50 protein-coding genes and 1 pseudogene (2 of these 51 running past the window's edge) are annotated in these 57169 nt (G+C 68.0%); 31 read left to right on the top strand and 20 right to left on the bottom strand.

The genetic code is table 11. From position 1 onward, the window contains the following. A protein-coding gene (locus ACJ4V0_RS14195; protein WP_448300237.1) for an Orn/Lys/Arg family decarboxylase crosses the window boundary here: on the bottom strand, positions 1-1149 show its 5' end (the start). Its footprint begins 1209 nt before the window's first position; the window shows 1149 of its 2358 coding nt (coding positions 1-1149); it begins with the start codon at positions 1147-1149; its stop codon lies beyond the left edge, outside the window. Positions 1150-1773: 624 nt separating this feature from the next. Between ACJ4V0_RS14195 and ACJ4V0_RS14190 the strand changes: the two genes are divergently transcribed. Further along, positions 1774-3192: an ethylbenzene dehydrogenase-related protein gene (locus ACJ4V0_RS14190; protein ID WP_448300236.1), complete on the top strand. Its 1419-nt coding sequence runs from the start codon at positions 1774-1776 to the stop codon at positions 3190-3192. A 2-nt stretch (positions 3193-3194) separates the two neighbouring features. Next, positions 3195-3749 (top strand): hypothetical protein, encoded by a 555-nt coding sequence (locus tag ACJ4V0_RS14185; RefSeq protein ID WP_448300235.1) that lies wholly within the window; start codon positions 3195-3197, stop codon positions 3747-3749. Positions 3750-3902: 153 nt separating this feature from the next. Here ACJ4V0_RS14185 and ACJ4V0_RS14180 read toward each other — a convergent pair whose 3' ends face one another. The 4 genes from ACJ4V0_RS14180 to ACJ4V0_RS14165 all read right to left on the bottom strand — a co-directional run bounded on the left by ACJ4V0_RS14180 (position 3903) and on the right by ACJ4V0_RS14165 (position 8794). Beyond that, complete coding sequence (locus ACJ4V0_RS14180) at positions 3903-5084, bottom strand: efflux RND transporter periplasmic adaptor subunit (RefSeq protein ID WP_448300234.1); 1182 nt, start codon at positions 5082-5084, stop codon at positions 3903-3905. 3 nt (positions 5085-5087) lie between these two features. Then, positions 5088-7409 (bottom strand): ABC transporter permease, encoded by a 2322-nt coding sequence (locus ACJ4V0_RS14175; protein WP_448300233.1) that lies wholly within the window; start codon positions 7407-7409, stop codon positions 5088-5090. Between the two features lie 38 nt (positions 7410-7447). After that, a complete protein-coding gene (locus ACJ4V0_RS14170; protein WP_448300232.1) occupies positions 7448-8191 on the bottom strand; it encodes an ABC transporter ATP-binding protein in 744 nt (247 codons plus the stop codon). A 165-nt stretch (positions 8192-8356) separates the two neighbouring features. Next, on the bottom strand, positions 8357-8794 hold the full coding sequence (locus ACJ4V0_RS14165) for a MarR family winged helix-turn-helix transcriptional regulator (RefSeq protein ID WP_448300231.1): 438 nt from the start codon (positions 8792-8794) through the stop codon (positions 8357-8359). 161 nt (positions 8795-8955) lie between these two features. Here ACJ4V0_RS14165 and ACJ4V0_RS14160 point away from each other — a divergent pair, with 161 nt between their 5' ends. The 4 genes from ACJ4V0_RS14160 (at position 8956) to ACJ4V0_RS14145 (ending at position 13672) form a co-directional block, all read left to right on the top strand. Continuing rightward, complete coding sequence (locus ACJ4V0_RS14160) at positions 8956-9747, top strand: crotonase/enoyl-CoA hydratase family protein (protein ID WP_448300230.1); 792 nt, start codon at positions 8956-8958, stop codon at positions 9745-9747. 99 nt (positions 9748-9846) lie between these two features. Then, positions 9847-11730: a feruloyl-CoA synthase gene (locus ACJ4V0_RS14155; protein ID WP_448300229.1), complete on the top strand. Its 1884-nt coding sequence runs from the start codon at positions 9847-9849 to the stop codon at positions 11728-11730. Next, positions 11727-12593, top strand: a complete 867-nt coding sequence (locus ACJ4V0_RS14150) for an amidohydrolase family protein (protein WP_448300228.1) — start codon at positions 11727-11729, stop codon at positions 12591-12593. Before ACJ4V0_RS14155 ends, ACJ4V0_RS14150 begins: the two co-directional genes overlap by 4 nt. 92 nt (positions 12594-12685) lie before the next feature. After that, a complete protein-coding gene (locus ACJ4V0_RS14145) occupies positions 12686-13672 on the top strand; it encodes a tripartite tricarboxylate transporter substrate-binding protein (protein ID WP_448300227.1) in 987 nt (328 codons plus the stop codon). Positions 13673-13734: 62 nt separating this feature from the next. On the opposite strand, the gene ACJ4V0_RS14140 is transcribed toward ACJ4V0_RS14145, so the two are convergent. The 8 genes from ACJ4V0_RS14140 to ACJ4V0_RS14105 all read right to left on the bottom strand — a co-directional run bounded on the left by ACJ4V0_RS14140 (position 13735) and on the right by ACJ4V0_RS14105 (position 21754). Further along, complete coding sequence (locus tag ACJ4V0_RS14140; RefSeq protein ID WP_448300226.1) at positions 13735-14643, bottom strand: polysaccharide deacetylase family protein; 909 nt, start codon at positions 14641-14643, stop codon at positions 13735-13737. Then, positions 14636-15385, bottom strand: a complete 750-nt coding sequence (locus tag ACJ4V0_RS14135; protein ID WP_448300225.1) for an aspartate/glutamate racemase family protein — start codon at positions 15383-15385, stop codon at positions 14636-14638. The genes ACJ4V0_RS14140 and ACJ4V0_RS14135 overlap by 8 nt, the downstream gene beginning before the upstream one ends. Before the next feature lie 3 nt (positions 15386-15388). Then, on the bottom strand, positions 15389-16345 hold the full coding sequence (locus tag ACJ4V0_RS14130; RefSeq protein ID WP_448300224.1) for a polysaccharide deacetylase family protein: 957 nt from the start codon (positions 16343-16345) through the stop codon (positions 15389-15391). Continuing rightward, positions 16345-17145: an ABC transporter permease gene (locus ACJ4V0_RS14125; RefSeq protein WP_448300223.1), complete on the bottom strand. Its 801-nt coding sequence runs from the start codon at positions 17143-17145 to the stop codon at positions 16345-16347. The genes ACJ4V0_RS14130 and ACJ4V0_RS14125 overlap by 1 nt, the downstream gene beginning before the upstream one ends. Further along, positions 17142-17978 carry an ABC transporter permease gene (locus ACJ4V0_RS14120; protein WP_448300222.1) on the bottom strand — a complete coding sequence of 279 codons (837 nt, stop codon included), beginning with the start codon at positions 17976-17978 and terminating at the stop codon, positions 17142-17144. Before ACJ4V0_RS14120 ends, ACJ4V0_RS14125 begins: the two co-directional genes overlap by 4 nt. Continuing rightward, entirely contained in the window at positions 17975-19060 is a 1086-nt protein-coding gene (locus tag ACJ4V0_RS14115) for an ABC transporter ATP-binding protein (RefSeq protein ID WP_448300221.1), read from the bottom strand. Before ACJ4V0_RS14115 ends, ACJ4V0_RS14120 begins: the two co-directional genes overlap by 4 nt. 46 nt (positions 19061-19106) lie before the next feature. Next, positions 19107-20162, bottom strand: coding sequence for an ABC transporter substrate-binding protein (locus ACJ4V0_RS14110; RefSeq protein WP_448300220.1), 1056 nt, complete (start codon positions 20160-20162; stop codon positions 19107-19109). A gap of 185 nt (positions 20163-20347) precedes the next feature. Next, positions 20348-21754 (bottom strand): amidase, encoded by a 1407-nt coding sequence (locus ACJ4V0_RS14105; protein WP_448300219.1) that lies wholly within the window; start codon positions 21752-21754, stop codon positions 20348-20350. A 151-nt stretch (positions 21755-21905) separates the two neighbouring features. On the opposite strand from ACJ4V0_RS14105, the gene ACJ4V0_RS14100 reads away from it, so the two are divergent. The 7 genes from ACJ4V0_RS14100 to ACJ4V0_RS14070 all read left to right on the top strand — a co-directional run bounded on the left by ACJ4V0_RS14100 (position 21906) and on the right by ACJ4V0_RS14070 (position 29890). Further along, positions 21906-23012 (top strand): ABC transporter ATP-binding protein, encoded by a 1107-nt coding sequence (locus ACJ4V0_RS14100; protein WP_448300218.1) that lies wholly within the window; start codon positions 21906-21908, stop codon positions 23010-23012. A 32-nt stretch (positions 23013-23044) separates the two neighbouring features. Beyond that, positions 23045-24073: an extracellular solute-binding protein gene (locus ACJ4V0_RS14095; RefSeq protein ID WP_448300217.1), complete on the top strand. Its 1029-nt coding sequence runs from the start codon at positions 23045-23047 to the stop codon at positions 24071-24073. Positions 24074-24085: 12 nt separating this feature from the next. After that, the gene (locus ACJ4V0_RS14090; RefSeq protein WP_448300216.1) at positions 24086-24952 is read left to right on the top strand and encodes an ABC transporter permease; all 867 of its coding nucleotides are present in this window, start codon (positions 24086-24088) and stop codon (positions 24950-24952) included. 9 nt (positions 24953-24961) lie between these two features. Beyond that, on the top strand, positions 24962-25783 hold the full coding sequence (locus tag ACJ4V0_RS14085) for an ABC transporter permease (protein ID WP_448300215.1): 822 nt from the start codon (positions 24962-24964) through the stop codon (positions 25781-25783). A 15-nt stretch (positions 25784-25798) separates the two neighbouring features. After that, positions 25799-26713 carry a polysaccharide deacetylase family protein gene (locus ACJ4V0_RS14080; RefSeq protein WP_448300214.1) on the top strand — a complete coding sequence of 305 codons (915 nt, stop codon included), beginning with the start codon at positions 25799-25801 and terminating at the stop codon, positions 26711-26713. 189 nt (positions 26714-26902) lie between these two features. Beyond that, entirely contained in the window at positions 26903-28711 is a 1809-nt protein-coding gene (locus ACJ4V0_RS14075; protein WP_448300213.1) for a PHA/PHB synthase family protein, read from the top strand. Positions 28712-28720: 9 nt separating this feature from the next. Beyond that, positions 28721-29890, top strand: coding sequence for an alpha/beta fold hydrolase (locus ACJ4V0_RS14070; protein WP_448300212.1), 1170 nt, complete (start codon positions 28721-28723; stop codon positions 29888-29890). Here ACJ4V0_RS14070 and ACJ4V0_RS14065 read toward each other — a convergent pair. Together ACJ4V0_RS14065 and ACJ4V0_RS14060 are read right to left on the bottom strand one after the other, a co-directional pair. Continuing rightward, positions 29874-30161 (bottom strand): YciI family protein, encoded by a 288-nt coding sequence (locus tag ACJ4V0_RS14065; protein ID WP_448300245.1) that lies wholly within the window; start codon positions 30159-30161, stop codon positions 29874-29876. The genes ACJ4V0_RS14070 and ACJ4V0_RS14065 overlap by 17 nt on opposite strands. A gap of 2 nt (positions 30162-30163) precedes the next feature. Next, positions 30164-30805, bottom strand: coding sequence for a TetR/AcrR family transcriptional regulator (locus ACJ4V0_RS14060; protein ID WP_448300211.1), 642 nt, complete (start codon positions 30803-30805; stop codon positions 30164-30166). Positions 30806-30947: 142 nt separating this feature from the next. On the opposite strand from ACJ4V0_RS14060, the gene ACJ4V0_RS14055 reads away from it, so the two are divergent. From ACJ4V0_RS14055 to ACJ4V0_RS14025, 7 genes are all read left to right on the top strand, one after another. Continuing rightward, entirely contained in the window at positions 30948-31823 is an 876-nt protein-coding gene (locus ACJ4V0_RS14055; RefSeq protein ID WP_448300210.1) for an FAD binding domain-containing protein, read from the top strand. Beyond that, complete coding sequence (locus tag ACJ4V0_RS14050) at positions 31820-32311, top strand: (2Fe-2S)-binding protein (protein WP_448300209.1); 492 nt, start codon at positions 31820-31822, stop codon at positions 32309-32311. Before ACJ4V0_RS14055 ends, ACJ4V0_RS14050 begins: the two co-directional genes overlap by 4 nt. Beyond that, positions 32308-34707: a xanthine dehydrogenase family protein molybdopterin-binding subunit gene (locus ACJ4V0_RS14045; RefSeq protein ID WP_448300208.1), complete on the top strand. Its 2400-nt coding sequence runs from the start codon at positions 32308-32310 to the stop codon at positions 34705-34707. The genes ACJ4V0_RS14050 and ACJ4V0_RS14045 overlap by 4 nt, the downstream gene beginning before the upstream one ends. A 115-nt stretch (positions 34708-34822) precedes the next feature. Continuing rightward, positions 34823-35905, top strand: coding sequence for a C4-dicarboxylate TRAP transporter substrate-binding protein (locus ACJ4V0_RS14040; protein ID WP_448300207.1), 1083 nt, complete (start codon positions 34823-34825; stop codon positions 35903-35905). A 75-nt stretch (positions 35906-35980) separates the two neighbouring features. Further along, complete coding sequence (locus tag ACJ4V0_RS14035; RefSeq protein ID WP_448300206.1) at positions 35981-36538, top strand: TRAP transporter small permease subunit; 558 nt, start codon at positions 35981-35983, stop codon at positions 36536-36538. Between the two features lie 6 nt (positions 36539-36544). After that, positions 36545-37864, top strand: coding sequence for a TRAP transporter large permease (locus ACJ4V0_RS14030; protein WP_448300205.1), 1320 nt, complete (start codon positions 36545-36547; stop codon positions 37862-37864). A gap of 4 nt (positions 37865-37868) precedes the next feature. Next, the gene (locus ACJ4V0_RS14025) at positions 37869-38738 is read left to right on the top strand and encodes an intradiol ring-cleavage dioxygenase (RefSeq protein WP_448300204.1); all 870 of its coding nucleotides are present in this window, start codon (positions 37869-37871) and stop codon (positions 38736-38738) included. A 15-nt stretch (positions 38739-38753) separates the two neighbouring features. Here ACJ4V0_RS14025 and ACJ4V0_RS14020 read toward each other — a convergent pair whose 3' ends face one another. Together ACJ4V0_RS14020 and hemN are read right to left on the bottom strand one after the other, a co-directional pair. Further along, positions 38754-39461, bottom strand: a complete 708-nt coding sequence (locus tag ACJ4V0_RS14020; RefSeq protein WP_448300203.1) for a sulfite exporter TauE/SafE family protein — start codon at positions 39459-39461, stop codon at positions 38754-38756. A 31-nt stretch (positions 39462-39492) separates the two neighbouring features. Continuing rightward, on the bottom strand, positions 39493-40896 hold the full coding sequence (hemN, locus tag ACJ4V0_RS14015; protein ID WP_448300202.1) for an oxygen-independent coproporphyrinogen III oxidase: 1404 nt from the start codon (positions 40894-40896) through the stop codon (positions 39493-39495). 235 nt (positions 40897-41131) lie between these two features. On the opposite strand from hemN, the gene ccoN reads away from it, so the two are divergent. From ccoN to ccoS, 8 genes and pseudogenes are all read left to right on the top strand, one after another. Continuing rightward, positions 41132-42781 carry a cytochrome-c oxidase, cbb3-type subunit I gene (ccoN, locus tag ACJ4V0_RS14010; RefSeq protein WP_448300201.1) on the top strand — a complete coding sequence of 550 codons (1650 nt, stop codon included), beginning with the start codon at positions 41132-41134 and terminating at the stop codon, positions 42779-42781. A gap of 12 nt (positions 42782-42793) precedes the next feature. Further along, positions 42794-43543: a cytochrome-c oxidase, cbb3-type subunit II gene (gene ccoO, locus ACJ4V0_RS14005; RefSeq protein WP_448300200.1), complete on the top strand. Its 750-nt coding sequence runs from the start codon at positions 42794-42796 to the stop codon at positions 43541-43543. A gap of 14 nt (positions 43544-43557) precedes the next feature. Further along, positions 43558-43710 (top strand): cbb3-type cytochrome c oxidase subunit 3, encoded by a 153-nt coding sequence (locus tag ACJ4V0_RS14000; protein WP_448300199.1) that lies wholly within the window; start codon positions 43558-43560, stop codon positions 43708-43710. Between the two features lie 3 nt (positions 43711-43713). Further along, positions 43714-44592 carry a cytochrome-c oxidase, cbb3-type subunit III gene (ccoP, locus tag ACJ4V0_RS13995; RefSeq protein WP_448300198.1) on the top strand — a complete coding sequence of 293 codons (879 nt, stop codon included), beginning with the start codon at positions 43714-43716 and terminating at the stop codon, positions 44590-44592. Between the two features lie 221 nt (positions 44593-44813). Continuing rightward, positions 44814-46256, top strand: coding sequence for a cytochrome c oxidase accessory protein CcoG (gene ccoG / locus ACJ4V0_RS13990; protein WP_448300244.1), 1443 nt, complete (start codon positions 44814-44816; stop codon positions 46254-46256). Positions 46257-46274: 18 nt separating this feature from the next. Continuing rightward, positions 46275-46796 (top strand): FixH family protein, encoded by a 522-nt coding sequence (locus tag ACJ4V0_RS13985; protein ID WP_448300197.1) that lies wholly within the window; start codon positions 46275-46277, stop codon positions 46794-46796. 153 nt (positions 46797-46949) lie between these two features. Further along, positions 46950-49073, top strand: a complete 2124-nt coding sequence (locus tag ACJ4V0_RS13980; protein WP_448300243.1) for a heavy metal translocating P-type ATPase — start codon at positions 46950-46952, stop codon at positions 49071-49073. A gap of 12 nt (positions 49074-49085) precedes the next feature. Continuing rightward, positions 49086-49223: pseudogene (gene ccoS / locus ACJ4V0_RS13975) on the top strand (cbb3-type cytochrome oxidase assembly protein CcoS); the annotation flags it as partial. Between the two features lie 35 nt (positions 49224-49258). Here the strand turns inward: ccoS and ACJ4V0_RS13970 are convergent. Further along, positions 49259-49729, bottom strand: coding sequence for a hypothetical protein (locus ACJ4V0_RS13970; RefSeq protein WP_448300196.1), 471 nt, complete (start codon positions 49727-49729; stop codon positions 49259-49261). Positions 49730-49876: 147 nt separating this feature from the next. On the opposite strand from ACJ4V0_RS13970, the gene ACJ4V0_RS13965 reads away from it, so the two are divergent. After that, positions 49877-50620 carry a helix-turn-helix domain-containing protein gene (locus ACJ4V0_RS13965; RefSeq protein ID WP_448300195.1) on the top strand — a complete coding sequence of 248 codons (744 nt, stop codon included), beginning with the start codon at positions 49877-49879 and terminating at the stop codon, positions 50618-50620. A gap of 9 nt (positions 50621-50629) precedes the next feature. On the opposite strand, the gene ACJ4V0_RS13960 is transcribed toward ACJ4V0_RS13965, so the two are convergent. Both ACJ4V0_RS13960 and ACJ4V0_RS13955 read right to left on the bottom strand, forming a co-directional pair. Continuing rightward, a complete protein-coding gene (locus tag ACJ4V0_RS13960; RefSeq protein ID WP_448300194.1) occupies positions 50630-51391 on the bottom strand; it encodes an ABC transporter permease in 762 nt (253 codons plus the stop codon). After that, positions 51388-52311 (bottom strand): ABC transporter ATP-binding protein, encoded by a 924-nt coding sequence (locus tag ACJ4V0_RS13955; protein ID WP_448300193.1) that lies wholly within the window; start codon positions 52309-52311, stop codon positions 51388-51390. The genes ACJ4V0_RS13960 and ACJ4V0_RS13955 overlap by 4 nt, the downstream gene beginning before the upstream one ends. 258 nt (positions 52312-52569) lie before the next feature. On the opposite strand from ACJ4V0_RS13955, the gene ACJ4V0_RS13950 reads away from it, so the two are divergent. Both ACJ4V0_RS13950 and ACJ4V0_RS13945 read left to right on the top strand, forming a co-directional pair. Continuing rightward, positions 52570-54486 carry an autotransporter assembly complex protein TamA gene (locus ACJ4V0_RS13950; protein ID WP_448300192.1) on the top strand — a complete coding sequence of 639 codons (1917 nt, stop codon included), beginning with the start codon at positions 52570-52572 and terminating at the stop codon, positions 54484-54486. Continuing rightward, positions 54486-57169, top strand: partial view of a translocation/assembly module TamB domain-containing protein gene (locus ACJ4V0_RS13945; protein WP_448300191.1) — the 5' portion only. It continues 1612 nt past the right edge of the window; the window shows 2684 of its 4296 coding nt (coding positions 1-2684); the start codon lies at positions 54486-54488; the stop codon falls past the right edge of the window. Before ACJ4V0_RS13950 ends, ACJ4V0_RS13945 begins: the two co-directional genes overlap by 1 nt.

Genomic DNA, 57169 nt, shown 5'->3' with positions numbered 1-57169 from the left:
CGGGGCATCGGGTCCCAGCTCGCCGAGACCCATGGCGAAGCGGCCCGCATAGAGCGGGTGGAACTTCATGAAGCCCGCCCAGGCCTCGTCGAACAGGATGTAGTCGCAGAGGTGCCCGATGCGCTTGAGGATGATCTCCGCGTTGTGGATCGTGCCGTCATAGGTGCATTGCTCGACGACAGCCACGCGGAACGGCCGCGGCTTCTTCCAGGCCTCCGGATCCTTGACCAGCGGATGGGTACGGATGCGCTCGCGCAAGGCGTCTTCGTCAAATGCGTCGTGGCACATGGGGCCGATCAGCCCCCAGGCGTTGCGCGTCGTCGGGATATAGACCGGGATGCCGCCTGCCATCATCAGCGCGCCGTGATGGGCGGCCTTGTGGTTGTTGCGATCGAACAGGACGAGGTCGCCGTCCGTCACCAGGGCGCCGAGCGCGATCTTGTTGGACGACGAGGTGCCGTTCAGAACGAAATAGGTCTTCTCCGCGCCGAAGATCTTGGCCGCCTCCTTCTGCGCCTGCAGGGCCGGCCCCTCGTGAGTCAGAAGGTCACCGAGATCGAGGACGGAATTGTCGAGATCGTCGCGGAACACCGCCTCACCCAGATGCTCCATGAACACCCGGCCGATGGGGCTGCGGCTGTAGAAGACGCCACCGTTGTGGCCCGGGCAGGTCCACAGCTGATTGCCCTCCTCGGCATAGTCGACGAGCTGGCCGAAGAAGGGCGTCTTCAGCGTCTCGGCATATTGTTTCAGTCGGCTGATGAGGTTCTTCGCGATGAAGGCAGGCGTCTCCTCGGAGAGGAAAACGTAGCCGTCGATGAAGTCGAGCACCTCGACGGGCAGGTCCTCGAAGCGCTTGCGGCGGATCAGCAGGATGACGGGGAAGTCGAGGCCGCGCCGCCGCATGAGGTTGATCAGCGCCGAAGTGCGGCCCTCAAGGCCCTTCTTGCCCCAGTCGACCACCATGCAGCCGATGGCGGCGTCCGTCTGAACCGCGATTTCCGCGTCTTCCAGCTTCGGCGCCCTGACCACCTCGAAGCCGGATCGCTCGATCTGGTCGACGATCTGATGGAAGCGCTGACCTTCGAGATCCTGCTCGTCGAAGGCGGGCGTCGCGAACAGGAAATTGAATCGCTTGAAATAGTCCATTGAGGGCTCATGCTCCGGTTCGAACGATCTGTCGAAGCCTTTCGTGTCAGCAAGGTGACGGAATCGAGCCCCCCGGCAAACGATGGCCCCGTGCCTCGGGCCGACGGCTGATGTGCAGAGACCGAGTGAGCGGCAGGCAGCGCCCGGCTCGCAGCGATCACTATGGGGGCGCGAAGCGCAGTTCAAGCGTGCCCTTCGACGGTGTCTTTCCTGTCGGTCACGCGATCGACAGTCGCGCACCAGCAAAGATCCGGAGACGCAGGGCCGCGTCGATCGAAGCGCAGGACGACGACTTGATCTGACGAGGGAGGCGGCTTGATCTGAATCAGTGTGACCCCGGCCGTACAGGAACACCTTTGCTGTACAGGGTGCCGATGGAGCGCATCGGCTCCGCCGTTACGGCAAGAAGCACCGGCGTTCCGGTGACGCCCTTGACAGCGAGGGCATGCGGACGGGCCGTGAGGTCCTGCGCGCAAGCGTCCCCGCAAGCAGTAACCATAGACGACGGCAGCGACCGTCACGGACGCGATCGCGCGCGGACAGCCGGCCGGGGCCGAAACTTGTCGCGGGACAACAATCGAATTGACGGATGCGTCATGGGCGCATGCCGCGGGGGGGAGAGACATGAAACGAACAGCGATCTATGCCGCCGTTGCCCTATTCATCGGGGTGCTCGGCGTGTCCTGGCTCACCCACGGCAGGGGTGTCGTGCACAACGACCCCGCGCGTCACATCTCCATTCCGCAGGCGCTGACCGTGCCCCTGCAGGTGCAGGCGGCCTACAACGGGACGACCATCTTCTTCCGCTACCGCTGGCCCTCGCCGCGGCCGGGCATCTTCCACGATGTCCTGCGCTATGACGGAAAGGCCTGGGTTGTGCGAGGCAGGGCCGTCGCCGGCCCGCAGCCGGACGGACTGCACGAAGACCGCGTCGCGATGATGGTCGACGACGGTCGCGTGCCCGAGTTCGGCCGGTATGGCGGCTATATCGCCATCGGCCACCGGCTCGCCGGGACCGCCAGCGAGGTGCCCGGCCAGGAGGTTCAGGCGCATCCCTATCTCGGACAGCGGCTCGGCCTCGACGAGGGCACGAAGTACCTGCCGGGCACGCGGTCGAACATCAACGACTGGTCCTCGACGCTGCCGGAAGCCGACCAGCAGGCACTGATCTCAGCGGGCTACTTCCTCGATCTCTGGCATTGGCGCGCCAACCGCTCCAGTCCGATGGGCGTCTCCGACGACCAGATGGTGGCAGCCGGCCGGCTCAGCGATGCTGGCCGCGGCGCCTACACGACCAACTGGGATTCCGCCAAGCGCCAGCCGCGGCTGATGTTCAACCCGGCCCGGGTGCAGCGCTCGGCGCTCAACTTCGACGACATCGTCCAAGGCCGCATCGGGCAGGACGACGTCTATGCCCTGCGCGAGGACGAGGCAGTGCCGTTCGATCCCGCCCTCGCCTGGCGCGACGGCGACACCATCCCGCGGCGCGTCCTGCGGACGAGCCAGGGCTCGCGCGCCGATATCGCGGTCAACGGCCGGGCCCGCTGGACCGATGGCTTCTGGGAGGTCACGCTCAGCCGTCGCATGGATACGGGCAACCCGCGCGACGACAAGATCTTCGTCGAGCGGGGCCTCTACCAGCTCGCCTTCGCCATCCACCGCGAGGCGACCGGCGGCCGCTGGCACTATGTGTCGCTGCCGGTGACCCTCGGCCTTGGACGCGATGCCACCATCCAGGCGGCCCGTTTCGAGGGCGAGACGCCCGGCTGGCAGCAGCCGCCGCTCGACGTCACGCTGTTCTATCCGGGCCAGGTGAACTGGGCGCTGGTCAACAGCACCCGTCATGCCGGGGCCAGCAATGTCAGGGCCGGTGTGCCGGTGCGCTATCGCCATAGCGAGGACCAGCTCGCCCACTACGGGATCGAGATGGAGTTCAACGCCCCGATCCAGCGTCAGTGGGCCTTCACCCTGCTTGCCGGACTGCTGCTGATCGCGGCGTTCGGTTTCGCGCTCAACACACTCCTCAGCCGGAAAGGCGCCTGATCATGGGTCCCTATCACGCCGTCGTCGTCCACTTTCCGATCGCGCTTCTGGTCACCGCCACGCTGGTGATTGCCCTGCGCGCGCTCTCCGACGGGCCGCTGGCGCTTGCGACCGACCGGGCGCTGGTGCCGTTGCTTACCCTGGGTGTCCTGTCGGCGGTCGCCGCGTTCTCGGTCGGCCTGCTCGTCTGGCCGCTGGAGGCCTCGCTCTCGAGCCCCCTCGCCCGCAACCACGTGCTCGCCGCCGCCTGGACCGTTGCCTACTGGACGCTTCTCCTCGTTACCCGCTGGGTGCAGGGTCCGGCGATCTGGGAGGGTGTCACCCGCTGGGTGATGCTAGGGCTGGCCGGCGTCGGCGGACTCCTGCTCGCCATCACCGGCTCGATCGGCGGTCACCTCATGGGAACGCCGACCGCCGCGTCAAAGGCGCTGCGGCTCATGGGGTGGGAAATCTACACCACCTACTATGTGCCGGACGCGACTCTCGCGCTGATCGTGGTGTCGGCGATCGCTCTGGTCGCGCTCGGTCTCTGGGGCCGGCGCGCCGCGGTCGCGTGAGGGGGGAGCCTGACTTCCCGGTAGCCCTCGACACTTCCAAACGAGGGGGTGGAAAAGGCTACCGGGCATCATTCCTGATCGCGGGTCCAAGCGCCGGTCACCGACGGCCGAACCGCGGGCAGATGCCCGAACCGCCGCGATCCCACCGCGACCCTAGAGGTCGCGCACGGACTTTCCGTCCGCGACCGCTGACGGCGGATAGACGATGACCCGCTCGCCGGGCGACACCCCCGCAGCGACGGCCGCCGTGCGGCCCGACCGCTGTTGCAGTTGGACGCGCCGCAGCTGGGCCCGCCCTCCCGCTGAGACGAAGACGAACCAGTCGTCGCCGCGCCGGAACAGGGCTCCGGCGGGAATCAGCGTCGCCCCTTCGATCTCGTCGAGCGTGATGGTCACCTCGACGCGAAAACCGTCGGCCAGCGCCGCACGCTGGGCGGGTGGGGCGACAATGTCGATCAGCACCCAGACCCGCTGTTCCTCGACGCCGAGGGCCGAAAGCTTGGTGAAGCCGGAAGGCTCGACCCGGCGAACCCGGCCGGGCAGCGGCGTCGGCCCGCCCCAACCGCTGATGGAGACCGGTGCGCCCTCGCGGAGGCGGACCGCGACGGTCGTCAGGAGGTCGACGGCGACCTCGATGTCCAGGGGATCGCCAATTTCCATCAGCGGGGCGCCGGCAGCGACGGCGCCCTCGCTCTCCTGGACGACCTTCAGCACCCGGCCGGCCACGGGAGCGTTCAGCGTGACGGTGTCGCCGTTGCCCTCACCTCCGGGACGAATCAGCGCCCGCATCTGGGCCACCGCATGTTCCGCGGCATGCCGGCGCCGGTCGGCAGCCACGAGGTCCCGTTCGGCCGCCTCGAAGGCGAAGGTATCGCGTTCGAACTGGGCCAGTGCGGCAGCGCCCGTCGCCCGGAGCTGGCGGGTGCGATCGAGGTCAGTGCGCGCGCGAGCCAGCAGCACGCGGGCGCGATCCTGCGCGGCGGAGGCTTCCTCCAGCGAGGCCTCGGCCATGCCGATCCGCTCCTCGAGTTCCTGGCGGGCACGCGGATCGAGCAGCGACGAGGGGCTGGCTCTGAGTGTCGCGATCGTCTGACCTTGCTCGACCGCATCACCAGGGCGCAGCGCGGGCCGGATCAGCCGGCCGGCCATCGGAGAGGAGACGACGTAGCGATCGCGCACCCGCGTGCGCCCGGTTTCCTCGACGGTCGCCGTGAAGCGACCCGAGGTCACCGCCGCCGTCTCCACCCGGATGGCCCGGGGCGTGAAGGCCCAGAAGCCGGCGCCGATGACGGCGAAGCCCGCGAGCAGGGAAACGAGAATGCGGGTCCGGCCCATGCGTCAGTCTCTGGTCTTCAGAACGGCGACAAGATCCATCCGGTCGACCCGACCCCGAACGCCTATCGCGCTCGCCGCCACGGCCACGATCACAATGATCGTGGCATAGCCGAGGGTCGCCGGGTGGACGACCGCCGGCAGGTCGAAGCTTTCGTTCTCGCGCAGGGCGAAGATGAGAGCGATCAGCCACCGCGACAGGACGAGGCCCAGCGGCACGGCAACGAGGGTCATCAGAGCCAGTTCGGCGAACAGCACCTGTGAGACCTCCCGGCGGGTGAACCCGAGGATGCGAAGGCTCGCCAGCTCCCAGGCATGCTCCTGGAACGCGACCCGTGCCGCATTGTAGACCACGCCGACGGCAATCAGAATGCCGAAACAGGTCAGGACCACGGCGCTGATGGTCAGGAGACCGGTGATCTTGTCGTTGAACGCCGCAAGCGTGGCGCGCCGCGACGTGACCGCCTCGATCCGCGGAAAGGCCTGCAGGCGGCGCTGCACGGCATCGGCCCCGGCGGGATCGGCGGAGAGCACGATGGCGTTGACGAGATCGGCTTCGCGCATCAGGCGGTTGAGCGAGGCGATCTCGGTATAGGCGTTGAACCCGAGAATGTCGTCGGCAAGGCCCACGACCGGAGCACGCCGCAGCGGGCGGCCTCCCTCCAGCACCTCGACGATGACCTCCTCGCCCGGCCTGACGTCGAGGTGTTGCGCCAGCCGCCGCGACAGCACCAGGCCGTCGGCGGGAATGGGAATGGGCTGGAGGGAACTGTCGAGCGGTCGCTTCAGTACACCGTCGGCGGGCAGGCCTTGCAGCGCCAGCCGATAGCTGCGATGTCCGTAGCGAAGACGCGCCGCGACGATACGCTGGCCCTCGGCGTGATGGACACCGGGGACCGCCGCCAGTTCGCGAACGGCGCGGATGCCGGCGGGCTGGGACAGCGTGACCTGGATGTCGCCGCGTTCGATGCGCTCGAAATTGACCTCGATCATCGTGCCGAGGGCGTCCCACCAGAACAGGCCCATGACGACCAGCGGAACCGCAAAGGCCAGACCGACCATCGTCATCAGCGAGCGGAGCGGCCGTCCTGCGATGCTGCGCACGACCATGCGCCAGCGCGGGCCAGGCACGAGGTCGGTAAGGAGGCGAGTGATGCGGCCGACACGGGCTGCCACAGGCTCGGCGGGCCGCATGGCCACCGCCGCGGGCAGAAGCACCACGCGCTGCACGGCCGTCCAGATCCCGGCCGCCGCGGCGGCGAAGGCCAGAACACCCGCCGCAAGCGGGATCCACGGCCGGAACTCGAAGCTCCAGTCGGGGAAGCGGAAGAAGGGGCGATAGGTCTCGATCATCAGCGATCCGAGCCACGCCCCCAGGCCAGCTCCGGCAATGACACCCAGCAGGACCACGACGGCGGCGAACTTGAGGTAGTGCAGGAGGATCTGCTCGTTGGCATAGCCGAGCGCCTTCAGAGCTGCGATCTGCTCGCGCTGGACCTCCACCAGACGCCCCATGACCACATGAAGGAGGAAGCTGGCGATGCCGAGGAAGATCAGCGGCACGACGATCGACATGGTGCGCTGTTCGGCCAGTTCGTCCTCGACGAAACGGTGGGAGGCGTGGTCGCGACGGGTGATGGCGCCGCCGCCGCCATAGGGCTCGAGCAGCCGGTCCACCTCCGCGGCCACGGCCGCCGCGTGCGCCTCCGGTGTCAGGCGGACGACGAGGTCGTTGAACGCGCCGCTCATGTCGAAGGCAGCCTCCACCGCGGACCTGCCCGCCCAGATGATGGCGTAGGCCCGGTCGTCGGGGAGCGGCAGGCCGGGTCGCGAGACAAAGACGAATTCCGGCGACATCGCCGTGCCGACGACGCGAAACTGCTGCCGCCGGCCGTTGAGGATCACGTCGATCGTATCGTCGGGCCGGATATGCCAGGCCTCCGCATAGGCAATATTGACAATGACCTCGTCGGTCCGACCCGGATCGACCCAGCGGCCGGAAACGAGGCGCAGCCGGTTCAGCTCGGGTTGCTGGCGGGCGGGAATCGAGACGATGCGCGCGCCGATCGCGAGGTCTGAATCAGGACGGTCGACGCGCGCCGGCTGGACGATGCGGGCTTCGACGGCGGCGACACCGTCGACTTCCGCCAGCCGGGCAGCCAGCGGCAGCGGCGCGCGCCTCGCCTGGACGAACAGATCGCCGAAGCGCTCGTGTTCATAGTGCCGCTGCTGCATCGCCAGCAGCGTCATGTAGTTCGACAACGACATGCCGAAGACGGCGACGCCCGAGGCGACCAGAAGCACGATCGCCAGGATCTGCGAGCGCATCCGCCAAAGGTCCCTGCCGAGCTTCCGGTTGAGCATGCTCACCATGTCAACTCGCCGGCCGGAACCCGGAACGCATTTCGGTCCTCGGTCACGATGCGTCCGTCGCGCATGCGCAGGATGCGGTCCGCCATGGCGGAGATCGCCGAGTTGTGGGTGATCACGACGGTGGTCGTCCCCAGCTCCGCGTTGATTTTCTGCAGGGCCGCCAGCACGACCCGTCCTGTGTCGAAGTCGAGGGCGCCGGTCGGCTCGTCGCACAGAAGAATGTCGGGCCGCTTGACGATAGCCCGCGCCACCGCAACGCGCTGCTGCTCGCCGCCGGACAGTTGCGAGGGAAAATTGTCCATCCGGTGCGACAGACCGACGAGGGAGAGCGCTTCCTCGGCCGGCATCGGATCGTCGGCAATCTCGGCGACGAGCACGACGTTTTCCCGCACGGTCAGGCTGGGAATGAGGTTGTAGAACTGGAAGACGAAACCGACATGCTCGCGGCGATAGGCGGTCAGTTCCGCCTCGCTCGCCCCGGTAAGGAGATGGTCGCGCCACTGGGCCTTGCCCGAGGTCGGCGCATCGAGGCCGCCCAGAATGTTGAGCAGCGTCGACTTGCCGGACCCGGAGGGCCCGAGGAGCACGACAAACTCGCCGGCATGGATGTCGAGATCGACGTCATGCAGGGCGAGAACCTGGGTCGCACCGCTTCCGTAGGCCTTGGTCAGCCCACGTGCGACGAAGACGGGTTGGCGGGCGTTGCCCCCCTCAGGCCCTGGCGCAGCAGCAGTCATCGCGGTTCCGGCCATCCAATGAAGCACGATGCATGTGGGTGATCCATACTCGCCTTCCATCGCGAGCCATGACAGTCTGCGAGGATGGCGCCGTGAACCGGGCCGTTGTCAATTCAGATAACGGCCTTGCGCCCTCGCGTCGCAACGGCCGACGCTCCGGAGGCGTCAGCTTCGCATGATCGCCGCCAGCTGCTGCAACGGTTCCAGCAGCAAATCGTAGCAGTCGGGGCCGAGATGGGCCCTCACGCGGTCGACGTGAGCCTGCGCGGCGGTGTGAAGGGCGGCGAGCAGGGTCTCGCCCTCTGCGGTCAGGGTCAGCGCGACGGAGCGCCGGTCCCGCTGCGAGGGGGTCCTGAGCACTAGGCCCCGGCTCTCCATGCGTCGGATGAGCGGAACGAAATTGGTTTTCTGGATGCCGAGGGTCTCGGCCACCTGCGTCTGCCCGGCGCCGGGATTGCGGTCAATCACGGTCAGCACCGCATAGTCGGCCGGCGACATCCCATGCGCCGCAAAGCCCGTACCGATCTCGGCGAAGACGGCCAGCTGCGCCCGGCGCAGGAGATAGCCGACATGGCTGTCGAGAGGACCCAGATCGAGCGCCATGACCACCTCGGAAACGCCGCGTTCGGCACCGCACCCGGACGAGGCTCGCCGCCACGCCGCGCGACGGCGGATCGCTACATGCCCTGCCCCATTGACACAAGCACGGTCCCGGAAAATAGTTATGACCAATAACCAATAATGGTTCCGTGGGAGCGGCGCCCGTGCCTGATCTGTCCCCCTGCCCGGGCCTGTCGGTTCATACCGATGGTGCGGTGGCCGTTATCCGGCTGTCGCGGCCTGCCAAGCGCAATGCCCTGAACGAGGCCATGGTCGCAGGCCTCCAGACGCTCGTCTCCGGCTTTCCCGCTGCCATCCGCGCAGTCGTCATCCACGGCGAGGGCGATCATTTCTGTGCGGGCCTCGACCTCGGCGAGGTGGATGGCGAACCGGACCTTGCCGCCGCCATTCATCATTCGCTCGGCTGGCACCGCGCCTTCCAGGACATCCAGTTCGGCCGCGTGCCGGTCGTCTCCGTGCTGCACGGCGCGGTGGTCGGCGGCGGCTTCGAGCTGGCGGCCGCCACCCATATCCGCATCGCCGAGCGTTCCGCCTTCTTCGCGCTGCCCGAAGGCCAGCGCGGCATCTTCCTCGGCGGCGGCGGTTCGGTCCGCATCCCGCGGCTGATCGGAACGCCCCTCGTCCAGGATATGATGCTGACCGGCCGCTCGCTTTCCGCCACCGAGGCGCAGGCGGCCGGCGCCTGCCAGTACCTCGTTGATGACGGCACGGGACTGGCGCTCGGCATGGACCTTGCTCGCAAGGCGGCGGGGATTGCCGAGATGACCCGTTTCGCGGTGATCCATGCCCTGCCGCGTATCGCCGAGGCCGACCCGCATATCGGCTACCTCACCGAGGCGCTGATGGCATCCGCTGCTCAGACCATGCCCGAGGCCAAGGCGCGCGTCCGCAACTTCCTCGCCAAGAAGGCGGCCAAGGTCGCCCGGCCCGATTGACCGGGAACGGGCGAGCCATCCGGCCCGCCCGATCCGAGTGCATTCCGCAAGTCCACCCATCGCCTCGCAAGCCGCAGACGGCACCCCCCGGAGGCTCCGATGTCGCGTGTCGCACCTCGCCAGACGACCGTCGCCGACGGCGACAACTGGAATCGGCTCGGCCGCCTCGACCCCCTCATCGAGGATCGGGCCGACGGCACGCGTCTCGTCACCGTGCGCCAGACGATCGACGCCTATACGCGCGCGCTGCCGGACAGGCTCGTGCACTGGGCAGCGGTGGCTCCGCGCCGCACCTTCCTTGCCGAACGGAAAGTCGATGGCTCCTGGCGCGAACTCACCTATGGCGAGGCGCTGCGGCAGGTCCGCCGCCTCGCATCCGGGCTTGTCGACCACGAACTCTCGGCCGAACGCCCTCTCGCTATCCTCTCCGGCAACAGCATCGACCATGCGCTCGTCGCGCTCGCCGCGATGATGATCGGCGTTCCCTATGCGCCCATCTCGCCGCCCTACAGCCTCGTTGCCCGCGACTTCGGCAAACTCGCCTATTGCCTCGACCTGCTCACGCCAGGGCTCGTCTTCACCGCCGACGCCGTTCCGTTCCAGGCGGCGCTCACCGCCATTGCACGCCCCGACCGCAGGCTCGTCGCCGGCCAGAATGCGGAGGCGGCGGGAGTGACGCCGCTCGTCGCGCTGGAGGGGCCAGAGGACGATCCGCGCGTCGATGCCGCCTTCGCCGCCATCGGGCCCGATACCATCGCCAAGTTCCTGCTGACGTCCGGCTCGACCGGCGAACCGAAGGCGGTGATCAACACCCAGCGCATGCTGATGGCCAACCAGGTCATGCTCGAGCAGTGCTTCCCCTTCCTCGCCGAGGCGCCGCCGGTCTTCGTCGACTGGCTGCCGTGGAACCACACCTTCGGCTCGAACCACAATTTCGGCATGGTGCTCACCCATGGCGGCACGCTCTACATCGACGAGGGCAAGCCGGTGGCCGGCGGCATCCTGCCGACGGTGCGCAACCTCAGAGAGATTGCCCCGACCGCCTATTTCAACGTGCCGAAGGGGTACGAGGCGCTGCTGCCACACCTTCAGGCCGACTCCGCCTTCGCGCGCCACTTCTTCAGCCGCCTCGAGATGCTGTTCTATGCCGGCGCCGGCCTCGCCCAGCCGGTCTGGGACGGCTATCGGGCGCTCGCCCGCGAGTGCGCCGGTCGTGATGTGCCCTTCGTTACCGGCCTCGGCGCCACCGAGACCGCCCCTTCCGCCATCATGAACCTGCGCACCACAGGGCAGGCCGGCGCCATCGGCCTTCCCATGGCGGGCGTCACGCTGAAGCTGGTGCCGTCCGGCACCAAGCTCGAGGCGCGCGTCAAGGCGGAAACGGTGACGCCCGGCTACTGGCGCCGGCCCGATCTGACGGCGAAGGTCTTCGACGAGGAGGGCTTCTACAAATTCGGCGACGCCGTCGCCTATGCCGATCCCGCTGACCTCTCGAAGGGCTTCCTCTTCGACGGCCGTCTGTCTGAGGATTTCAAGCTCGCCACCGGCACGTGGGTGAGCGTCGGGCCCCTTCGCCACCTGCTCAACTCGACCCTGGACCCGCTGATCCGCGATACGGTCATCACAGGACACGACCGCGATCATGTCGGCGTGCTGCTGGTCCCCGACCGCGAGGCCTGCGCCACCTTCGCCGGCCTCGCTCCGGGCGATCCCGCCCTCCTGGCCCATGCCGGGCTGGTTGGGGAGATCACCCGCCGGCTGGCGGCTCTTGCCGCAGCCGCCACAGGGTCCTCAAATCGCGTGGCACGGGCGCTGATCCTCGCCGAACCGCCGTCGCTGGAACACGGCGAACTCACCGACAAGGGGTCGATCAACCAGCAGGCCGTGCTGGCCCGCCGGCCCGATCTCGTCGCCGCCCTCTATGCGGAGCCGCCGCCGGCCGGCGTCATCGCCCTCGATTTGCCCGCAGGAGATTCCCGATGAGGGTCGACGATCTCGTCGCCATCGACATCCACACTCATGCCGAAGTGTCCTGCCGGCAGGAGGCCGATCCGTTCTGGACGCCCTACGAAGAGGCGGCCGGCAAGTATTTCAAGGTCGGCAAGCGGCCGACCATCGCCGAGACGATCGCGCACTACCGCGAACACCGGATCGGCCTCGTGATGTTCACGGTGGACACCGAGACGCAGATCGGCAACCGCCGCATTCCCAACGACGAGATCGCGGACGCTGCCCGTGACAATGCCGACATCATGATCGCCTTCGCCTCCATCGACCCGCACAAGGGCCGGCTGGGCGCCCGCGAGGCCGAGGACCTGATCAAGGGCGGCATTGTCAAGGGCTTCAAGTTCCACCCGACCTGCCAGGGCTTCTATCCCAACGACCGCATGGCCTATCAGCTCTACGAGGTGATCGCCCACCACAAGCTGCCGGCGATCTTCCACACCGGCCATTCCGGCATCGGCACCGGCATGCGCGGCGGCGGCGGCATGCGGCTGAAGTACTCGCAGCCCATCCACATCGACGATGTCGCCGTCGACTTTCCCGACATGACGATCGTGCTGGCCCATCCGTCCTGGCCCTGGACGGACGAGGCGCTGTCCATGGCCCTGCACAAGCCCAACATCTACATCGACCTGTCGGGCTGGATGCCGAAGTACTTCCCGCCACAGATCGTCCAGTATGCCAACGGCCAGTTGCGCTCGAAGATGCTGTTCGGTTCCGATTTTCCCCTGATCGCCCCCGAGCGCTGGCTCGCCCAGTTCGCCGAGGTCGGGTTCAAGCCGGAGGTCCACGACCTGATCCTGAAGAAGAATGCCATGAAAGTACTGGGGCTCGGCGGCTGACGGCCGGCCCCATCCGAGGAAGCGCGCATATCACAGCGGGCGACCGGCCACGAGAGTCCGGCGACCCGCAGAGCCTAGAGGGAGGACTACCCATGACAACCATGAATCGCCGCCGCATGCTCGGCCTGTCGGCCGCAGCGCTCACCGCATCCACCCTGCCCGCCCCGGCACAGATCATCCGTGGCAACGGGCGCATCCTCGTCGGCTTCCCGGCTGGCGGACCGACCGACACGCTGGCCCGCCGCCTCGCCGAGAGCCTGCGCGGTACGCTGGCGGAGAGCTTCGTCGTCGAGAACCGTCCGGGAGCCGCCGCCAAGCTGGTCATCCAGGCCCTGATGGAAGCGCCCGCCGACGGCCGCACCATGCTCATCAGCCCGGACGCGATGTTCACCATCTATCCGAGCGTCTACAAGAAGCTCGCCTACAACGCCGCGACCGACGTCACGCCGGTGACGCCTGCGACCTACGCGACCTTCGCGCTGGCCGTCGGCCCCATGGTGCCGGCCGAGGTGAAGGACGTCGCCAGCTTCGTCGCCTGGGCCAAGGCCAACCCGAGCCGGGCCGCGTACGGCTCCCCGGCTGCCGGCTCCACGCCGCATTTCATGGGCGAACTCCTGGTGGCGGCCGCCCAGATCCAGCTCCGCCACGTGCCCTATCGCGGCTCGACGCCGGCCATCCAGGACCTGCTCGGCGGGCACGTCGCCTCCACCATCACACCGATCGGCGACTATGTTCCGCACGTCGCCTCCGGGGTGCTGCGCGTCATTGGCGTCACCGACCGGGAGCGCTCCGCCTTCCTGCCGAACGTGCCGACCTTTGCCGAGCAGGGCTACGCGCAGGTCGCCGGGCGCGACACCTTCGGCTGCTTCCTGCCGAAGGGTGCGCCCCCGGCGCTCGCCGCCCAGATCGCCGGCTTCGTCGCGGAGGCGGTGAAGGTGCCGGCCACGCGCGACACGCTGCGCGCCGTGGGACAGGAGCCCTTCACCATGTCGCCGCCCGACTATGCGGCCTATCTCGACCGCGCCCGGAAGGCCTGGGAGCCCATCGTCAAGGCCTCCGGCTTCTCGCTCGACGAGTGAAAAGAAGCGGGCGGCAGGCCTTCTGCCGCCCGCCACACCGTGGCTAGACCGGAGGCTCGTGTTCAGGCCTGCACCTGTGCCGCAAAGGCTCGCGCGATCTCGTCCCGGCGCGCCACCCAGACCCGGTCGCCGAGCACTGCTAGCCGCTCGGTGATCCGGGTGAAGGCGGCGAAGCGGCCCGGCCGGCCGCAGATCCGCAGGTGGAAGCCGATGTTGAGAAGGCGCGCCTGCCCCCGCGCCGCCTCGGCGAGCAGCACCTCCAGCGCGTCATCGACATAGTCGACCATGTCGCCCGCCCGCACGAAGCCATTGGGGTGGAAGAACTTCATGTCGTTGCTGTCGAGCGCATAGGGCACGACAAGGAGCGGCCGCGCGCCCGACCGGTCCCAGTAGGGCAGGTCGTCGTCGAAGGCGTTGGACGTGTAGAGAAAGCCCTTCTCGACCAGCAACTCGCGCGTCCAGGCGCTCTCGGCGCCCCGGCAGAAGAAGCCGGCGGGCCGCGCGCCGCAGACCCTCTCGATCACGGCGATGCAGCGCTCAAGATCGGCCGCCTCGGCCTCACGCGTCGGATAGTCGGCATGGGGCCGCCAGCGCCAGCCATGGACGGCCGCCTCATGGCCGCGGTCGGTGGCGGCTCGGGCGAGATCGGGCGCCCGCTCCACCGCCCGTCCGCAGAAGAGGAAGGTGGAAGCGAGACGCGTCCGCTCCAGGGCGTCCAGCATGCGCCACAGCCCGGCCCGCGTGCCGTAGGCGAAGATCTGCTCCAGGCCGCGGTCCCGCGTGCCCGGCTCGACGACGCTGATGACCTCGCCGAGCCGCTCCGACACCGGATCGCCGTCGCCGACCTGCAGCTCCGCGCCCTCCTCGAAATTGACGTTGAGGGAGACGGCGAGGCGCGCGCCGTTCGGCCAGCGGATGTCCGGCCAGCGTCCGCCATAGCCGAAGAGATCGCGGATCTCCCGATCAGCCATCGCGGTGCTCGAAACGCGCGCGCAGGGTCTCCGGGATGCCGGTGCAGGCCTTGGCGGCAGGGCGGCGGAAGGTGCCTTGCGTGGCCTTGGCGGGCTTCAGCGCGGCAAGCGCCTCCGCCTGCTTCACTGCCGCCTGGATGCCATCGACGAGGGGCACCGGCACGCGGTCGCGCACGATCTGTGCGAGCCCTGACAGCGGCGCTCCCGCGAGAATGACCACATCGGCCATATGGTCGGCGACGACCCGGTTGGCGAGTTCAACCAGCGCCGCCTCCTTCTCGTCCTGAACATCCGCGATGGAGGCGAAGGCGCCCTGCAGCGCGAAGATGCCGGCACATCGGCCACGCAGCCCGTTCCAGTCGAGGCACTCGTTGTACCAGGGCACGAGGCCGCCGGAGAAGGTGACGATGGCGAAGGAGCGCCCCAGCATGCAGGCGGTCAGCATCGCCGCCTCCGCCATGCCGACGACGGGAATGTCGAAGAGTTCGCGCGCGCCGCCAAGGCCGGGATCGCCGAAGGCCGCGATTACGGCCGCGTCGACCTCGTGGTGGGCTTCCGCAAGCATCTCCAGCGCCACCGCCGAGCCGATCACCGCGTCGGCGCGGGTGGCGATATAGGGCACGCCGCGCGGCGCGGTCATGGCGACGAGGTCCGTCGCGGGCGCCTTCACCGCCGCCGCGGCCGCCATGAGCCGGTCGGTCACTGCCTCTGTCGTGTTGGGGTTGGCGATCAGCAGCCGCATCGGTCAGGCCTCGAAGGCGGAAAGGGCCGGACGCGGCTGCCAGGGCGGGAGGCCGAGGCCGGCGCGCCAGTGGTGGGCGATGGCGTCGCGCCGTGCAAACCAGACGCCGGGCGTCGCCGCCATGTGGTCGAGCAGCCGCTCGAGCCCGTCGATGCGCGCCGGGCGGCCGATGATGCGAAGGTGCAGGCCGATGGACAGCATGCGCGGCTCCTCCACGCCCTCCTGCATCAGCCGGTCGAAGGCGCCGATGCAGTAGCGGGCGAAATCGTCGGCCTGCACGAAGCCTCCACCCGGCTGGAAGCGCATGTCGTTGGTGTCGAAGGCATAGGGCAGGATGACGAGGTCGCGGTCGCCGTCGTGGTGCATGAACGGCATGTCGTCGTTGTAGGCGTTGGAATCGTAGAGGAAGCCGCCGTGCTCCATCAGCAGGCGGCGGGTGTTGACGGATGTCGCCGATCGCGTGTGCCAGCCGACCGGCGGCGCGCCGGTCGCGTCGGCAATCGCGCCGACCGTGCGGCCGATGGCCTGACGCTCGGCGGCCTCCGGCATGTGGACATGCTTCTCCCATCGCCAGCCGTGACAGGAGATCTCGTGGCCGTCCGCAACCGCCTCTTCCGCCAGCCAGGGCGACACCGCGATGGCGCGCCCGCAGGCATTCAGCGTCGCGGTTACGCCCCGCTCGGAGAGGAGCTTGCGGATGCGCGGCCAGCCCCGGCGGGTGCCGTATTCGTAGTGGCTCTCCATGCAGAGGTCGCGCGAGCCCTCGATCCGCTCCACCGCCTCGTAGATGAACTCATTGGCCTCGTCCCCGGCCCCGAGCGAGAGCTCCGCCCCCTCCTCGACATTGACGACGATGGACACGGCGAGCCTTGCGTCGCCCGGCCAGCGGATCTTCGGCGGCGATGCGCCATAGCCGCGAAAGTCGCGGTCGGTGGCGGGAACGAAAGGCGCTGGGGGCATCAGAAATCCGCGAGGCGCCTGAGACCGACCAGCCTGTCGCCGATGATGAGCGCGATCACCGCCAGCAGGATGAGCCCCGTCGAGATCGCGGCGATGACCGGGTCCGGGCGCTCCTCGACATATTGCAGCATCTGGATGGGGAGAGTCTTGGTCCAGGCGTCGGTGAAGAAGATGGAGATCGGATAATTGTCCATCGAGGCGAGGAAGGCGAACATGGCCGAGGTGAGGAAGGCCGGGGCGAGCGCCGGCACCATCACCTTGCGCAGCGCCTTGCCATAGGAACAGCCGAGCGTGCGCGCCGCGTCGATCAGCGTGAAGTCGAAGAGGCTGAGCGCCGCCAGCACCGTGCGCACCACATAGGGCATGGTGATCACCACATGGGCGACGAGCAGGCTCGGCCAGGCCTCGCGCAGGCCGACCGCCTTGAAGCCCTGCAGCATGGCGATGCCCACGACGAGGCCGGGAAGCATCAGCGGCGAGACGAGGAAGGTGGCGATGGCTTCGCGCCCCCCGAAACGTCCGCGCACCAGCGCGATGGCGCAGAGCGTGCCGAGCACCAGCGAGACGAGAGTCGACAGCGCGGCGATCTGCACGGAGGTCGCGAGCGACGACCACAGGCCCCGCGTGGCCGGCAACTGGTTGTACCAGCGCATCGACCAGCCGGGCGGCGGCAGGGTGAAGACCGCCGACGAGCCGAAGGACACCGCCACCGTCACCACCAGCGGCGTCATCAGGAAGACGATGGCGAAGATCGCGACGGCCCAGACGAGGGCGGAGGAGGCCTTCTCGAGCGCCGTCATTGCGAGCCTCCCAGACGCTTCGCCAGCCAAGACGAGGCGACGACGATCGACACCGCCATGACCAGCAGCACCACCGCCGTGGTCGATCCCAGCGCCTCGTTGCGCATCAGCAAGAAGGAGCGGCCGGTGAGCGTTGCCAGCATCTGGAAGCGGTCGCCGATCAGCAGGCTCGGGATGACGAACATCGACACCGACATGGAGAAGACGAAGGCGATCCCCGACACGAGCCCCGGCAGGGTCAGCGGCAGGAAAATGCGGCGGAAGCGGTAGAGCGGGCTCGCCCCGAGCGTTGCGCCGGCCTCCGACAGGCGCGGGTCGATCAGCTTCACCACCGAATAGATCGGCAGGATCATGAAGGGCAGGAAGACATTGGCCGCGCCCATGACGAGGCCCGTCTCGGTGAAAAGCAGCCGCTGCGGTTCGCTCCAGATGCCGGTGCCGACGAGGAACTGGGAAACGACGCCGTCGCGCCTCAGCACGATCTGCCAGGCAAAGGCCTTGACCACGACGCCGATAGAGAGCGGCAGGACGATCGCCACCAGGAGCGCCACCTGCATCAGGCCCTTGGCGCGCGCCATGGCGATGGCGACGGGGAAGCCGATGAGCAGGCAGACGAGGGTCGTCATCAGCGCGATGCGCAGCGTGTTCCAGATGACGCGCCAGGAATAGGGATCGGCAAAGAACTGGACGAAGAGTTGGAGCGTGAAGCCCTCGGGCCCGGTGACGCTGCGCGCCAGCAGGAAGACCAGCGGCAGCGCATAGACGAGGCCGAGATAGGCGACGGCGGGTGCCGCCAGCCAGCCGATCGGGTCCTTCTGCGCCGACGCGCTCATGCCACCCTGTCCGGCATCGGATAGAGCAGCGTGTCCGCGACGCGCCAGGACAGCGCGAGTTCGGCGCCGGGCGCGATTCCTGCCGGAATGCCCGCGACGCTCTCGATCTGGATCGGTAGATCGGGCGGCGCATCGAAGTGCGCCTGCACGCGCGAGCCCTGGAAGACGACGTCGGTCAGCTTCGCCCTGATGGTGTTCTCGGCCGTGTTCTCGCCGAAGGCCATCAGCTCCGGCCTGACAGCGACGAGCACCGGGCTGCCGGTCACGAAGCGGCCGGGCGCGCGCACCCGGCCATGCGGCGTGTCCACCGCCACCTCGCCCTCGCCGGTCGTCGCGGCGACCTTGCCGGCGATGCGGGTGGACAGGCCGACGAACTCGAGCGCGAAGGGCGTCGCCGGCTTCTTGTAGATGGTGTCGGGATCGGCGAGTTGCTCGATGCGCCCCCGGTTCATGACCGCGATGCGGTCCGACATCATCAGCGCTTCGTCCTGGTCATGGGTGACGAAGATCGCCGTGGTGCCGACCTCGCGCAGCAGGCGTTTGAGCTCGATCTGCATGGTCTCGCGCAGCTTTCGGTCGAGCGCCGAGAAGGGCTCGTCGAGCAGCATGAGCTTCGGTTTGACCGCAAGCGCGCGGGCCACAGCCACGCGCTGCTGCTGGCCACCGGACAGCGCGCGCACCGAGCGGTCGGCGAAGGCGCCCATATGGGCGAGGTCGAGATAACGGGCGACGGTGGTCCTGATCTCGTCCTTGGACGCTCCGCGCGCCGCGAGCCCGAAGGCGACGTTCTCGGCGACCGTCAGGTGCGGGAACAGCGCGTAGCTCTGGAACACGACCCCGACGCCGCGGTGATGCGGCGGCTTCGTCGAGATGTCCTCGCCGTCAAGGACGATGGCGCCGGAATCGGCTGCCAGCAGCCCGGCGACGATGCGCAGCAACGTCGTCTTGCCGCAGCCGGACGGGCCGAGCAGCGAGACGAACTCGCCCGGCGCGACGCCGAGGTCGACGCCGTCGAGTACCATGGTCCCGCCGAAGGACTTGGCGGCGCGGCGCACATCGAGAAATGCGGGGGTCTCTGCCATGGGTGCACCGGACAGGCGGCGCCGGAGCGCCGCCCGCCGTTCAGGGTCACATCGACATCTCGCGGTCCCAGCGCTTCACCCAGTCGTTGCGGTTCTCCGCGACGAAGGCCCAGTCGAGGGTGTGGATGGCGACGTCGGTGGGCATGCCGGGCGGTGGCGGCACGTCGACATTGGTCGGCAGCGCGAAGGTCGGCGGCGCGATCTTCACCTGGATCTCCGCGCCGAGCAGTTCGTTGACGTAGGCGAAGGCGAGATCCTGGTGCGGACCGCCCTTCACCACCGCGATGCCCGACGGCACCGGGAAGATGCCCTCCTTCGGCGCGGCGAGGCCCAGTGGCGCGCCGTCGAGGCGGCGCTGCAGGGCGAAGGAGGACAAGGCTCCGACGATCATGTGCGCCTCGCCCTGCTCGAGGAGCGAGAAGGCCTGCGGCATCTGGTTGTAGACGGTGAGCAGGTTGGGCTTCAGCGAGATCAGCTTCTTGAAGCCGGATTCGGTATCGCGCGTCGCCTCGGGCATCGGCTTGCCTGTGGCCAGGTGCGAGGCCATGAACAGGTTCGGCAGGCCTTCCGTGTTCTGCAGCGAAGGGATGATGATACGTCCCTTGTACTTCGGGTCATAGGCCTCGGCCCAGGAGGTCGGTGGCGTCTTGATGACGTTGGTGTTGTAGGCGATGCCCTGCCAGGGCTGAAGATAGTTCGCCCACTGGCCGTCCATGTGAACCGTGCCCGGCTTCAGCTTGGCGAGGTTCGACGCCTTGGCGGCGGTGATCGGCTCGAGCAGGCCCTCGCGCACGGCCAGGATCATCACCGGATCGTCCATCTGCACGACGGACAGATAGGGCCGGTCCTTGTTCTTCTGCATCTTCTCAAGATTCACCAGCGAGCGGGTGCCCTCGAAGGTCAGCTTGGCGTTGTACTTCCGCTCGAACAGCGGCGCGACGTGCGTCTCGACCCACGCCTTGTGGCTGGCGGCGCCGCCCACCACGATCTCGCGCACCTGGGCGCGCAGGACGGACGGGGCGCCGAGCGTCGCCGCCGCGCCTGCGCCAAGGCCTGCGAGCAGACTGCGCCGGTCGATGCCGTCACGGATGATGCCTGCCATGATGAACTCCTCTCGCCTGGTCGCGGCCGCTACCGGGCACGCGCTGTTGTCGGAAGAGGGTTCAGCAAGAGCCGTGCCGCCCGCTGACCAGCGATCAATGGTTCGGCATCATCAATTTTGCCTATTTCTTAGGCTAACCTCTGGCGCGCCTTGGGGCAGCTTTACCGGGGAAGTGAAACCGCTGATCAGACAGCTCCGGCGAGTTCGGCCTCGATTGCGGCCGCCAGTCGCAACAGGTCCCTGTCACGCCCCCGCGGCATGACGACCTGCAGGCCGAGCGGCAGACCGGCGCCGTCGGAACCGCAGGGGATCGAGATCGCCGGCTGGCGGGTATGGTTGAACAGCGGCGTGAACACGGCATGGCCGCGCGGACCGACGGGAACACCCGCGATGGTCGCCGGTCCGAGTTGCTCGACAGGCCAGGCCGCACAGGGGGTCGTCGGCCCGATTGCCGCCAACAAGCTATTGTCCGAGAAGAACTTTGCGCCGGTGATGGCAACCTGTTCGGACAAGAGAAGCGCCTTCGCAACGTCGATTCCCGCAAGGCCCAGACCCGCAGCGATCTGCGCACCGAGATCGGGATCGATTAATCCCGGCTCCAGCGTCCAGGCCTCGCCGTGGAGAGCAGCGAGGCCGCTCTGCTGGATCGCACCGAGACCGGCTTCCGCCGCCCCGGCCGGCCATGCGGGGTCGCAAGCGACCATCGAAAACCCGGCTTGTTCCAGGTGCATGGCACACCGGGCGATCGCCGTGGCGACGTCCGGCTCCACGGGGACGTCGAGGCCCCATTTTGGACTGTATGCAATACGCATTCGATGAGGCTCCTCCCCGCTGTCGGGCAGCAGAAGCGCGGAATGCGGGTCGGTTCGGCTCGGCCCCGCCATGACCTCGAAGGCGAGCGCAGCATCCGCCACCGTCCGGGTGATCGGACAGATGCAGGAGATGTCTAAGAAGGGCTCCTCGAAGCCGGGACCATAGGGAATGACGCCGAAGGAGGGCTTGAAACCGACGAGGCCGGTATGGGCAGGCGGGCGTCGGCTGGAACCGCCCGCATCGGTGCCGATGGCGAACGGCACCATGCCGCTGGCGACCGCCGCCACAGGGCCGCCGGAGGAGCCGCCGGGCGTCGTCGCCGTGTTCCACGGGTTGCGGGTCGCGCCGTGCAGCAGGTTGGTCGTCTGCCCTTTGGCGGCGAATTCCGAGGTGTTGGTGATGCCGATGACGACCGCTCCGGCCGCCACCAGTCTCGCGACGGCCTCCGCGTCCTCGGGCGCGATGAAATCGCGGAAGAGGTTCGACCCCTGCGTGATCGGCCGACCCTTGACCCAGATATTGTCCTTGATGGCCACGGGCACGCCGGCCAGCGGCAACCGCTCCCCCGCCGCGACGCGGGCATCGACAGCCGCGGCGCGCCGGGCGACGTCCGCCGCATCCACGGACGTGAAGGCGTTGATCTCCCCGTCCAGCGCCTGAATGCGCGCCAGAGCCTTCCCGGCCTCGGCCGTCGCGGTGCTTCTGCCCGCGTTCACGGCAGCCGCGATCCGGGCGAGCGAGGGCCAGAAGGCGAAGGCCTCTTTCATGTCGAGCGGCATGGCGAACCTCCTGCGGAACTGGCTCGCGCCAGCCAAGCAAGAGGCGCGCCGTCCTTGCAAGCGGTTGGCGGGCCCTCATCGCGCGACGTCGGCTTGGCACGGGCGTTGCAGGTTCGACCGGGCACACCGACCAGGAAAGTTTCGTCCGCCGATGACCATCGCCGCCCCCGCCCGGCTTGCCGCCCAGCCGCTCACGCTGGACGGGATCACGCACAGCTATGGCGCGGGGCTCGCGGTCGACAACGTCACGCTCGAGGTGAAAGGCGGCGAGCTCGTCGCCCTCCTCGGACCGTCGGGCTGCGGCAAGACAACCCTGCTCAGGATCGTTGCCGGGTTCATTCAGCAGACCAACGGCAAGGTGATCATCGGCGACCGGTCTATCGACGAGCTTCCGCCCAACCGTCGCGAGATCGGCATCGTCTTCCAGAACTACGCGCTCTTCCCGCACATGACGGTGGCCGAGAATATCGCCTACGGACTCGCCGCCCGCGGAGAGAGCCGCGCCGTGCAGGCTGACCGTGTCCGGGAAATGCTGGCGACCGTCCGCATGGAGGGCTTCGCCGACCGCAACCCGCGCCAGCTCTCCGGCGGCCAGCAGCAGCGCGTCGCGCTCGCCCGGGCCCTCGCCATCCGCCCTCGCATCCTATTGCTGGACGAGCCCTTCGCCGCGCTCGACAAGAACCTGCGCCTCGACATGCAGATCGAGATCAAGCGGCTGCAGCGCCAGTTCGCCCTCACCGCCATCATGGTCACCCACGACCAGGACGAGGCCATGTCGATCGCCGACCGCATCGCGGTGATGAGCCAGGGCCGCATCGAGCAGCTGGGATCGCCGGTGGAGATCTACGACGAACCGGCGACGCTCTTCGTCAACAATTTCATCGGCTCGAGCAACCTGATGCAGGGGCGCATCGAGGCTGTAGAGGCAAATGGCTACCGGGTCGCTCTCGACAACGGCGCCGTCTGGACCCTGCCGTCAAAGGGCCGTTTCGAGGCTGGCGCGCCGGTGCTCGTCTCCGTTCGCCCGGAACAGATGACGCTCGCCGACGAGGCGGCGCCCGATCGCTTCCCCGTCGAACTGAAGCTGAGCCTGCCCATCGGCGGCGCGCTCATCCACGACGTCACCGCCGCCGGCGGCGAGGCCCTCAAGGTCGCGGTGCCGCGCCGCCCCGGCGCTCTCTCGACCGGACCGGGAACCGCATTCGCGGCTCTCGCCGCGCATGCCCGCCCGTCCCTCTTTCCCGCAGCATCGTCCTGAGCCCTGACCGGCCACACACGAGGAGCATCCGCATGACCAAGCTCAACCGTCGCGACATTCTGGCCGGCGCCAGCGCGCTCGGCCTTGCCGGCCTCCTGCCCGGCGCCGCCCGCGCCTCGGGCAGCGTCACCGCCGCCATCTATCCCGGCACCTGGGAAGAGGCCTATCGGGGTGTCGTAGCCCCGGCGCTGAAGAAGGCGGCGAATGTCGACATCGCCTTCGATTCCCTGTTCGCCGTCGATCAGGTGGCCAAGGTGCGCGCCGCCCGCGGCGTGCCGCCCTTCGACTGCTTCGTGCTCGATCCGGGCCCGGCCGCGGCCGCCCAGGCCGCCGGCCTGTTCGAGCCGATCGATGCCTCCAAGCTGACCAATGCTGCGAAGATCCCCGCCGGCCTCATTAAGTCGCACGGCGTTACCTGCAACGCCCAGGTGGTCGGCATCGCCTACAATCCGAAGAAGTTCCCGACGCCGCCCAAGGCCTGGACCGACCTCTTCGCCGCGCCGTTCGTCGAGCGGCTCGGCCTGACCGGTTTCCAGACGACCTTCGGCACGGTCTCGTTGATCGAGATGTGCAAGGCCTTCGGCGGATCCGAGGCCAACATGGAGCCGATCTTCGCGGAACTGAAGAAAGCCGTGTCCAAGGCGGCCGCCGTCGCCGCGCCGGCCGCCATGCCGGGCCTGTTCCAGCAGGGCCAGATCGACGTGATGTACACCAACACCAACACGGTCGCGATCCTGAAGGGCCGCGGCGTCGACATCGCCTTCGCGACCCCCGCCTCCGGCGCCATCACCTTCCAGACCACCCTGCACATCGTGAAGGGCGCCGAGAACGTCGCCAACGCCTACAAGTACATCGACACGGCGATCTCGGCCGAGGTGCAGAACCTGCTGCAGCGCAGCCCCTACAATATGATCCCCATCAACAAGGACGTGACCTTCGTCGACACGCTGGACGTCAAGTCCATCGACGACCTGTCGAAGATGGTCACGCACGACTGGACCAGGATCAATCCGCAGCGCGCCGGCTGGATCGAGCGGTTCAACAAGGAGATCACGAAGTAAGGCGCGCCCCCCGTGTCCGCAGCCGCAGCCGTATCGGGCGCCTCGCCCGTCCGGGATGCCGTCGAGTGGCGCCTCGCAGCGCCGCTCGGCCTCACCTATGCGGTGTTCTTCGCGGCGCCGTTCCTCATCCTGCTCGGCATCAGCTTCTACGCCGATGCCGAGCAGACCCGCCTCGGCCTCGACAGCTGGGTGAAGTTCTACACCGACGCCTTCTATCTCAAGGTGATCTTCGACACGTTGAAGCTCGGCGTCCTCGCCGTCGTCGCCACCACGATCCTCGCCTATCCGCTGGCGCTGGTGTTCCGCGCGTCGTCGCCGCGCGTGCAGCGTGTCCTCATCTTCATCATCCTGATGCCGCTGCTGACATCAGTTGTCATCCGCACCTTCGCCTGGATCGTGATCCTGGCGCGCGAGGGCGTGATCAACCAGACCCTGATGACGCTCGGCCTCACCGCGACACCGCTCAACCTGCTGCAGACCGAACTCGGCCTCGTCATCGCCCTGACGCAGATCGAGATGCCGCTGATGCTGCTGCCGCTTCTCACCATCATGAACCAGATGGACCAGAACCTCGTGGACGCCTCGCGCGCCCTCGGCGCATCGAAGTGGCGCACCTTCTTCCGGGTCATCCTGCCCCTGACGCTGCCGGGATGGATCGCCGGCGCGACGCTGGTCTTCGCCTCGGCGACGACGGCCTTCATCTCGCAGTCGGTGATCGGCGGCGCACGGCTCGTCTACCTGCCGGCGCTGATCTGGCAGCAGTCCATGGTGGTCTACAACTGGCCCTTCGCCGCGGTCGCCTCGCTCACCCTTCTGTTCACGGTGCTGACCGGCATCATGGCGCTGAGCTGGCTCGGCCGCTTCGCGAAGACGACCTGAGGCGGGACCATGTCGCAGCGCTCCACACCGGCCGACGTCAGCTTCAACCTCACCGTGGGGGTGATCGCCGGCATCGCCATCCTGATCCTCGTGGCGCCGGTCCTGATCGTCATCGCCACCTCCTTCACCACGACGCAGGCGCTGCGGTTCCCGCCGCCGGGCCTGTCGCTACGCTGGTATGGCGACCTCTTCGATCCGGTGCGGTCCGCGCCCATCCACAATGCCGCGCTGAACAGCATCTGGGTCGCCGGCTGGGCGACGCTGATCGGCTCCGTGCTCTCGGTCCTCGCCGCCCTCGCCATCACCCGCGTCAGCCGTCCGTCAGCGCGGGCGCTCGAGGCGAGCTTCCTCTCGCCGCTCGTGCTGCCGACGCTCTCCTACGGCCTTGCCGCGCTGATGTTCTTCTCGGTGCTCGGCATCCGCCCCTCGCTGAATCTCCTGATCGCCGGCCACCTCGTCGTCATTGCGCCCTTCGTCTTCCGCACAACGCTGGCGAGCCTCACCCAGCTCGACCCGGCGCTGCTCGAGGCCTCTTCCAATCTCGGCGCCAGCCGCTTCTATTCCTTCCGCCGCATCACCCTGCCGCTCATCGCGCCCGGCATCGCGGCCGGCGCCTTCCTCGCCTTCATCGCCTCGATGGACAACGTGCCGGTCTCGCTGTTCCTGTCGACGGCGCGCACCTCCATGCTGCCCATTCGCATGTGGGGCATGATGGAATCGACCCTCGACGTGCGCATCGCCGCCATCGCCGGCGTGCTCATCGTCGCCATTCTCATCCTCATGGTGGTGATGGACCGGTTCACCGGCCTCACCCGCCGCATGAGCGCCTGACCCCGGAGCCCCGCCATGACCGTGCCCTACGACCGCGACCTGATCGGCTACGGCGCCAACCCGCCCGATCCGCAATGGCCGGGCGGCGCCCGCATCGCCATCAACTTCGTCATGAACTACGAGGAGGGCTCGGAGCCCTCCGTCCAGGATGGCGAGGGCTTCACCGAGACGGCGCTCACCGAATCCAGCAGCCTCAACATGCCGGTGAAGGGCCGCGACCTCGCCGGCGAAGGCATGTTCGCCTATGGCAGCCGTGTCGGCTTCTGGCGCCTGATGCGCCTGTTCCAGGAGCGCGGCCTGCCGATGACCGTGTTCGGCTGCGCGCTGGCCCTGGAGCGCAATCCTCTGGCGGCAGCAGCTGTCCGCGATTCCGGCTTCGACGTCTGTTGCCACGGCTGGCGCTGGATCAAGCACTACGAGCTCGACGAGACCGAGGAGCGCGAGCACATCGCGAAGGCCGTCGCCTCGCTCAAGGCGACCGTGGGCGAGCGCCCGCTCGGCTGGTACTGCCGCTATGGGCCGAGCGTGAACACCCGCAAGCTCGTCGTTGAGGAGGGCGGCTTCCTCTACGATTCCGACGCCTATGACGACGAACTGCCCTACTGGAAGGTCGTTGACGGCAAGCAGCACCTCGTCGTGCCCTACTCCCTCGTCAACAACGACGGCAAGTTCGGCTCGGGCTTCTTCGCCACCTCCGCCGACTATTTCGAGTGGCACAAGGATGCCTTCGACATGCTCTACGCTGAGGGGCGCACACAACCGAAGATGATGTCGGTCGGCCTGCACATGCGCCTCATCGGCCACCCGGCCCGCGCGGCGGGCCTCGCCCGTTTCCTCGACTATGTGCAGTCCCACGAGGGCGTCTGGGTGACGCGGCGGCTCGACATCGCGCAGCACTGGGCGAAGACCCATCCCTTCCAGGGGCAGTAACCGCGTCAGACACGGGCAAGTCCGGAACAAGGAACCGGACGGCGGCGTCGCGCCGATCGGCCTTGCCGTCTTGTGACCACGGTTCGCGCTATAGTGACGGCGCGATCCGGCCGCACCCCCGACAGGTCAGGGATCGCCTGACACTGATCGGAGCCGCTGACGGCGGCTCCCCGGCAAGGAATGGGTGCGATGGCGACTTCGAGCGACAGGACGGCCGAGATCATCCCCTTGCCGAAGGCCGTCGCAGCCGACGCCGCGATGCGAACCGATCCCCCAAAGACGTCCCGCGAAAATCCGCTCGACCGCAAGCTCCATGCCCTCGCCGCGCGCATGACCGGAGGCGTCTCGGCGCTGGCGCTGGCCGGCGCCTGGTTCGACTGGGCCTCCCACCTCGCCGTGTCGCCGGGCCGGCAGATGGACCTCGCAACGCTGGCTATGCAGAAGGCGGCCCGCCTCGCGCAGGAGGCAAACCCATTCCAGGATTGCGAGCCGCCCTGCCGGAATGCGCGCGAGAGCGACCGCCGATTCCGCGACGATGCCTGGACACAGTGGCCCTACCGGCAGTTCGCCAGCGCCCACCTCGCGGCCGAAGCCTGGTGGGACGCCGCCACCCGCGGGGTCCACGGCGCCTCCCCCGAGCATGAGGCTGTCGTCGGCTTCGCCGCGCGCCAGTTGCTCGACTTCTGGTCGCCGTCCAACTTCATCGCCACCAATCCCGAGGTGCAGCAGAAGGCCCTGCGCACAGGCGGCCAGTCGCTCGTCGAGGGATACCGTCACTGGCTGGAAGACATGCAGATCGCGGCAACGGGAGCGCCCGCCGCCGGAACCGAGGCGTTCAGGGTCGGCGAGACCGTCGCCGTGACCCCCGGCAAGGTGGTGGCGCGCACGCCGCTGGCGGAGATCATCCAGTACGCCCCGACGACCGCCACCGTTCATGCCGAGCCCATCGTGATCGTGCCGGCCTGGATCATGAAGTACTACATCCTCGACCTCCGGCCCGAGAACTCGCTGATCCGCTACCTTGTCGGGCAGGGATTCACGGTGTTCGTCGTGTCCTGGAAGAACCCGACGGAACAGGACCGGGACGTCACCTTCGACCAGTATCGCGCCGACGGCGCGATGGCGGCGATCGAGGCAGCCACCCGCATCACGGGGGCTGGCCGCGTCCATGCGGTCGGGTACTGTCTCGGGGGCACCCTCATGGCGATCACGGCCGCCGCCATGGCCCGCGACGGGGACGAGCGGCTCGCCAGCCTGACGCTTCTCGCCGCCCTGACGGACTTCCACGAGGCCGGTGAACTGCGGCTCTTCATCAACGACAGCCAGTTGGCGCTGCTCGAGGACATGATGGAGGAGCGCGGCTATCTGGAAGGCCCCCGCATGATGGGCACCTTCAACCTGCTGCGCTCCAACGACCTCATCTGGTCGCGTATGGTGCGCGAATACATGATGGGCGAGCGGCGCCGCCTCATCGACATCATGGCCTGGTCGCTCGACGCCACGCGCATGCCGGCCCGCATGCACGCGGAGTACCTGCGCTCGCTCTATCTCGACAATGATCTCGCCGAGGGCCGCTTCCAGGTCGACGGTCGCACCATCGCGCTGCAGGACATCCGCGTTCCGGTCTTCGTCCTCGGCACGGAGTGGGACCACATCGCGCCCTGGCGCGCCGTCTACAAGATCCACCTGTCGCTCGACACCTCAAGCACCTTCGCGCTGACCAATGGCGGCCACAATCAGGGGGTCGTGTCGCCGCCCGGAACCGAGGGCCGCGTCCACCGGCTCGCCACCCGCCACGACCACGAGCGCCACATGGACCCGGAGACCTGGCTCGCCCGGCACCCGCCGCGCCAGGGCACCTGGTGGACCTCCTGGGTGACCTGGCTGGAGACCCATTCTCCGGGTGCTATGGCCGCCCCTCCCCCTCTCGGCAAGGCCGTGGCGGGCTACCCCGTCCTGGCCGATGCCCCCGGCAGCTACGTCCGCGCCACTGGCTGAGGAGGTCCGATGTCCTTCCGCGCGTGGCTCGGTGTGATCAACGCCTCGCTCGCCGCGACGCGCCATTCGCTCGATACCATGGAGCGTCTGGCCGCCGGGTGGGAGACCGACGCCGCCGGGCGCACCGCTGATCCGTGGCCCTGGACCAGCGCCAACACCGTCGTGCGCGACCTCGCGACGATGCGGGTGCGCGAGTTCGCAACAGGCGCGAAGGGACCGGGCGTGATCCTCATCGCGCCCTATGCCCTGCATACGGCGACGATCGCGGATCTCGCCCCTGGTCACAGCATCATCGCGGCGCTGCTGGGAGCGGGCATTGCCCGCATCTGGCTCACCGAATGGCGCAGCGCCGATGCCACCCGCCGCCATCAGTCGATCGACGCCTGCCTCGCGGACCTGAACGTGGTTGTCGACGATTTCGGTGTCCCGGCGCCGCTGGCGGGTCTGTGCCAGGGCGGCATGCTGGCCGCGATCTTTGCGGCGCGCTTCCCGGACAAGGTCGACCGGCTGGCCCTGGTCGGCGCGCCGATCGACGTCGCTGCGGCGCCCAGCATGCTCACCGCGACTGTCGCGCAGACACCCCCATCGGCCGTCGACGCCATGCTGGCCCAGGGCGACGGCCTCGTGCGCGGCCGGCTCATGACGGACCTGTGGCCGAGCGCGAATGCCGGCGACGAGGCCCTCGCCGCGATCCTCCAGCGCCGGAGCGTGCCCGCCCCGCTGCGGGAGCGCTACCTGTCGTGGAACGGGGATGTGGTGGACCTGCCGGGCGTATTCTACCGCGAGACGGTCGACTGGGTCTTCCGCGAGAACCGGCTGGCCGAGGGCAGGTTTCCGGCGTTGGGCAAGGAGGTCGGCATCGCCGCGATCCGCTGCCCGCTCTTTCTCGCCGCGGCCGCAGACGACGAGATCGTCAGCCCGCCGCAACTCCTCTCGATCGCCACCCGCGTCGCCTCCCGGCCCGGCGACATCGTGTCGCGAACCGTCCAGGGCCGGCACCTCAGCCTGTTCATGGGGCAGCAGGTGCTTCGCCGGACATGGCCCGAGATCGCAGCATTCCTGTCGCGAAGTCCCGCCCGGACGGCCGCGATGCGGAAGCGCAAGACGGGCCGCAAGGGCGAGGGCAGCAACGCTCCCTCAGAGCGGGCGCGGCGGGGCGGCCCTACCCCTGACGCCTGAGGAACCTTGTGATGGTCACCGCCTGCCAGATGCCGGCGGCGTGAAACGGATCGGCCCGGTTGAAGGCCTCCACATGGGCGCGGTCCGGCGCCTCGACGAGGAACAGGCTGCCGATCATCGCCTCGCCGTCGTCGCTCATCAGCGGGCCGGACATGAGGATCCTCACCCCGTGGGCCGAGGTGTCGGAGAGAAAGGCCTTGTGGGCGTCGTAGTACGTGAGCCGGCTGGGCAGGGCCCCCGGGCGATCCAGCGCGTGAATGGCGAACAGGATCGTCATGACCCCCTCCCGGGCTGCGGCGCGGTGCCGATGGCGAAGCCGGCAAGGAAGCGGTCGATCGCCCTCTCGATCACCGGCATGACGTCGTCCGGCGTCGGCAGGTGGTAGATGTGCCGGCGGATGCCGAGATAGACGATGCCGCCGTGGAGGTTCCACAGATCCTCCACTTCGGGCACCACAACCCCCCTCGCCGCGGAGCGCACCTCCTCCAGCAGCGGGGCCAGCAGCACGTCGCGCACATGTTCGAGGTAGCGGCGGTTCAGGGCCTCGCCGGCGAGGCCGGCGGCCATGAAGATGCGCATCCACTCATAGGTGAAGATGGCTCTCGTGTACTCGCCATAGAACGTCAGCATCCGCTCGCGTAGCGGTCGGGAGCGATCCGCGATCAGCCCCGGCCAGTGCGGCGCCATGCGGTCGAGATAGACCCGCGCGAAGACAGCCTCGAGGATCTCCGTCTTGCTGCGGAAGTACTGGTAGAGCAGCGCCTGGGTGATCCCGGCGCGCTTGGCAAGGTCGCGCGTCGTCCCGGCGAGGCCGACTTCGGCGAAGTAGCAGACCGCCGCATCGACGATCTGCTCGCGCCGCGTCTCGGGCGCCAGCCGCCTCCGTCTTGCGGTCAGGACCAGGCCGTCCGCCATGCGTCTTTCCCCCGAGGATCGAACGATATCCGGAAGGCACTTGACTCAGCGCCTCAACGTCGTTGATCATTTGACCAATTAAAGAATACGGGCCGCGGCGCCGGAAGGCAATCGACCGACGGCCGCGACGGGGAGACGTACCATGAAGTGGCCGGCGATGGGCTATGCCCGCGTCGAAAGTCTCGGCGAGCTGTGGAGCGCGATCGACGCCGCAGGCCCCGAGGCGCAGATCCTGGCGGGCGGGCAAAGCCTGCTCGCGACGCTGTCGTTCCGCCTGTCGGAGCCCTCCGGCCTCATCGACATCACCCGCATCGCGGCGCTCAAGGGCATCGCGGTCACCGGCGATATCCTGCGCATCGGCGCGCTGACGCGCCATGCCGATCTCGGGCGCAATCCGCTGGTCGCCACGCACGCCCCGCTTCTGGCGAAGGCCGCTCCACTTATCGCCCATCCCGCCATTCGCAACCGCGGGACCATCGGCGGCAGCCTGGCGCTGGCCGATCCGGCGGCGGAGTTGCCGGCCTGCGTCGTCGCGCTTGGAGCGACCGTCGTCATCGCCTCGAAGGCAGGCGAGCGGCGCGTTGCGGCTAAAGACTTCTTCCAGGGGCTGTTCTCGACCGACCTCCAGACCGGCGAGATCATCGCCGCTGTCGAGGTGCCGGTTGCGACCGCGGCGAGCCGTCACACCATCGTCGAGGTGACGCGCCGCTCCGGCGACTACGCCATGGCGGGCCTTGCGGCCGTGCTGTCGATGCAGGCCAATGGCCACGTGGATGCGGCCCGCCTTGTCTTCTTCGGTGTCGGCTCCGGCGCCGAGATCGCGATGGGCGCTTCCGCCGCCCTCGCCGGCCGGCCCCTCGGCGAGGCGTCCATTGCCGCCGCGCAGGCGGCGCTCGCCGACGATCTCGATCCGCCGGGCGATCTCCACGGCGGGCCGGAACTGAAGCGGCACCTCGCCCGCGTGCTGACCGGTCGCGCGCTCAACTCTTTCCTGGCACCGGCGGAGCAGGCCGCATGAACCGCCGCATCGACATTGCCCTGACTGTCAACGGCGAGCGGGTGACCCGCAGCGTCGACACGCGCATCCATCTCATCGACTTCCTGCGCGCCGAACTCGGCCTGACCGGCGCCCATACGGCCTGCGAGCACGGCGTCTGCGGCGCCTGCACCGTCCGCGTCGACGGCGATCCGGTGCGCGGCTGCCTCGTCATCGCCGCGAGCCTCGACGGCGCCGTGGTCGAGACCATCGAAGGCCTGTCCGACACCGGCGAAATCCGCGACCTGCAGGAGGCCTTCGTCGCCCGCAATGCCTGCCAGTGCGGCTATTGCACGCCGGGCATGCTGGTGACGGCAGCCGACATTCTCGCCCATGCGCCGGACGCCTCGCGTGAGGAGATCCGCGAGCACATCTCGGGCAACTACTGCCGCTGCACCGGCTACCAGTCGATCGTCGATGCGGTCGAGGACGTCCTGAAGGCGCGCCGCACGAGCGAGGCCGCCAGATGAACGAGATCGTCACCCCCCAGTCCCTCGGGCTCTCCCGCGAAGACCTGCCGAACTCCTATATCGGCCGCGCCGTGCCGCGCCCGAACGCGCGGAAGCTGGTCGAGGGCCGGGCCACCTACACCGACGACGTCACCCTGCCGCGGCTCGTTCACGCCGCCTTCCTGCGCTCGCCCCACGCCCATGCGCGCATCATCTCGATCGATGCGAGCGAGGCCCTGAAGGTGCCGGGCGTTGTCCGCGTCTTCACCGGCGCCGACCTCGCCAGGGTCTGCGATCCCTGGGTCGCGGTGCTGGCCCATCTCAAGGGCATGAAGTCGGCGCCGCAGTATCCGTTGCCGCTGGAGCGCGCGACATGGCAGGGCGAGGCGGTCGTTGCCGTCGTCGCCGACACCCGCGCCGCCGCCGAGGATGGCGTCGCCGCCTTGGCCGTGGCGTTCGAGCCGCTGCCGGCGCAGGTCGACATGGAGACGGCGCTCGCCCCCGGCACGGTCGTCATCCACCCGGAGCTCGGCGACAACCTCGTCTTCACCCGCACCGCCGAGACGGGTAATGTCGAGACCGCCATCGCCGGCGCCCACAAGGTGGTCGAGGCGACCTTCCACACCGGCCGCCATACCGGCGTGACGCTGGAGCCGCGCTCCATCATCGCCGACTACAACCGCGCCGACGGCACGCTGACCGTGCATCATTCGACGCAGGCGCCGCACATGATGCAGAACGTCTTCGCCACGCAGCTGCGCATGGCCGAGGGCGACGTCCGCGTCATCTGCAAGGATGTCGGCGGCTCCTACGGCATCAAGGTCCATGTCTATCCCGACGAGATGGCGGTCGCCTGCATGTCGCGGATCATGGGCCGCCCCGTGAAGTTCATTGCCGACCGCTTCGAGGCCTTCGGCAGCGACATTCACGCGCGCGACCACCGCATCACGGGGCGGCTCGCGGTCGACGCGGAGGGACGTTTCCTCGCCTTCGACATCGACGATCTCACCGGCATCGGGCCCTACTCGGTCTATCCACGCACCAGCGCGGTCGAGGGCAACCAGGTCGTCAATCTCTGCGGCGGGCCCTATGCCTTCGACAACTACCGCTGCACAACCACCGTCGTGCTGCAGAACAAGTCGCCCACCTGCCAGTACCGTGCCGTCGGCCACCCCATCGCCACGGCGGTGACCGAGGGGCTGGTCGACCTCGCGGCGGAGGCGCTCGGCATGGATCCGGTCGAGATCCGCCGCAAGAACCTCATCCCCGATGACGCCTATCCCTGCACCTCGCCGGCCGGCATGCGGTTCGAGGGCCTGTCCCACCACGCGTCCCTCGACAAGCTGCTGGAGATGGTCCCGGTCGAGCGCATCCGTGCCGACCAGGCCGAGCAGCGCAAGAAGGGGGTCTATCGCGGCCTCGGCTTTGCCAGCTTCATCGAGCTGACCAACCCCTCGCCCTTCATGTACGGCATCGGCGGCGCGAAGATCTCGGCGCAGGACGGCTGCACGGTACGCATGGACCCGGACGGCTCCGTCGTCGCGCTCTCCGGCGTCACCGAGCAGGGCCAGGGCACCGAGGCCATCCTCGCGCAGATCGTCGCCCACGGCGTCGGCGTGCCGGTGTCGAAGGTCAAGGTCGTCACCGGCGATACCCAGACGACGCCCTATGGCGGCGGCACCTGGGCCTGCCGCGGCGCGGGCATTGGCGGCGAGGCGGCGCTGCAATCGGCCATCGCGCTGAAGGAGCAGATCCTCCAGGTGGCCGGCGCCATGCTGCAGGCGCAAGCCTCGAGCCTCGACATCGTCATGGGCGAGATCGTGGACAAGGCGACCGGACAGTCGCGCATGCCGCTCTCCGAGCTCGGCCGCATCGTCTATTACCGCGGCGACACGCTGCCGAAGGACCTCGCCCGCGAACTTGTCCAGACGCGCCACTACATCACCAAGGAATACCCCTTCGCCTTCACCAACGGCATCCAGGCGAGCTGGCTGGAAGTCGACGTCGAGACCGGCATGGTCAAGCTGCTGGAGCACTGGTGCGTCGAGGATTGCGGCCGCGTCATCAACCCGCTGCTCGTCGACGAGCAGGTGCGCGGCGGCATCGTCCAGGGCATCGGCGGCGCGCTCTATGAGCACTGCATCTACAACGAGGACGGCCAGCTCCTGACCACCACCCTCGCCGACTATCTCGTGCCGATGGCGGCCGAGATGCCGGACATGCACGTCGGCCACGTCGAGACACCGACGAAGGAATCCCTTCTCGGCGCCAAGGGCGCGGGCGAGGCCGGTACGGCCGGCGCACCCGCCGCCATCATGAACGCCCTCAATGATGCGCTGGCGCCGCTCGGCGCCAGGGTTTTCGCACAGCCCTTCACGCCGGAAAAGATCCTGAAGGCCGTCGGGATGATTGCATGAGCATAGGGGGCAGGTGCTAGCCTGTCCCTGACAGTCAAGGTCGGGACAACCGACCGCCAACAACAGCAGGAAACGGGGGATCGGATCGATCCCCGCCCCAAAGGAAGGAACCACGATGACGACCACCACCAGGCGCACTTTCATGGCCGGCGCTGCCGGCGCCGCCACCCTGCCCGTCTTCTCCATCAGGGCCTCGGCCCAGCAGTCGCTCAACGTGACGATCGCCGCGAGCCACCCGGTCCAGAATTTCTGGGTCTCGATGATGAAGAACGTCTTCCAGCCGGAGGTCGAGAAGCATCTGCGCGACAACGGCAACCAGGTGCGCGTCAACTGGCGCGAGTCCTACGGCGGCACGCTTTACAAGTTCCAGGACACCATGGAGGCCGTGCGCGACAACATCACCGACATCGGCTATGTCGGCACGCTCTGGGAAGGCTCGACCATGCCGCTCCAGAACGTCAGCTATTTCACGCCCTTCACGACCGGCGACCATGGCCTTGTCGCCCGCACCTTCGACCAGTTGAACGAGACGGTTCCGGCCATCAAGCAGAACTGGAACGGCCTCAACATGGTGCCGCTCTCCTCGTTCATCACTGACACCTACCACATCTGGTCGACCTTCCCGGTGCGCACCCTCGACGATCTGCGCAACCGCAAGATCTCGGCGCCCGGCACCTCGGCCAACTGGCTCACCGGCACCGGCGCCACCCCGGTCGACGGCGCGCTGACCACCTACTACACGGACATCCAGACCGGCGTGTCGGAAGGCGCCCTGTCCTTCTTCGTCGGCATCCTGCCGACCCGCGTTTACGAGGTGGCGAAATACGTCTGCAAATGCGACGTGGGCGCCATGTATGTCGGCGGCATCGCCGCCAACAAGCAGCGCCATGACCGCTGGCCGGCAGCCTTCCAGAAGGCCGTCGCCGAGGCCGGCAAGATCACCACCCAGAAGCACATCGAGGACGTGTCCTCGCGCATCGACGCCGCCGAGAAGGAGATGGTGTCCAAGGGTTCGATCATCACCACCATGGCCGATGCCGAGCGCAAGCGCTGGATCGGCGGACTTCCGAACATCGCCAAGACCTGGGCCGACACGTCCGGCCCGGCGGCGCGCGACGTCCTCAAGGCCTATTTCGCCGCCATCCGCGCCGCCGGCAAGACGCCGGGACGCGACTGGGATCGCGAAGCCGCGAGCTGAGCCAAACGCACGGGCGCCGGGCTCTCTGCCCGGTGCCCGCCTGCATTCTGACCCGCAGACATCGGAGAGACACGCATGGCCGACGACATCGACGTCTCGGCGATCGACCGCGGAACGGCGCCGCAGCCGTTCGACCCCGTGCGATTCGTCCTCGATGCGTTGGCGGCCATTGGCACCGTCTGGACCTTCGGGCTGATGCTGCTCATCTGCGCCGACGTCATCGGCCGGTCGTTCCTGAGCATGCCGATCACCGGCGTCTCCGAGATCGCCGCCCATTCCATTGTCGGCATCGTCTTCCTGCAGATCGGTGCGACGATCTACGCCCGTCGCATGACACGCGCCGATTTCCTGATCGAGGGGCTGCTGCACCGTCATCCCGGGTTTGGCCGCCTCGTCGAGGCGCTGTTCCTGCTGATCGGCGCGGCCGTGATGGCCTTCGTCGCCTGGGCCGGCTGGCCCGGCATGTGGACCTCGCTCGCCGCCCGCGAATATTTCGGCGTCCAGGGACTGTTCACGGTGCCCACCTGGCCGTTCCGCGCCCTCATCATCCTCGGCGGGGTCGCAGGCGCCCTCGCCTATCTCATGCTGTTCGTCGCCGAGATCGGTGGCCGGCGCGCACCGGCCAGGGGCTGACCGACGATGGAAGACGTCACGCTTGGATTCCTGCTGATCGGCGCCATGGTCGGGCTGATCCTGCTCGGCCTGCCCATCGGCCTGTCGCTCATCGGCACCGGGGCGCTCGGCGTCTGGCTCATCCGCGACAATATCGACCTCGCCTTCCGCTTCACGGCGCTCGCCACCTATTCCGGCATCCAGGATTATCTCTTCGCCACCATTCCGCTCTTCGTGCTGATGGGGCTGCTCGTCAGCATTTCCGACGTCGGCAAGGACACGTTCGAGGTGGCGCAGGCGCTGCTGCGCCGCATCCGCGGCGGCCTCGGTATGGCGACGGTTGCGGCCAATGCCGTCTTCGCCGCCGTCACCGGCGTCTCCATCGCCTCGGCAGCGGTCTTCACCAAGGTCGCGGTGCCGGAAATGGTGCGCCACGGCTACACCATGCGCTTCGCCACCGGCACGGTCGCCGGCTCCTCCATCCTCGGCATGCTCATCCCGCCGAGCCTCCTGATGATCGTCTATGGCGTGCTGTCGGAAGTCTCGATCGGCAAGATGTTCGTCGCCGGCGTCATTCCCGGCATCCTCCTCGCCCTGGGCTTCACCGCGATGATCTGGCTCTACGCCACCTTCCGGCCGGGGCGGATCTTCGTCGACGCCAACCACACCGCCGACGACGAGGACGCCGCGATGGGAACCGGCGAGATGCTCGCCAAGTCCGTACCCATCGCCTGCCTCGTGGTCCTCATCCTCGGCGGCCTCTACACCGGTTTCTTCACGCCGACGGAGGCTGGCGCCGTCGGCGCGGCCGGTGCTCTGGTCATCGCCCTCGTCCGCCGCCGGCTCGACTGGCCGAAGTTCTGGCGCGTGCTGAAGGAGGCGGGCCTCGTCTCCGCCTCCATCCTCTTCCTGCTCATCGCCGCCAGCCTCTATTCACGCATGCTGTCCATGGCCGGCGTTCCCAATGCCATCGGCGATTTCGTCCAGCACCTCGGCCTCGGCTCCTACGGCTTCCTCTTCGCCTTCGTCATTGTCGTCCTGCTGATGGGCATGATCCTCGATTCCACGTCGATCCTGCTGATCATGGTGCCGATCGGCGCGCCCATCGCGGCGGCCATGGGCTTCGACCTCATCCACTTCGGCATCATGACCATCATCGCGGTGGAGATGGGCCTGCTGACGCCGCCCTTCGGCATATCGGTGTTCACCGTGAAGGCGACGCTGGGAGACCCGAAGGTCGGCATCGAGACGATCTTCGCCGGCACCATCCCCTATCTCGCCGTGATGGCGGTCTGCCTCGTGCTGATCGCCTTCTTCCCCTTCCTCGCCACCGCGCTGGTGAAGTGACGCCATGCTGAGCTTCAACGAACACAACCTGACCGACGAGGTCGTCAAGCGCTTCGCGGATTGCCCCGATCCCCGCCTCAAGCAGGTGATCCAGGCGCTGGTCCGTCACGCCCACGCCTTCGTCAAGGAAGTGGAACTGACGGAAGCCGAGTGGATCACCGCCATCGGCTTCCTCACCCGAACCGGCCACATGTGCGACGACAGGCGGCAGGAGTTCATCCTGCTGTCGGACGTGCTCGGCATCTCCATGCTGGTCGATGCCATCAATCACCGCATGCCGGACGGCGCCACCGAGACCACGGTGCTCGGCCCCTTCTATCTCGGCGAGCACCGGGTGACGCCCTTCGGCGCCGACATCGCGGCCGATGAACCGGGCGAGCGGCTCTTCGTCGAGGGCACGGTCGCCTCACCCGACGGCAAGCCCATCGCGGGGGCGGCCGTCGACATCTGGCACTCCGACGACGAGGGCTTCTACGATGCCCAGAAGGGCACCGAGGAGCCCTCGCTGCGCGCCCGCTTCATCACCGACGCAGAGGGCCGCTTCGGCTTCCGCACCATCGTGCCGTCGAGCTACCCGATCCCGCATGACGGTCCGGTCGGGCAACTGCTGGAAGCGACGAAGCGCCACCCGATGCGGCCGGCGCACATCCACTTCCGCATCGCCGCACCCGGGCACGAGACGCTGGTGACGCATCTCTTCATGCCGGGCGATCCCTGGCTGGAGAGCGATGCGGTCTTCGGCGTCAAGGAAAGCCTGGTCGCCACGCTGGCGGACAGGGCAGGCGGCACCTATCCGGGCGGAGAGCCCGCGCCGGATCAGTGGAAGTATCTCAACCACGATTTCGGGCTGAAGCCGCTGGCGACGACGGCCTGAGGCCAGGCGGAGCCGTCAGCGCATCGCCGGAAGGCAGAGGATGCCGCCTTCCGGGCCGATCAGCACGGAGGCGACGGCGAAGGCGGTGATCCCGAGACCGACCGCAAGGGAGGCTGCCGGGCTGCGCGCAAAACTCTTCAGGCTCGCCACGCCCATGGAACTCGCCATGACGGCGGGCAGGGTGCCGAGGCCGAAACCGAGCATCAGGCCGGCGCCGCCGAAGCCCGTGCCGGTGAGCATGGCGGTGAACAACGCGCCATAGACCATCGCGCAGGGCATGAACCCCCAGATCACGCCGACTGCCATCGGCGCGCCGACCCCGAACCCGGGGTGGCGGGTGTTGAAGGTCATGATCGCCGTGCCGATGGGTGCGGCGAGCCGGTCGAAGGCGACCAGCGAGGGGATGATCCCGGCCGTCGACAGGCCGATCCAGCCAAGCGTCACCGCGCTCGCCCATTGCAGCACGCGATAGGCTGCGGTCTGGTCGAAGGCGCCCGCCAGCGACGAGCCGAAGGAGCCGAGAATGCCGCCGGCCACCGCATAGGCGACGACCCGGCCGATCTGCGTGATGAAGAGGGTGCGCGCGCGCTGGCTCATGTCGCCCTCGGGGTGGACGGTGAGCATCAACGCCGACCCGATGCTGCCGCACATGCCGGCGCAATGCAGGCTGGAGGCAAACCCCATCAGCATGCCGGCGACGATGGTGAGCGACGAGGGAAACATCCCCTTGGATCTCCGCCTGAATCCTGGCGCGTCAGACGGCGGCCGAGTGCCGCCCCGCCTTGGCGAGATGCGCATCAAACAACGAAGCGACGACCCGCACCAGAGGCCGGCCGGCATCGCTGACGATGACGGTCCGGGCCTTGCGCGAGACCAGCCCCTCGTGCTCCAGCGGCTGCAGGCGGGCGAGGTCGGCATCGAAGAAGTCGTTCGGGACTCCATGCCGACGGGCCACCGCCTCGAGGTCGGCCGAAAAATCGCACATCAGCCGCTCGATGGCGTCGCCCCGCACCCGATCCTCGAGCGACAGGGCAAGGCCGCGCACGGTCGCTGGTTCTCCCGCGTCGATGGCGCGCTGGTAGCCGCCGATATCGGGGGCGTTCTGGACGAAGCCCTGCGGAAGCCGGCCGATGGCCGAGGCGCCGAAGCCGAGCAGCGCCTCCGCGTCGTCGGTCGTGTAGCCCTGGAAGTTGCGCTTCAGGGTCTGATCCCGCGCCATCCGCGCCATGGAATCGGAGGGCAGCGCAAAATGGTCGAGGCCGATGGCCTCGTAACCATGGGCGATGAGCGCATCGCGCGCCGCGTTCGCCTGCCGGAACCGCTCCGCCGCATCGGGCAGCGCCGCCTCGTCGATCAGCCGCTGGTGCGTCTTGAACCATGGGACATGGGCATAGCCGAACAGCGAGATGCGTCCCGGCTCCAGCGCCACGGCGAGATCGATGGTGCGCAGCAGATCCTCGAGGCTCTGGTGCGGAAGCCCGTACATGAGATCGAAGCTCAGGGCGTCGATGCCCGCCCGATGCAGCGCCTCCACGGCCGCCACGACGAGGTCGTAGGGCTGAACCCGCCCGATGGCCTCCTGCACATGGGGATTGAGGTCCTGCACGCCGAGGCTGGCGCGGTTGACACCGACGCGGGCAAGCGTCGCGGCCAGACTGTCGTCAACCTGGCGGGGATCGAGTTCGATCGCATGCTCGGCGTCGCGTCCGATCCCGAACCTGAGGGCGAGGCGCTCAGCGACGGATGCGAGGCCGGCCTCGCCCAGCATGGTGGGCGTGCCGCCGCCCCAGTGGATGTGTTTGACACGACGGGCCGGAGTGAGCGCGGCGATGAGGTCGACCTCGGCTTCCAAATGCCGGCGGTAGGCATCGATCGGCTCGACCTTGCGGGTGACCTTGGTGTGGCAGCCGCAGTAGGAACACATCGTCTGGCAGAACGGCACGTGGAGGTAGAGCGACAGGCTTGTCTCCGCCGAGAGCTGCCCGAGCCAGTCGCGATAGACCGCACCCTTCACCGCAGGGCCGAAATGCGGCGCGGTCGGATAGGACGTGTAGCGGGGCACCGACCGCTCGGCGAGCGCGATATTGCCCGATGAGGCCGGGAAAGCGGCCGGTGACGATTCGGCGGAGGCGGGCTGAGCCAGCGTCATGGAAGTCATGGGGGCGGACCTGACGACGAGTGGGGAAGACGGCGTCTTCCTGCCTGTTATCCCCAATCGCCCAGGTTCCGACTGCGCGCCTTGATCAAAATCAAGCAATTCGGTGGAACTCTGGGACTTTTTCGAGGCAGCTTGATACACATCAATGTCCCGCAGAGCCCGCCTGCCATTGGTGTGTGCAATGCGGCATCGCCACCACAGGCGGCCGCCCGCTGCCACGGACGAGGGGCATCACATGAGCCAAGTTCTAGCCCAAAAGAGGATTTCCATAGCGGAGATCGGGTCATCAGTTGCCTTTGTGGCGACCGCCATCCTGTGCCTGTTCGCCGCATCGGGCTCGGTGGATCCGGCCTATTCGTTCCACCTCTATCTCTTCGTGGCAGCCGCGATCGGCGCGGTGTTCCTGATCGCCAACAGCCATGTGGAGCGCGCGGCCGTCATTCCGCAGGAGATCGACGGTAAGCCCAACTACAACATGGGTCCCGTCCGGTTCGCCACGGTGGCCGCGGTGTTCTGGGGCATTGCCGGCTTCACGGTGGGGCTCATCATCGCCTCGCAACTCGCCTGGCCGGTGCTGAATTTCGATCTGCCCTGGACCAATTTCGGCCGCCTGCGCCCGCTGCACACCTCGGCGGTCATCTTCGCCTTCGGCGGCAACGTGCTGCTGGCGACGTCCTTCTACGTGGTGCAGAAGACCTCCCGCGCCCGTCTGGCCGGCGAGATCGCGCCGTGGTTCGTCATCCTCGGCTACAACTTCTTCATCGTCATCGCCGGCACCGGCTACCTGCTCGGCATCACCCAGGGCAAGGAATACGCCGAGCCCGAATGGTACGCCGACCTGTTCCTGACCGTCGTCTGGGTCACCTACCTCCTCGTCTTCCTCGCGACGCTCTGGAAGCGCAAGGAGCCGCACATCTTCGTGGCGAACTGGTTCTATCTGGCCTTCATCGTCACCATCGCAGTCCTGCACCTCGGCAACAACGCCGCGATCCCGGTCTCGATCTACTCGCCGAAGAGCTACATCGTCTGGTCCGGCGTCCAGGACGCCATGTTCCAGTGGTGGTACGGCCATAACGCGGTCGGCTTCTTCCTGACCGCCGGCTTCCTCGCCATCATGTACTACTTCGTGCCGAAGCGCGCGGAGCGGCCGATCTACTCCTACCGGCTGTCCATCGTGCACTTCTGGGCCCTGATCTTCCTCTATATCTGGGCCGGCCCGCACCACCTGCACTACACGGCCCTGCCCGACTGGGCGCAGACCCTGGGCATGACCTTCTCGGTGATGCTGTGGATGCCCTCCTGGGGCGGCATGATCAACGGCCTCATGACGCTCTCCGGCGCCTGGGACAAGCTGCGCACCGACCCGGTCCTGCGCATGATGGTGGTATCGCTCGCCTTCTACGGCATGTCGACCTTCGAGGGTCCGCTCATGTCCATCAAGGCGGTGAACTCCCTGTCGCACTACACCGACTGGACCATCGGCCACGTCCACTCCGGTGCCCTGGGCTGGGTCGCCTACGTGTCGTTCGGCGCGATCTACTGCCTGGTTCCCTGGCTGTGGAACAAGAAGCAGCTCTATTCGAACCGCCTGGTCGAATGGCACTTCTGGGTCTCGACCCTCGGCATCGTGTTCTACATCTCGGCGATGTGGGTCGCCGGCATCATGCAGGGCCTGATGTGGCGCGCCTACACCGCGCTCGGCTTCCTCGAATACTCGTTCATCGAGACCGTCGATGCCATGCACCCCTACTACGTGATCCGTGCTCTCGGCGGCGCCCTGTTCGTCGTCGGCTCGCTGATCATGGCCTACAACCTGATCATGACGGTGCGCCAGGGCGAGGCTGAAGAGCCTGAAGCCGCCCCCGCCCTCGTGGCCGCCGAGTAAGGAGGTCGAACGATGTCTCTCTGGAACAAGCACGCGATCTTCGAGAAGAACTCGATCATCCTCACCATCGGCATCCTCGTGGTCGTCTCCATCGGCGGCCTCGTGGAGATCGCTCCGCTCTTCTACCTGAGGAGCACGATCGAGAAGGTGGAAGGGGTCCGCCCCTACACCCCCCTGGAACTGGCGGGACGCGCCATCTATGTGCGCGAAGGCTGCTACAACTGCCACAGCCAGATGATCCGACCGCTGCGCGACGAGGTCGAACGCTACGGCCACTACTCGCTCGCGGCCGAGAGCATGTACGACAAGCCCTTCCAGTGGGGCTCCAAGCGCACCGGCCCGGATCTGGCCCGCGTCGGCGGCAAGTACTCGGACGAGTGGCATGTCGCCCACCTCGCCAATCCCCGTTCGATCGTCCCGCAGTCGATCATGCCGGGCTACGCCTTCCTCGCCCAGGCCGAGATCCGGCCCGAGCAGGTGGCGGGCCACCTGAGGACCAACCGCCTCGGCGGCGTCCCCTACACGCCGGAGCAGATCGACAATGCGCTGGCCGACCTGCGCACCCAAGTGAACCCGGACAGCCCGAACGTGCAGGCGCTCCAGGCCCGCTATCCCGGTGCAACGGCCCGCGCCTTCGGCGGCAACGCTGCGGCGGCGGCCAATGGAACCGTCACGGAGATGGACGCGCTCGTCGCCTATCTCCAGGTACTCGGGACCATGGTCGACTTCCGCACCTACGACGCCCGCGCGAACATGCGCTGAGCGGGAGGGAGATCATGAGCACCTATTCAACTCTCGCCAGCTTCGCCCAGACCGTCGGGCTTCTCTACTTCGTCGGCATGTTCCTGGCGATCGCTGTCTACGCCTTCTGGCCCCGCAACAAGCAGCGCTTCGACGAGGCCGCCAATATCCCTCTGAGGGAGGACTGATCCATGGCCGACCAACATCCTGAGATCGACGCTGCCACAGGCCGAACCACGACCGGTCACGAGTGGGACGGCATCAAGGAACTGAACTCGCCCCTTCCGAAGTGGTGGCTCTACATCTTCTACGCCACCATCGTCTGGTCGATCGGCTACTGGATCGTCTATCCGGCCTGGCCGCTGGTCACCAGCTACACCAAGGGCGCCTTCGGCTATTCATCGCGCCAGGAGGTGGTGCGCGATCTCGATGCCCTCAGGGCGCTGCGCGCCGAGCGGGCCGGTGCGCTCGCCCGGACCGACATCGCCGACATCGCCAAGGATCCGACGCTGCTGACCTTCGCCCTCGCCCAGGGCAAGGCCGCCTTCGGCGACAACTGCGCCCCCTGCCATGGCCTGTCGGCCACCGGCACGCGCGGCTTCCCGAACCTGCGCGACGACTCCTGGCTCTGGGGTGGGTCCATCCAGGACATCCACCAGACCATCGCCTACGGCATCCGCAACGGCGATGATCGCGCCCGGCAGGGCAACATGCCGGCGCTCGGCGGCCCCAACGGCGTGCTCAAGCCGGACGAGGTCGTCACGGTGGCCAACTTCGTGCGCTCGATGTCCGGCCAGTCCACCCGGCCCGGCACAGACCTCGCAAAGGGCAAGGAGCTGTTCATCACCAACTGCGCCGCCTGCCACGGCGAGGACGGCCGCGGCAACCGCGAGCTCGGCTCGCCGAACCTGACGGGGCGCAACTGGGTCTATGGCTCGGACGAGCGGACCATCATCGAGACGATCAACAATGGCCGCGGCGGCGTCATGCCCGGCTGGACGACCCGCCTCGACGAAACGACCGTGAAGGCCCTCGCCGTCTATGTCCACGCCCTCGGCGGCGGCCAGTAACGGATTACATTGTCGCGACATCGGGGGCGCGTGCTACGGAAGTGGTACGCGCCCTCGTCTTTTCTGGCGCTGCACTGCAACGGCGTTGAGGCAGGTCAAGGTTGTCTGATGGCCTTTGGTCGATGCTATAAAGGCTGCGCCACAGGTGGCGCTTTTTCCCCCCGGAAACCGCCATGTCCGATGTCCTCAATACCCCTCCCTCCAAGGCTCGTCCCGGCGCCATGGAGGCGCCGGCCGTCTCCAGCGAGGACGAGCCACTCTACGAGGGTCGACGGGAGATCTACCAGCAGAGCGTCAAGGGGCGCCTGAGGACGGTCAAGTGGGCGGTCCTCTTCGCCTGCCTCGGCGTCTACTATTTCCTGCCCTTCCTGCGCTGGTATCGGGGTCCAAACCAGCCGGACCAGGCCGTTCTCGTCGACATCGCGAACAACCGCTTCTACTTCTTCTTCATCGAGATCTGGCCGCAGGAAGTCTATTATTTCACCGGTCTCCTGGTGATGGCCTCGCTGGTCCTGTTCCTGATGAACGCGGTCGCCGGCCGTGTCTGGTGCGGCTATCTCTGCCCGCAGACGGTCTGGACCGACCTCTTCACGGTGGTGGAACGCTGGGTCGAGGGCGACCGGCGCGAGCGCATGATCGCCGACGCCCGGCCCATGAGCGCCGCCAAGGTCGGACGCAAGGCGCTCAAGCATTTTCTCTGGCTGATGATCGCCTGGTGGACCGGCGGCGCGTGGGTTCTCTATTTCGCCGACGCTCCGACCCTGGTGAAGGACCTCGCCACCTTCCAGGCCCCCATGGTGGCCTATATCTGGATCGGCATCCTCACCTTCACCACCTATTCGCTCGCCGGGCTGATGAAGGAACAGGTCTGCCTCTACATGTGCCCCTGGCCACGCATCCAGGCGGCCCTGACCGACCAGTATGCCCTCAACGTCACCTACCGCTACGACCGCGGCGAGCCGCGCATGTCGGTGAAGGCGGCGGCCAAGGCGCGCGAGGCCAGCGAGCCCGCCGGTGACTGTATCGACTGCCGCCAGTGCGTTGTCGTCTGCCCCACCGGCGTCGACATCCGCGACGGCTCGCAGCTCGGCTGCATCCAGTGCGGCCTGTGCATCGACGCCTGCAACTCCGTCATGGCCAAGGTGAACCAGCCGCTCGGTCTGATCGCCTACGACAACGACGTCAATATCGATCGCCGCCGCCAGGGGCTCGACGAGGTCTATCCGCTCATCCGCACCCGCACCGTGCTCTACGCCGCCATGATCGGGGCCGTTGCTCTCGTCATGGTCTATGGCCTGATGACGCGCTCGTTCACGGACCTGTCGGTGCTGCATGATCGCAACCCGCTCTTCGTTCAGCTCTCGGACGGCTCGATCCGCAACAGCTACACCGTCCGCCTGCTCAACAAGCGGCCGCTACACCGGATCTTCGTGCTGGCCGTCGATGAACTGCCGCTGGCGCGCGTCAATGCTGTCGGCATCACCATGACCTCCGGCGACTGGCCCGTCATCGACGTCGGACCGGATTCGACCCGCGAGGTCATCGTCCATGTCACCGCGCCGAACACGGCGAACCTGCCGCCGTCGAGCCGCATCACCTTCAGGATCACGGAACTCGGATCCGGCGAAAAGGTGAGCGTGCGAGACCATTTCATTGCCCGTTGACCAAAGAGGATAGGTCCGATGTCCCCCGCCATCCCCGCCACCGCGCCCGCACCGGTCAAGGAACGACGCCTGACAGGCCGCATGGTCTTCATCGGCTTCGTCGTGTTCTTCGGCATCATCTTCGCCGTCAACGCGCTGATGCTCACGCTCGCCCTCGACACCATGCCGGGGACGACGACCGACAGTTCCTACCGCGCCAGCCAGCGCTTCAACCGCGACCTCGCCGCCGCCCGCGAACGGACCGCCCGCGGCTGGACGGTCGATGCGCGTGTCGAGCGCGATCCGACCGGCATCGCCGCGATGACCGTCTCGGTGCGCGAACCGGAGGGCACCCCCGTCGAGCGGATCGCGGTCAAGGCGCGCCTGATGCATCCGGTCCATCGGGTCAATGACCGCACCTTCGACGTGACCCGCAGCGGCACCGGGTTCTTTGCCGGCACGACCGAGGGCGTGGTGGCGGGCGCCCATGACCTCGTCATCGAGATCGATCGGGACGGCGAGGTGCTCTACCGCTCGCGCAACCGCGTCATGCTTCCCTGACGCAGGACGCAACCGGCCATGAGCAGCACCGTCGTCGAACCCCTGCCGAAAGGACCCGCCATCGCTGCGCCTGCGGCGGTGATCCCGTCGGTGGGCGCTGCAGGCACCGATCTGTCGCTGTTCGTCGAGCCCTTGGGGGACGGCCGCGCGCGGATGGACTTCGCCGTCGACGGCATCACCTGCGCCGCCTGCATGCCGGTGATCGAGCAGGGTCTTTCGCGCGTTCAGGGTATTACGTCCGCCCGTGTCAACCTGACCCACCGGCGCCTTTCGGTCGAATGGCGCGAGGACGCCATCACGCCGCAGCGCATCGTCGAACGCCTCACCGCGCTCGGCTTCCGCGCCTTCCCCTTCGATCCGAAGGCCGTGGAGGGCGAGGAGGCCCGGGAGGCCCGGTTCCTGCTCCAGTGCCTCGGCGTCGCCGGCTTCGCCATGATGAACATCATGCTGCTGTCGGTATCGGTGTGGTCCGGCAATGTCTCCGACATCACGCCCGAGCAGCGCGACTTCTTCCACTGGCTCTCCGCACTTATCGCCGTGCCGGCCGTCGCCTATGCCGGCCGCCCCTTCTTCCGCTCGGCCCGCATGGCGCTGGCCGCCCACCAGCTCAACATGGACGTGCCGATCTCGCTCGGCGTGCTCCTCGCCGTCGGCATGTCGCTGGTCGAGACCTGGAACCACGCGACCCACGCCTATTTCGACAGCGCCGTGATGCTGCTCTTCTTCCTGCTCACCGGCCGCTATTTCGAACAGCTCATGCGCCGCAAGACGCGGGCGGTGGCCGCCAACATCGCCGCGCTCAAGGCGGAGACGGCGCTGAAGATCCTGCCCGACGGGTCGCTGCGCCAGGTGCCGATCGCGGCGGTCGCGGCTGGGGACACCGTCCTGGTGCGGCCGGGCGAGCGCGTCTCGGTGGACGGGCTCATCATCGAGGGCCACTCCTCCCTCGACCAGAGCCTCGTCACCGGCGAAACCCTGCCGCAGGCCGTCGCGCCGGGGGATTCCGTCTATGCAGGAACGCTGAACACGTCCGGAACGCTGAAGGTCGAGGTGAAGGCGGCCGCCCGCGGCACGCTGCTGGACGAGGTGAGCCATCTTCTCGAAACGGCGCTGGAATCGCGGTCGAGCTATCGCCGGCTCGCCGACAGGGCGGCGGCATTCTATTCGCCGGTCGTCCACCTGACCGCCATCGCCACCCTCGCCGGCTGGATCATCGCCGGGCTCGCCTGGCAGCCCGCCCTGATCATCGCCATCACAGTGCTGATCATCACCTGCCCCTGCGCGCTGGGACTGGCCATTCCGGCAGTTCAGGTCGTCGCCTCCGGCGCGCTGTTCAAGGCCAACGTCCTGCTGCAGTCCGGCGACGCTCTCGAGCGCCTCGCGGAGGTCGACACGGTCGTCTTCGACAAGACCGGCACGCTCACCCTGCCGGAGCCGGCGCTCGACCTGCCCTCCGGCGTGCCGGTCGACATCCTGGCCGTGGCCGGGTGCCTCGCCCTGTCGTCGCACCACCCGCTGGCGCGGGCCGTCGCTGCCACTTTTCCCGATGCGCGTCCCCTGTCCGATGCCGTCGAGGAGCCAGGGCGCGGCGTCCGCGCGATGGTCGCGGGCACCGAAGTCCGCCTCGGCAGCCTCGGATTCTGCGATGCGGAAGCGGAGGGCGCGGCCGTCGCTGCTCGCCATCCCGACGCTTCCCTCATCGCCTTCCGCCATGGCGACGAGCGCCATGTCTTCGCCGTCCGCCAGGTTCTGAGGCCCGACGCGACCGCCGTCGTCCGGGCGCTCCGCAACGCCGGCCTGGAGATCGAGATCCTGTCTGGCGACCGAGCCGAGGCCGTGACGGCAGTTGCCGGCGAACTCGGCATCACCGCTGCCACCGGCGGCCTGAAGCCGGCCGACAAGATGGCCCGCCTTGACGTGCTGAAGGCGGAGGGCCGGCGGGTCCTGATGGTCGGCGACGGCCTCAACGATGCGCCAGCGCTCGCCAGGGCGCATGTCTCGATGTCACCGATCACCGCCGTCCATCTGACCCAGGCCGCGGCCGATGCAGTGTTTCTCGGCGATCGCCTCGCGCCGGTCGCCCATGCGCTCGCCGTGTCGCGCACAGCGGTCAGGCTGATGAAGGAAAACCTCTGGATCGCGGTGGTCTACAATGCCATCGCCGTGCCCATCGCCATTGCCGGCCTGGTCACGCCCCTGATCGCCGCGCTCGCCATGTCGGGTTCATCCATCATCGTGACCGCCAACGCGCTGCGCGCGCGTCGCGGCCGGCTCTAGGGATCGATTGCCATGGACGTCCTCGTCTATCTCGTCCCGCTGGCGCTGGGCCTCGGAGGCCTCGGCCTCGCGGCTTTCCTCTGGTCGCTGAAGTCCGGCCAGTATGACGACCTCGACGGCGCCGCCTGGCGCGCGATCATGGATGACGACGACAGGATTCCGGACGCGGCGCGGGTGCAGCCGGGTCAGGAGGCGGACGGCGGAACCGCCTTGACGAAGCCGACGCTGCCCGGCCGGAAGTCGTGAGCGATCAGGGCATGGCCGACATCGGTCCATGCCATCAGCCGCTCTTCCTCCTGCCATGTGCCCGAATCCTCGATGAGGATGGATGAGCAGCCATCGAGGCGCGCCAGTTCATCGATGAAATCGAACAGGGTGTTGGCGGCCGTGCTCGCCGGCAGTTCCGCCTTGGAGAGGTAGGACACCTCCAGCCTCCGTCCCGAACGAGGGTCCGGCGCAATGCGGAAGAGACATGCGGCATGCACATAGCCGCGCTGGTCGCTGACGACGATGCATCCCGCCTTGGGGCGTTTGGCCGCGCCCAAACGGGTCAGATGTGCCCGCCAGGCATCGATTTCGATGTCCGGGTAGCATAGTCTGACCAGGCCGAAGACGGTCATGGCCTCTTTCGCATCGATGATGCGGGCGGTAAACATCGGGATGGGAAGTCCCCACGGTGCGTGATTGCTGAAAGGATGAGGAGAGGGTCACGAAGCGTCCTTGTTCTGGATCAATTTGAGAGTATGAATGTCGCATATGTCGCTTATCCTGAATGCGTGGTTCCCCCACAAAGGGTCACTGCCATGACCGAAACGGCTGAAGTCGGCGCTCCCCGGGCGCAGCACGCCTGCGGACGACAGGCCGGATCGAACTACTGCGACAAGTGCAAGGTGCGGTCGCTGGCTGTCTGCGCCGCGCTCGAACCCAACGAGCTGAACGAACTCGACGACATCGTCCACCACATCCACATCGACGGTAAGTCGACCTTCATCCATCAGGGCGAGACGGCCGAGTCCGTCTTCTCGGTGACCGAGGGCGTGGTCAGGCTCTACAAGCTCCTCTCCGACGGCCGCCGCCAGATCATCGGATTCGCAATGCCGGGCGACTTTCTGGGTCTCGCTCTCGAGAACCGCTACGGCTTCTCGGCGGACGCCGTGGATGACGTTGCGCTCTGCCGCTTCGATCGCCGCGAATTCGACACCCTCGTCACCGCCAAGCCGCACTTCCTGCGCCGCCTGCACGAGTTCGCAACGCATGAACTGGTCATCGCCCAGGAACAGATGACCCTCATCGGCCGCCGTTCGGCCGAGGAGCGCGTCGCCGCCTTCCTCGTCGCCATGCGCGAGCGCTGGGCCCGGATCAAGGGGCCGTCGGTCACCATCCAGTTGCCGATGCAGCGCATCGACATGGCCGACTATCTCGGCCTGACCATCGAGACGGTGAGTCGCACGCTGACCAAGCTCGCCCGCGACGGCGTCATCCTGATCGTGCCGGAGGCCGTGCGCGTCCTCGACGAGAAGAAGCTCGCCTCCATCGCCCGGGCCTGAGGCCCCGCCTCACGCCTTGAGCCGGTAGCCCGTCCGGAAGATCCAGCTGATGCCGGCAAGGCAGAGGGCGAGGAAGACGAGCGTCATGGCGACGCTCACCCCGATATGCACGTCCGCTGTGCCGAAGAAGCTCCAGCGGAAGCCGCTCACCAGATAGACGACGGGATTGAACAGGCTGATGGTCCGCCACAGCGGCGGCAGCATGTCGATGGAGTAGAAGCTGCCACCGAGAAAGGTCAGCGGCGTGACGACCAGCATCGGAACGAACTGAAGCTGCTCGAAGCCCTCCGCCCAGATGCCGATGATGAAGCCGAACAGGCTGAACGTGACCGCCGTCAGCACCAGGAAGGCCAGCATCCACAGTGGATGCTCGATCCTCAGCGGCACGAACAGCGCCGCCGTCGCAAGGATGATGAGCCCGAGGATCACTGATTTCGTCGCCGCCGCCCCCACATAGGCCGTGACGATCTCGAAGGTGGACACCGGCGCCGACAGCACCTCGTAGATCGTCCCGGTGAAGCGCGGGAAGTAGATGCCGAACGAGGCGTTGGAGATGCTCTGGGTCAGCAGCGACAGCATGATCAGCCCCGGCACGATGAAGGCGCCATAGGCGATGCCGTCGATCTCCTGCATGCGCGAGCCGATGGCCGCCCCGAATACGACGAAATAGAGCGAGGTCGAGATCACCGGCGAGACGATGCTCTGCCACAGCGTGCGCCAGGTCCGCGCCATCTCGAACAGGTAGATGGCCTTGATCGCATGGAGGTTCATCGGTCGCTCACGAGGTTGACGAAGATATCCTCGAGCGAACTCTGCCGCGTGTGGAGGTCCTTCAGACGCAGCCCCGCCTCGGCGAGGGCCTGCAGCAGGGCGGTGATGCCGGTGCGCTCGGCCTGGGTGTCGTAGGTATAGACGAGGGCATTGCCGCCGTCGGCCATCTCCAGCGCAAAGGGAGAGAGCGAGGCCGGCAGCGCCTCGACCCGCGACTGCAGGTCGATGGTCAGTTGCTTCTTGCCGAGCTTGGCCATTAGCGCGGCCTTGTCCTCGACGAGGATGATTTCCCCCTTCGAGATGACGCCGACGCGGTCGGCCATCTCCTCGGCTTCCTCGATGTAGTGGGTGGTGAGAATGATGGTCGCGCCGCCCTCGCGCAGGCGGCGCACGAGTTGCCACATGTCGCGCCTGAGCTCGACATCGACGCCGGCCGTCGGCTCGTCGAGAAAGAGCACCGACGGCTCGTGCGACAGGGCCTTGGCGATCATGACGCGCCGCTTCATGCCGCCGGACAGCGTCATGATCTTCGCATCCTTCTTGTCCCACAGGGAAAGCTCCTTGAGGATCCGCTCGATCAGGGCCGTGTCGGGCGGCTTGCCGAAGAGACCGCGGGAGAAGTTCACCGTCGCCCAGACCGATTCGAAGGAATCGGTCGTCAGTTCCTGCGGCACGAGACCGATGATGGTGCGTGCGGCGCGGTAATCAGTCGCAATGTCGTGACCGCCGACGGTGATAGAACCACCGCTGGGCCTGACGATGCCGCATATCGTCGAGATCAGCGTCGTCTTTCCGGCGCCATTCGGGCCGAGAAGGGCGAAAATCTCGCCCTGGCGGATATCGAGATCGACGTTTTTCAGCGCCTCGAAGCCCGATCCGTACCGTTTTGAGAGTTTGGCAACCTTAATGATGCTAGTCATGCAGCGGAACATAGGGGCCGCTGCCTCCCGATGGGAGGGGGTGAATGGCAGCAGCCCGCTCCCGGGTCGGGCGCCGTTCCCGGCGCCCGAAGGTCGACACCGCGAGCCCATCCGGCCAGAATGGCGTCGGGCATGATCCCGGTGTTCCCCCTCACCCTGTTCTCTCCGGGTCTTCGTCCTCGTATTGCGTCCGAAAGGTCGGGAATGGTCACTGGCGGGACAATAAACTCCCGTATCGGTCTGGGTCTGATTGTCGGTGTGTTGCAGTTCGGCGCACCGCAGCAGGCGCTTGCCTTCAATCCGTTCGGTCTTTTCGGCGAGACCCGGCCCGCGGTCACGGCCAACGCCGTCGCCTACCAGCTCGACATCCAGGGCCTCGGCTCAGACGCGGCCGCCCTCACCGCCGTCCGCGACGTCTCGATCCTCCATCGCCTGCGCAACGAGCCGCCACAGGATGGCGACGAACTCGTTCGCCGCGCCGAGGCTGACCTGCCGCGCATCGTCGATGCCCTCTGGGGCTCCGGTCATTATGCGGCGCGCGCCTCCATCGTCGTCGGCGGCCAGGTCATTGCCCTCGACCGTCCCGCATCCGGTTCGGTGAGGGCGACGATCGACAGCCTGCGGGGCCGCGCCCTGGTGCAGGTCGCGGTCATGGTCGAGCCCGGCCCCCTCTACCGCTTCAGCCGCGTCACCGTTATCGACCAGCGCAGCGAACTGCCCTTCGAACCCGCCGTCCTGCCGCCACGCGTCGTTGCGCTGAATCCGGGTGATCCGGCCCGTACGGCCGATGTCCTTCAGGCAGCCGCCGCCCTCGCCGATCATTTTCGCGATCGGAGCCATCCCTTCGTCAAGGTCGGCCGGCGCGTTCCCGTCATCGACCACCCGACGCAGACTGTCGACCTGACCCTCGTCGTCGATCCCGGCGCGAAGGCCGGCATCGGCGGCATCGGCGTCTCCGGCACGCAGCGGGTGAACCCCGCCGTTGTCCGGTCGTTCATCTATGCCCGGCCCGGCGATCCCTATTCGCGCCGGGCGATGACGGATATCCGCCGCTCGGTGGCGCGCATCGAGGCCATCGGGGGCGTGCGCGTGCGCGAGGGCACGGCCCTCGATTCGCAGGGCGGCGTTCCCGTCGACGTGGAGGTGACCGAACGCCCGCTGCGCGTCCTCGGCGGCTCCGTGCGCTATTCCACGGTGGACGGCCCGGCGCTCAAGGCCTACTGGGCGCACCGCAACCTCTTCGGCGGCGCCGAGCGGCTGCGGATCGACGCCGACCTGTTCTATTTCACCGGCCCGCAGAACTGGCCCGGCGGCTCCAACAAGCCCGGCTTCAACACCGACGATCTCGGCGGGCGCCTGTCGGCGTCCTTCCTGAAACCCGCGCTCTGGGGCACGCGCAACGACCTGCTCGTCGACACCTTCATCCAGCGCGAACTGACCGAGCTCTACACGAGCAATCTCATCAACGCGACGGCCGCCATCCGCCACCGTTTCACCGACAGTTTCAATGTGCGCATCGGCGTCGAGGGGGAGATCGGCCGCTCCACCGATCCGCTCGGCCGCTATGACTACGGCCTCCTCGGCCTGCCCCTCGCGGCCTCCTACGACACCACCGACAAGCCGCTCGATCCCACCCGCGGCGTGCGCGTGAATGCCTCGGTGACGCCCTATCTCGGCTTCGGCGACGCGCCGGACGCCTTCGTCATCAGCCGCATCCAGGCCTCGACCTACTACGCGCTCGACGATGCCGCCCGCACGGTCCTCGCCGGCCGCGTCGCCTTCGGCTCCATCATGGGCGGCTCGCTCGGCGCCATCCCGGCTTCGCGGCGCTTCTATGCCGGCGGCGGCGGCTCGGTGCGCGGCTTCGAGTACAAGAGCCTGGGGCCGCGCAACATGTTCGGCACCGTCACCGGCGGCATGAGCCTGTTCGAGGCCTCCGTCGAGGCCCGCGTGAAGCTCACCGACACCATCGGCGTGGTGCCCTTCTTCGACATGGGACAGGCCTATTCCGGCTCCTTCCCCAATGGCTCGGCGCCCATGCGCTACGCCGCCGGCCTCGGCCTTCGCTATTACACGGCGGTCGGCCCCATCCGTTTCGACGTCGCCGTGCCCCTCGCCCGCCGCCAGGGCGAGAAGCCCTATGCCTTCTACGTCAGTATCGGGCAGGCCTTCTGATGCTGACACGCACCCGCACCCTCGCCCTCCTCGTCCTCGTCGCCGTGCTGGCCATGGCGGCCGTCCTGCTCGCGCCGTCCCGCCCGCGCGCGCAGGAAGACCAGGGCGTCCTCGCCGGCTTCATCTCCCGCACCCTCTCCTCGCCGGGATCGACGGTGAGCATCGGTACGGTCGAGGGTCCGCTCTCTTCCGATGCGATGATCCGCAACGTCACCATCGCCGACCGGCAGGGCGTCTATCTACGCATCGACACCATCCGCCTCGTCTGGCGCCGCGCCGCGCTCCTGTCGCGGCGGCTGGAGATCCAGAACCTCGAGATCGGCAAGGTAGAGCTGCTGCGCAAGCCGATCGCCGATCCCTCCGCGCCGCGGCCGACCGCCGACGGCCCGCTCCTGCCCGAACTGCCCCTGAAGGTCGAGATCGGCAAGTTCGCCATCGCGGAATTCGCTCTGGGAGAACCGGTGCTCGGTGCCGCCGCGCGGTTCTCGGCTGACGGTTCCGCAAGTCTCGGACCGGCGTCTGAGGGTCTCAATGCCGCCTTCGAGGTGCGCCGCCTCGACGCGCCCGGCCTTTCGGCCATCAAGCTGACCTTCGTTCCCTCCAGCCAGCAGCTCGACCTGTCGCTGCAGCACGACGAGCCCGCCGGCGGCATCGCGGCGCGCCTCGCCAACCTGCCTGGCCTTCCGCCGGTCAAGCTCGATGTCGCCGGTTCCGGCCGCCTCGACGACTGGCGCGGCCGCATCGCCTTCGATGCGGGCCCCGACGTCAACGCGCGCGGCGACGCAGTCCTGTCGCGCGACAACCAGATTCGCCGCCTCGGCCTGAAACTCGACGCCCGTATCGAGAGCCTGCTGCCTCCCGCCGTGTCCGCCATCTTTGCCGGGGACACGACGCTTCAGGGCCGCATCGTCTTCGGCGATGACGGCGGCTATGCCATTGAGGGCCTGCGCCTTGGATCGCAGCTCGCTGAACTGACCATCGGCGGCTATCTCACGGCCCGCAACGAGCTCAATGTCTCGGCCCGCGCGCGAGCCCTGCCGACCGCCGAGGGGGCGACGACCCGTGGCTCCACGCGCATCGAGCGCCTCGTCTTCGACGCCACCGCCATGGGCGCCCTGAACGCGCCGCGGGTCGAGGGCAAGCTCGACCTGAAGGGATTTGACGGCCCCAGTGCGAAAATCGGCAGCCTGGCCGCGATGATCTCCGCCGAACCCGAGAGCCCCGGCTCGAAGCGCTACCGCATCATCATGGACGGCCAGGCCGACGGCCTCGCCCTGGCGGATCGGGGCGTGTCGGAGGCCCTCGGCAGCCGCGCCGTCCTGACCCTGCGCGCCGTCGTCGACGAGCAGGCTGTCACCGAGATCTCCGATCTCACGGTAACCTCACCCAACGTGAAGCTCGCCTTCACCGGCCGCACCGGCGCAAAGATCCTCGAGGGGCAGCTTCAGGCCGACATCCTGCGCCTCGCCGCCTTCTCGCGCCTCGCCGGCCGCCCGCTCGCAGGTCAGGGCTATGTCGCCGCTACCCTGTCGGGCGATCCCTCGCAGGCGGTGACCCGTGCCGTCCTCAACGGCCGCGCGACGGAACTCGCCCTCGGCCACCCGGTCGCCGACCGTCTGATCGGCTGGCAGGCGACGCTCGCCGGAACCATCACGCGCCGCCGCGAGGCCCTGACGCTGGAAGGTGTGACGCTCAGTGCCCGGCACGTCACGGCCGGCCTCGACGGCACCACCGGCGACGGGCGCATCGACATGCGCGCCGCCCTCGCCCTGCCCGACCTTGCACAGGTCGACCGCCAGCTTGCGGGCGCCGCCCGTGCCGATGCCCAAGTCACCGGCGATGCCCTCGATCCCACCGTGGCGCTGACGATCGCCGCCCCCAACGCCCGCGCCATGAACCGGCCGGTCCGCGACCTGCGCCTGACCGTCAATGCCCGCACCGTGACGAGCGCGCCGAACATCACCATGGCCGCCAGCGGCGACATCGACGGCAAGCCGCTCACGGCCGACATCGCCGCCAGGGAGGAGGGCCGGTCCTGGGTCCTCGACAGGCTCACGGCGCGCCTCGGCTCGGTCTCGGCCGAAGGTCAGGGCCGGGTCGATGGCGAGAGGCTGGCCACCGGCCGCCTCGCCGTCACGGCCGGCAACCTCGACGATCTTTCGCCGCTGGCGCTCACCCGCCTGTCGGGCAGCCTGCGCGCCACGATCACCGCCGATGCGGCCGGCGGCCGCCAGTCGGTCACGGTCCAGGGCGACGGCCAGCGCCTCGTCCTCGGGACAGCGAGCCTCAACATCCTGCGCGCCGACCTGCGCGCCGACGACCTTTATGGCCGCCCCCGCGTGGACGGGCAGGCGACCGTCGACCGGCTCGTCACGGGTGGAGAGACCGTGGAGCGGATCGAACTCAGGGCGGTGGGTGCGGCGGAGGCGACCGACATCACCCTCGCCGCCCGCGCCCGCGGCTTCGCCCTCGCCGGCGCGGGCCGCCTCGTGCCCGGCACCCCGAACAGGCTCGACCTTGCGTCCTTCACCGCCGCGCGCGCGGGCGCGCGGATCGCCCTCGCCCGCCCCGCCAGCCTCGCCTTCGAAGGCGGAAAGGTCCGCACCGAGCGCCTCGTCGTCACCCTGCAGGGCGGCGAGATCGAGGTTTCCGGCCTGCTGGGATCGGAGCTCGACGTCACTCT

This window comes from Phreatobacter aquiterrae, assembly GCF_053471285.1.
The sequence above is the reverse complement of the archived record's forward strand: the minus strand, read 5'-3'. Positions and strand labels throughout refer to the sequence as shown.

Bases quoted from the DNA above. Each gene is read 5' to 3' on its own strand.
- ACJ4V0_RS14190 (WP_448300236.1), top strand. From the start codon at position 1,774: ATGAAACGAACAGCGATCTATGCCGCCGTTGCCCTATTCATCGGGGTG.
- ACJ4V0_RS14185 (WP_448300235.1), top strand. From the start codon at position 3,195: ATGGGTCCCTATCACGCCGTCGTCGTCCACTTTCCGATCGCGCTTCTG.
- ACJ4V0_RS14180 (WP_448300234.1), bottom strand. From the start codon at position 5,084: ATGGGCCGGACCCGCATTCTCGTTTCCCTGCTCGCGGGCTTCGCCGTC.
- ACJ4V0_RS14175 (WP_448300233.1), bottom strand. From the start codon at position 7,409: ATGCGCTCGCAGATCCTGGCGATCGTGCTTCTGGTCGCCTCGGGCGTC.
- ACJ4V0_RS14170 (WP_448300232.1), bottom strand. From the start codon at position 8,191: ATGACTGCTGCTGCGCCAGGGCCTGAGGGGGGCAACGCCCGCCAACCC.
- ACJ4V0_RS14165 (WP_448300231.1), bottom strand. From the start codon at position 8,794: ATGGCGCTCGATCTGGGTCCTCTCGACAGCCATGTCGGCTATCTCCTG.
- ACJ4V0_RS14155 (WP_448300229.1), top strand. From the start codon at position 9,847: ATGTCGCGTGTCGCACCTCGCCAGACGACCGTCGCCGACGGCGACAAC.
- ACJ4V0_RS14150 (WP_448300228.1), top strand. From the start codon at position 11,727: ATGAGGGTCGACGATCTCGTCGCCATCGACATCCACACTCATGCCGAA.
- ACJ4V0_RS14145 (WP_448300227.1), top strand. From the start codon at position 12,686: ATGACAACCATGAATCGCCGCCGCATGCTCGGCCTGTCGGCCGCAGCG.
- ACJ4V0_RS14140 (WP_448300226.1), bottom strand. From the start codon at position 14,643: ATGGCTGATCGGGAGATCCGCGATCTCTTCGGCTATGGCGGACGCTGG.
- ACJ4V0_RS14135 (WP_448300225.1), bottom strand. From the start codon at position 15,385: ATGCGGCTGCTGATCGCCAACCCCAACACGACAGAGGCAGTGACCGAC.
- ACJ4V0_RS14130 (WP_448300224.1), bottom strand. From the start codon at position 16,345: ATGCCCCCAGCGCCTTTCGTTCCCGCCACCGACCGCGACTTTCGCGGC.
- ACJ4V0_RS14125 (WP_448300223.1), bottom strand. From the start codon at position 17,145: ATGACGGCGCTCGAGAAGGCCTCCTCCGCCCTCGTCTGGGCCGTCGCG.
- ACJ4V0_RS14120 (WP_448300222.1), bottom strand. From the start codon at position 17,978: ATGAGCGCGTCGGCGCAGAAGGACCCGATCGGCTGGCTGGCGGCACCC.
- ACJ4V0_RS14115 (WP_448300221.1), bottom strand. From the start codon at position 19,060: ATGGCAGAGACCCCCGCATTTCTCGATGTGCGCCGCGCCGCCAAGTCC.
- ACJ4V0_RS14110 (WP_448300220.1), bottom strand. From the start codon at position 20,162: ATGGCAGGCATCATCCGTGACGGCATCGACCGGCGCAGTCTGCTCGCA.
- ACJ4V0_RS14105 (WP_448300219.1), bottom strand. From the start codon at position 21,754: ATGCCGCTCGACATGAAAGAGGCCTTCGCCTTCTGGCCCTCGCTCGCC.
- ACJ4V0_RS14100 (WP_448300218.1), top strand. From the start codon at position 21,906: ATGACCATCGCCGCCCCCGCCCGGCTTGCCGCCCAGCCGCTCACGCTG.
- ACJ4V0_RS14095 (WP_448300217.1), top strand. From the start codon at position 23,045: ATGACCAAGCTCAACCGTCGCGACATTCTGGCCGGCGCCAGCGCGCTC.
- ACJ4V0_RS14085 (WP_448300215.1), top strand. From the start codon at position 24,962: ATGTCGCAGCGCTCCACACCGGCCGACGTCAGCTTCAACCTCACCGTG.
- ACJ4V0_RS14080 (WP_448300214.1), top strand. From the start codon at position 25,799: ATGACCGTGCCCTACGACCGCGACCTGATCGGCTACGGCGCCAACCCG.
- ACJ4V0_RS14075 (WP_448300213.1), top strand. From the start codon at position 26,903: ATGGCGACTTCGAGCGACAGGACGGCCGAGATCATCCCCTTGCCGAAG.
- ACJ4V0_RS14070 (WP_448300212.1), top strand. From the start codon at position 28,721: ATGTCCTTCCGCGCGTGGCTCGGTGTGATCAACGCCTCGCTCGCCGCG.
- ACJ4V0_RS14060 (WP_448300211.1), bottom strand. From the start codon at position 30,805: ATGGCGGACGGCCTGGTCCTGACCGCAAGACGGAGGCGGCTGGCGCCC.
- ACJ4V0_RS14055 (WP_448300210.1), top strand. From the start codon at position 30,948: ATGAAGTGGCCGGCGATGGGCTATGCCCGCGTCGAAAGTCTCGGCGAG.
- ACJ4V0_RS14050 (WP_448300209.1), top strand. From the start codon at position 31,820: ATGAACCGCCGCATCGACATTGCCCTGACTGTCAACGGCGAGCGGGTG.
- ACJ4V0_RS14045 (WP_448300208.1), top strand. From the start codon at position 32,308: ATGAACGAGATCGTCACCCCCCAGTCCCTCGGGCTCTCCCGCGAAGAC.
- ACJ4V0_RS14040 (WP_448300207.1), top strand. From the start codon at position 34,823: ATGACGACCACCACCAGGCGCACTTTCATGGCCGGCGCTGCCGGCGCC.
- ACJ4V0_RS14035 (WP_448300206.1), top strand. From the start codon at position 35,981: ATGGCCGACGACATCGACGTCTCGGCGATCGACCGCGGAACGGCGCCG.
- ACJ4V0_RS14030 (WP_448300205.1), top strand. From the start codon at position 36,545: ATGGAAGACGTCACGCTTGGATTCCTGCTGATCGGCGCCATGGTCGGG.
- ACJ4V0_RS14025 (WP_448300204.1), top strand. From the start codon at position 37,869: ATGCTGAGCTTCAACGAACACAACCTGACCGACGAGGTCGTCAAGCGC.
- ACJ4V0_RS14020 (WP_448300203.1), bottom strand. From the start codon at position 39,461: ATGTTTCCCTCGTCGCTCACCATCGTCGCCGGCATGCTGATGGGGTTT.
- hemN (WP_448300202.1), bottom strand. From the start codon at position 40,896: ATGACTTCCATGACGCTGGCTCAGCCCGCCTCCGCCGAATCGTCACCG.
- ccoN (WP_448300201.1), top strand. From the start codon at position 41,132: ATGAGCCAAGTTCTAGCCCAAAAGAGGATTTCCATAGCGGAGATCGGG.
- ccoO (WP_448300200.1), top strand. From the start codon at position 42,794: ATGTCTCTCTGGAACAAGCACGCGATCTTCGAGAAGAACTCGATCATC.
- ACJ4V0_RS14000 (WP_448300199.1), top strand. From the start codon at position 43,558: ATGAGCACCTATTCAACTCTCGCCAGCTTCGCCCAGACCGTCGGGCTT.
- ccoP (WP_448300198.1), top strand. From the start codon at position 43,714: ATGGCCGACCAACATCCTGAGATCGACGCTGCCACAGGCCGAACCACG.
- ccoG (WP_448300244.1), top strand. From the start codon at position 44,814: ATGGAGGCGCCGGCCGTCTCCAGCGAGGACGAGCCACTCTACGAGGGT.
- ACJ4V0_RS13985 (WP_448300197.1), top strand. From the start codon at position 46,275: ATGTCCCCCGCCATCCCCGCCACCGCGCCCGCACCGGTCAAGGAACGA.
- ACJ4V0_RS13980 (WP_448300243.1), top strand. From the start codon at position 46,950: ATGGACTTCGCCGTCGACGGCATCACCTGCGCCGCCTGCATGCCGGTG.
- ACJ4V0_RS13970 (WP_448300196.1), bottom strand. From the start codon at position 49,729: ATGTTTACCGCCCGCATCATCGATGCGAAAGAGGCCATGACCGTCTTC.
- ACJ4V0_RS13965 (WP_448300195.1), top strand. From the start codon at position 49,877: ATGACCGAAACGGCTGAAGTCGGCGCTCCCCGGGCGCAGCACGCCTGC.
- ACJ4V0_RS13960 (WP_448300194.1), bottom strand. From the start codon at position 51,391: ATGAACCTCCATGCGATCAAGGCCATCTACCTGTTCGAGATGGCGCGG.
- ACJ4V0_RS13955 (WP_448300193.1), bottom strand. From the start codon at position 52,311: ATGACTAGCATCATTAAGGTTGCCAAACTCTCAAAACGGTACGGATCG.